The organism is Planomicrobium soli, from assembly GCF_003014655.1.
GTDB classification, from domain to species: Bacteria; Bacillota; Bacilli; order Bacillales_A; family Planococcaceae; genus Planococcus; species Planococcus soli_B.
Genome location: NZ_PYAT01000018.1, coordinates 1 through 50,989, shown reverse-complemented (window position 1 = coordinate 50,989; position 50,989 = coordinate 1). Strand labels below are relative to the sequence as shown.

The following is a 50,989-nucleotide window of genomic DNA, read 5'->3' as shown; positions in this document are numbered from 1 at the left end:
CCGACCGCTTGCGCGGCCATCGCAGAAATTTGTTTCGGCGTTCGGAACGCCTCAACAATGTTTGTTGACGTTTTGCTGTTCAGTTTTCAAGGTTCGTGTTTAGCGTTGCCTTCAGAGACAACTTTATTAGTTTACCTTTTTCACTTTTCATTGTCAATCATAAATTTCAAATTTAATTTCGGCAACTACTTCGCTTTATTAGCAACTTTATTAGTATACTTTCAGGGAAGAACAATGTCAACAATATTATTTGTTGCGGTTAGCACTTCTCTTTGGCGACCTTTACTATAATAAAGCATTGTTATTTCCATGTCAATGTGTTTTTGTTTCTTTTTTTATATCTTTAACAATCATTCTGTCTTAATAAACACCCTGAATCTTTTTTACTTCTACATATATAAAAAACGACTTAAAACATTAAGTTTTAAGTCGTTTTTAGTTTTAGTCACGCGAACGCATTTGAGGGAATAATAAGACGTCTCTAATAGAAGCAGAATTAGTTAAGAGCATGATTAATCTATCAATACCAATTCCCAATCCACCTGTTGGCGGCATTCCATACTCTAAAGCTTCAATAAAGTCATCGTCCATTTCATGAGCTTCATCGTTCCCAGCCGCTTTTTCAAGCAATTGCGCTTCGAAACGCTCACGCTGATCAATCGGATCATTTAACTCTGTGAATGCATTAGCATGTTCACGGCGTACAATAAATAATTCAAAGCGATCTGTAAAGCGTTCATCTTCTGGATTCTTCTTAGCTAAAGGAGAGATTTCAACCGGGTGACCGTATACAAACGTAGGTTGCACTAGTTGCTCTTCTACCTTTTGTTCAAAGAACTCATTTAAAATGTGACCTGTTTCCATAGTAGATTTGATTTCCACATTGTGTTCTTTAGCTAAGCTTTGGGCTTCTTCTTTTGTTAATGGCTGCCAGAAATCTACACCTGTAAATTCTTTTACAGCATCAGCCATATGGAGTCGCTTCCAGCCTGGAGCCAAGTTGATTTCATCGTCTCCATATTGAACAGTTGTTGTTCCAAGAACTTCTTGAGCTACATGAGCAATCAAGTTTTCAGTAAGTGACATGATGTCTTTATAGTCAGCATATGCTTCATATAATTCTAACATTGTAAATTCCGGATTATGGCGCGTTGAAATTCCCTCGTTACGGAAAACACGGCCGATTTCATAGACTTTCTCTAAGCCACCGACAATTAGACGCTTCAGATGAAGTTCAATCGCGATGCGAATATAAAGTTCCATATCCAAGGCATTATGGTGAGTAACAAACGGGCGTGCAGCTGCTCCTCCAGCAATCGAATGAAGCATTGGTGTTTCTACCTCTAAAAAGCCTTCGCCATCCAAGTAACGGCGCATCGATTGAATGATACGGCTACGCAAGATGAATGTTTCTTTACTAGCATCACTCGTAATCAAATCCAGATACCTTTGACGGTAGCGTTGTTCAACATCTTTCAAACCATGGAACTTCTCAGGAAGCGGGCGCAATGATTTTGTTAAGTATTCGATTTCTTTTGCTTTAACGGATAATTCCCCAACGTTGGTTTTGAATACCGTTCCTTTTACCCCGACAATATCTCCAAGATCAGCGGTATTGAAATAAGCATAGGCTTCTTCACCAATCGCATCCTTGCGAACATAGATTTGAATTCTTCCTTTTAGATCCTGAAGATGGGCAAAGCCTGCCTTCCCTTTTCCGCGCTTTGTCATAATACGGCCAGCAATTACTACTTCACGCGGAGCTTCTTCAAGCTCTTCTTTTGATAGTTCGTTGTACTCGTTGATAATATCTTCCGATAAATGAGTACGTTCGAAACGCGCACCAAAAGGATCGATTCCATTATCGCGGAACGTCTGCATTTTTTGGCGCCTTACTATTATTTGATCATTTAACTCTTCTGACATGTCCTACACTCCTTTATCTTTGAAAGCCACGTTCGTTCGTGTATTCCTCTATTGTACACAATTTCTGCAATCTCTACATAAAAAAGCTGCCACGAATTTGTGACAGCTTGATTCTTAGGTTTAACCTGCGTTACTTACAGCTTGCGCTCCACTGATTCTTTACTGAATCACAATCTTAACCATTGGCTTGCGGTCCAGTCAGCTGCTCATAATGATGCCGCCAATTTTAAACGTTTTTTCATCCACAACGATACTTTCCTTCGTTCTTGTATTACTCTCTTCTATTTTCAATGTTAGTGGTGCTATTTCAACTCTTTTGTACAAACTCGTCGACCCCGCTGTACATTTTCCATAAACGAACGCCTTGCAAATCTGGCTTTCCAAAGCCTTCAAGACGTGGATTTAATTCCAGTAAAGGAATAAGAACAAACGACCGCTCCCGCATTCTCGGATGTGGGACAAGGAGCCTTTCCGTTTCTATGGTGTCTTGATTATAAAGCAAAATATCAAGATCTATGGTTCGCGGGCCCCAATGAACAATTCGCTTACGGTCAAGCCGCTGTTCAATGCTTTGGCAAACGTCTAACAATTCGAACGCAGTTAAAGTTGTCTTAATGTGAACAACCATATTTAAAAACGGAGCTTGTTCTGTAAATCCGACTGGATCTGTTTCGTAGAGAGACGAAATTCCGGCAATTTCAATGGCAGGAAGTTCCATTAGATAACGAACTGCTTGCTTAAGCATGTCGAGCCGGTCACCCATGTTGGAGCCAAGAGAGAGGTAGCTGTCGTTCATGCGAATTCTCCCCGCGTCAGTTCAATCGCAACCGACTTATAATGGCCTGGAATCGGCGGGTCTGGTTTAATAAGCAGAACACGAATCCCCTTGACTAAGGAAAAACTGTTGAGGATATTGGCTGCCACTTCCTCAGCAACTGCTTCTACTAACTTTTTCGGGCTTCCTTCGACGATTGAACGGCATGCTTCATACACCTCTCCGTAGTGGACGGTGTGTTCAAGTTCATCGGTTTCGCCTGCGCGCTTTAAATCAACCGCAAGCGAAACTGTTAAGCGGAATCGTTGCCCAAGCTTTGTCTCTTCCGGAAAAACGCCGTGATATCCGTAAAATTCCATATCATTTATATGAATAACATCCATTATGCCATCTCCTCATATTTTGTTTTGCCCAGTAAAACATCCATCATTCGTACTGCTTGGACAGTTTCTTTTACATCGTGGACTCTAACAATTTGACAGCCCTTTTCAACACCGTAGCAAACCGTAGCAAGAGAACCCGCTAACCGGTCAGAGACGGGAACATTTAACACTTTGCCAATCAATGACTTTCTGGAAGTTCCAAGCAGAACCGGATAACCTAATCCGACAAACCGGTCAAGCAGCTGCATCATTTCAATATTATGCCTAGTGGTTTTTCCAAAGCCGATACCTGGATCAAGCCATATTTTATCTTTTTCTATACCAGCATCCAATGCAATTCGCACACTTTCTTCCATATCATGCTGAACTTCTTTCCAAAAGTCCAAGTATGATGCTTTGTCACGGTTATGCATTAAGATGATTGGCACTTTGAATTTAGCAGCAACTTTCGCTATCGCCGGTTCATACTTTGCCCCCCAAACATCGTTAATGATGTGCGCTCCAGCTGCAACTGCGGCTTCAGCTACTTCCGCTTTATAAGTATCAATGGAAATCAATATATCCAATTCTTCTACTAGCGCTTCTATTACAGGCACTACACGGGAAATTTCCTCTTCCACCGATATTTGAGTATGGCCCGGTCGTGTTGATTCGCCTCCTACGTCGATAATATCCGCTCCGTCTTCCACCATTTGTTTGGCATGTGCCAGCGCTTGGTCTAAAACAGTATAGTTTCCGCCATCCGAAAAAGAATCAGGCGTAACATTTAATATACCCATAACCCACGTTTTATTTTTTGCATTTATGTTCATTACTTTCACCGCCTGCTACTGTTTATGTATTTTCCGGGGAATTGGTTAGTCTTTTATCTGTTCCATCTTAACGCGAAAACCTTGAATTTCGCCACAATAAAAGAGCATGCAATCGCATGCTCTTCCATAAAACTTTAGTTGTTTTCTTCAAATTGGTAAAGAGGTGTGCTTAAGTAACGTTCTCCGTTTGACGGAATAATCGCCAACACTTTTTTGCCTGTACCGAGACGTTTTGCAACTTGCAAGGCCGCATGGATTGCAGCTCCTGATGAAACGCCGCCAAGAATACCTTCTTCACGCGCTGCACGGCGAGCTGTTTCGTAGGCTTGGTCGTTTGTTACTTGAATAATTTCGTCGTACATGTTCGTATCTAAAACAGCCGGCACAAATCCCGCGCCAATTCCCTGAATTTTATGGGGACCAGGCTTTCCTCCCGATAGTACCGGAGAATCCGAAGGTTCAACTGCAACAATTAAGATATCTTTGTAGTTTTCTCTGAGCACTTGTCCAGCTCCCGTGATGGTGCCACCCGTCCCGATTCCTGAAATAAAAGCATCTAATTGATCGCCCATCGTTTCAACAATTTCAGGACCTGTAGTTAAACGGTGCACTTCCGGGTTTGCTTCATTATTAAACTGCTGCGGCATAAACCAGCCATTTTCAGCCGCTAATTTTTCTGCTGTTTTAATCGCACCATTCGGACCATTCATACCGTCCGAGCCTGGCGTCAGAATAAGTTCTGCACCGTAGGCACGCAACAAATTGCGGCGCTCCATGCTCATAGTTTCAGGCATTACCAAAACCGTTTTATATCCTTTTGCAGCAGCAATCATTGCAAGTCCGATGCCTGTGTTTCCGCTTGTCGGCTCAATAATCGTATCGCCTTCATTCAACTCTCCGGATTTTTCGGCCCCTTCAATCATCGCTAATGCGATTCGGTCTTTAACGCTGCTTCCCGGATTAAAATATTCTAGTTTCAGATAAACATCTGCGTCTTCAGCGCCTGTAAGACGATTTAATTTAACGATAGGTGTTTGTCCAATCAATTCAGTAATTGAATTTCCAATACGAGTCATTATTCAACACTCCTAATCCCCACTAATTTTATCGGTATTATTCTTTCTTTATCCTATCAAGCTTTAGGAGAGTGTGTCAAATTGTATGAACTATCAAAAAAATGCACTTTCATGTAGGGAAGCGCATTCTGTAACAACTATTCACCGTAAAACCAGGTTGCATCAAATTCTCGCCAAAATGCTTCCGGAGTGACCGACTGCGGCAATTGTTCAAGCGCAAGTTCGCGGCTAATGTGTTCTTTAACGTCATCATATGAAAAAGTCTGGCCTTCCGCTTTTTCCGTGACTGACAGAATAGCGATTCGACCATCTGTCAGTTTCAGCGGCTTAGACCAACTGTCGACAGCAACGGAAGCTACCGTTTTCGCTATGTTAGGATCGACAGCGGACTGACTTTCAGTTATATAACCAATATCGCCGCCTAAACTGCCTGTAGCGGTATCAATAGAGCGTTCCTTAGCAAGCGCTTCAAAAGAAGTGCCATTTTCTAATTCAGAAACTGCTTTATCCGCTTCCGCGATGGAGTCAACGACGATTATCTTTGTACGGTAAGCATCTTTAATGTCATAAAGGGCCTGATTTTCTGTATAGAATTTTTCAACAGCTTCGTCTTCGATAACAATATCTTTTGTCAGCACTTTTTCCAAGATCAATTGAGTCTTTAAAGTATCGCGCAACTGATCTTCATTTGCCGAAAAAATCGTCTTATCGACGCCTTCTTGCGCTGATCTCAGCATTGCGAGTTCCAAAGCGACTTCTTTGTCGCTAACTTCAATCTTGTACTCTTTAGCTGCTGTTTCCATTACTTTTTCATTGACTAACTGAAGCAAAGTATCCCGTCCATGTAATTCTTCCATAGCTGCCATCCATTGTTGACGTGTAATTTCTTGGCCGTCGACAGAGGCTACTTCTTCCGAACCTCCAGGTTGATTTGGAATCAGCCAAGCAACAAACCATAACAAGTTGCCGATAAATAGAAGCAATAAAAGAATAAGGAGCGGTTTTGTTTTCAAACGCCTCTTAGACCGCCCACCATCTGCCGGTGAAGATGGTGGACGATTTCTGTTAAGATTGGAGCTCATTGATAAATGCTTCTAATTCCTCTTTGGAATAATGATAAGTCTCCAAGCAAAAATGGCATTGAGCTTCAGCCATTCCGTCTTGGTCGATCATGGCTTGAATTTCTTGTTGGCCAAGCCCCAAGATCCCACTAGCAAAACGTTCTTTTGAACAATTGCATTCAAAACTCACCGGCATTTTATCTAAAATTTGGACATTCCCTTTTCCAAGCACTTCCTCAAGCACTTCTTCCGGAGACAATCCCCGTTGAATCATTTTTGAGACAGGCTGAATTTGAGACAACTGTTTTTCGATCAATTCAATTGTTTCTTCGTCTGTATTTGGCATCAATTGAATGATAAATCCACCTGCTGCTAAGACAGCATTATCAGTATCCACTAAGACGCCAAGGCCAACGGATGAAGGAACCTGTTCCGATACGGCAAAATAATACGTAAAATCTTCAGCAACTTCACCTGACACAATCGGTGTTTGCCCGGTAAAATTTTCACGAAGCCCTAAATCTTTGACTACTGATAGCATGCCTTCTATCCCAACTGCACGACGAACATCCAATTTGCCGCTTTCATTCAAATCGAAATGCGTTTGTGGATTGGTGACGTATCCTCGTACACCACCCTTTGCATCGCTATCAACCAAAATGGCTCCAATCGGGCCACCACCCTCGATTTTAATCGTTACTTTGTTGTCGCCCTTCAACATGGCCCCCAGCATAACGCCTCCAGTCATGGCACGCCCCAAAGCAGCAGAAGCAGTTGGCCACATCATATGGCGGCGCTGTGCTTCGCCAACTGTTTGTGTGGTGTCCACTGCAAATGCGCGAACACTGCCATTAAAGCCAAGGCCGCGAACTAAGTAATCTCCCATACCTATCTTTCCTTTCATTACGCTTGGTTGCGTTTGTATATATAGTATAGCCCTTTCAAAGTTAAAAAAGGATCGACTTTGTCAATTATATCCGACTCTTTAGCAATTAAAGAAGCAAGGCCTCCGGTTGCAACCACAGTCGGCGTTTTTTTACTCTGCGCTTTCATGCGAGATACGATGCCTTCTGCCTGGCCTACATAGCCATAGACAATCCCGGCTTGCATAGCAGCTACCGTATTTTTGCCAACCACATTGTCCGGACGGGCAATTTCGATGCGCGGCAATTTTGATGCGCGGTTATATAGAGCTTCAGTTGAAATAGCAATTCCCGGTGCAATTGCACCGCCCATGTATTGCTGCTTTTCATCTATATAACAATACGTAGTTGCCGTTCCGAAATCCACAATGATCAACGGAGATCCGTAATCCTGAATAGCCGCTACTGCATTAACGATCCGGTCCGCTCCGACTTCACGCGGATTATCATATTTGATATTTAAACCGGTTTTCACTCCAGGTCCAACAATCAATGGTTTTATATAGAAATACTTCTGGCACATTTTTTCAAGCGAGAACATGATGGGGGGAACAACAGAAGACATGATAATGCCGGCAATATCAGAAACTACCAAATCTACGTCATTCAAAAATGCCTTAATATGCACACCGTATTCATCTTCAGTTTTATGGCGAAGCGTTTCCATCCGCCAATGATGCATCAACTGGCCCCTGTCAAAAACCCCTAGGACAATATTGGTATTTCCTACATCCAACACTAAAATCATAATCCAACCTCATTTACCGACAATTTTCCACCACATCATACCATAACTTCAGGAAAAGAAAAAAGGCTGATTGCCTCCCTAATTAATAGGAATAGACAATCAGCCGATGCAGTTACTTATTTACGGTTTTCTTGAATCGATCCTCTTGTTCCAGTTGGCTGGCCTTCTTTAGGCAAGTCTCCAGAAGAAGGATCGCTCGGAGCACCTGTTATGTCAGGGTTAACCGGATCTTTATTCAAGTCAACGGTTTTGTCTTCAAATTCGCCATTCAATGCTTCATAAGAACGTTCAGGAAGCGTGCCATGTTCTTTCAAGTGAAGAATCTGTGCAGCATCCAACGTTTCAACATCAAGGAGGGTTGTCGCAATCAGTTCAAGAAGCTCTTTGTTTTTCGTCAAGATTTCTTTTGTGCGAATATACTGCTCTTTGATGATACGCTGAATTTCCTGGTCAATTTCAAATGCAATTGCATCCGAATAGTTTTGATCGGAATTGAAATCACGGCCCAAGAAGACGTTTCCGCCTTGTCCTTGACCAAATTGCAGAGGTCCGATCTTGTCGCTCATTCCGTACTCCGTCACCATGCTGCGGGCAATAGCCGTTGCACGTTGGAAATCATTATGGGCGCCAGTAGAAACTTCACCAAATGTAATATCTTCCGCGACGCGACCACCGAGCAATCCAGCAATTTTATCTAGCAATTCCGGCTTGGTCATGAAGTAACGGTCTTCTCTTGGAAGCATTACTGCATAGCCTCCAGCTTGCCCACGAGGAACAATCGTTACCTTATGGACGATATCAGCATCGTCGAGCATTAAGCCGACAACAGTATGGCCAGATTCGTGGAAAGCCACGATATTGCGTTCTTTTTTAGAAATGACCCGATTCTTTTTAGCAGGACCAGCAATAACACGGTCTGTTGCTTCGTCGATGTCGGACATATCAATTTTCAACTTGCTGCGGCGAGCAGCGACCAGTGCTGCTTCGTTCAATAAGTTTTCTAAATCAGCACCAGAGAAACCAGGTGTACGTTGAGCAATTGCTTTCATATCTACTGATTCATCAAGCGGCTTATTGCGTGCATGCACTTTCAATACTTCTTCACGGCCTTTAACATCCGGACGGCCAACTGTAATTTGACGGTCAAAACGTCCTGGGCGAAGAAGAGCCGGGTCTAAAATATCTGGACGGTTAGTTGCTGCAATGATAATGATTCCTTCGTTCGCGCCGAAACCATCCATTTCAACCAATAACTGGTTGAGCGTCTGTTCACGTTCATCATGTCCGCCGCCAAGACCTGCACCACGTTGGCGTCCAACTGCATCAATTTCATCAATGAAAATAATACACGGAGAATTTTTCTTGGCATTTTCAAACAAGTCACGAACTCGGGATGCCCCGACTCCGACAAACATTTCAACAAAATCGGAACCACTGATTGAGAAGAAAGGAACGCCTGCTTCTCCTGCAACTGCGCGGGCTAAAAGAGTTTTACCAGTACCCGGAGGTCCGACAAGCAAAATCCCTTTTGGAATGCGGGCGCCGATATCGGCAAATCTGCGGGGATCTTTCAAGAAATCAACAACTTCAACAAGTTCTTGTTTTTCTTCGTCTGCTCCCGCCACATCCGGGAAGCGGACTTTGTGTTTCTGGTCATCATACAGCTTCGCTTTACTTTTACCAAAGTTCATCACACGACCGCCACCGCCGCCTTGTGATTGGTTAAGCAAGAAGAAGAAGAGGATGAAAATGATAATGAATGGAATGATCCCAGTGAAGAACTGAACCCAGCCGCTTGTCTGTGGAGCTGCTAAATAGTCAACTTTAACATTTCCAGCTGCAGCCGCGTCAATTTCATTTAATAGGGCTTCATTTTCCATCGGAATATTCGTGACAAATGTTTCCTCAGTATTGCCAGTCATACTCCCTGTTACTTCATAAACCATTTGGTTTGGCTGAATGGTGATTTCTTCGATGTCACCATTTGATAAAGCCGTCAAGAACTCATTGTATCCTATATTTTCGGTTGGTTGGTTGCTGCTGTTAAACGTCCCCAAAATCCCGATAATAACAAGGAAAATCAGCAGATAAAATATAGTGTATCGAAATATTCGGTTCATCCCGAGCCTCCTCACAAAATTTCCCTTAAAACTATACTAAATACTAACACAGTAACATTTGAGCGTACAACGAAAAGCCTTTATTCATCAGGCTAAATTAAGAGACTGTGAACGTCTTTTGTCTATTCTTGTTCACCGCTGTAAACAGAAGGCTTAAGAATGCCGATATAAGGCAAATTGCGGTATTTCTCAGCATAATCCAATCCATATCCAACAACAAATGCATCTGGAACTTCAAAGCCGATATAATCTGCTTTTAAATCCACTTTGCGGCCGGAAGGCTTATCAAGCAATGTGACGATTTTAATCGAATTCGCTTTTCGGTATTTGAACAAATCCACCAGGTAGCTAAGCGTCAATCCGCTGTCGATGATGTCTTCAATGATGAGAAGGTCACGCCCTTCAACGCTCGTATTTAAGTCTTTGACAATTTTAACTTCGCCTGAAGAGACAGTTGCATTGCCGTAACTTGATACGTCCATAAAATCCATTTCTACATAGCTATCCATGCGCTTCATCAAGTCGCCCATAAATGGCATTGCGCCTTTTAATACACCAATAGCCAATGGATATTTGTCTTTATAATCGCGTGCTAACACTTCTCCAAGCTCCCGCGCTTTAGCTTGTAGGCTTTCTTCAGAGATTAATACCTCTTCAATGTCTTTCTCTAACATGGTGGACCTCCTATAATCCGCTTTTTGCGGCCTTGACCTGTTGCTCGATCAATACCCAGTTATCTTCAATGCGCTCAGTTCGGCTGATGAATTTGGAGGGGCGAATCCCAGGAACGAGCAAAATTTCCCCGCACGTTGTTTCAATAACCGGCCACTTGTCCCTGAAAGAAACCGGGACTTTCTCGTCAATCATTAGACGGGCCACTTTTTTTGTCCCTATCATTCCCGAGAGATGGATTCGGTCACCTGGCTTTCGGTTCCTCACCGTCAACACAACTTCATCCGGAGCAGAAAAATACCAAAAAACCGCATCATCCTGCTTCTTTGCTTCTTTGAGCGGCACTGCTTTGTAACGAAAGCCGTTCACTTCTGAACACCAGTCGTCTGTAATGATGAAAGAATCTTTTACTGCCGCTTCGCCAATCGGCTGCCAGCTGAAATACATCCGGTCATATTGGCGAATCATCATACAATTTTGCGGCAAGTGCAAAAAAGCCGTGCCCGCTGAACTGTGCATCATCACTCGCACTTGTTCGGCAAGCTGCTTCGTAATAGCCACTCGCTTCTCATTATATAGATAGTTTAATAGTAGTAGAACCAGTCTTTTTTGTAAAGCAAGTGCCTCTTGTCTGAATTTGTCAACCGATATGGAAAAGCCGCCTTCTTCTTGCTCAATCAATTGCTGCATTTTTTCTTTGGCCAATTCCATTAGAAATCGCTGATCTTCCTGCATTGTTTCTGCAAGCTCTACAAAATGAGCAGATACCCCGCTATTTTCATGTTTTAATAACGGTACTACTGTCTGACGGATGCGATTTCTTGTGTAATCTGGTTGCCCGTTACTTGGATCTTCCCGGTAGGAAAGGCCAAACTCATGAGCATAGCTGATAATCTCGGCTTTTGTCACTGCAAGCAGCGGACGGACCAACCGACCATCGCCAAATCGGCGGTTCGTTGGCATGCCAAAAGAGCCAGATTGAAGTGTGCCTTTAACTCCTGCCATTAAAATCGTTTCAAGCTGATCATCCGCATGGTGGGCAGTTGCAAACTTGGTCGCTCCTGTCTGTTCCATTACTTCAGAAAAATATGCATAGCGCTCTTCTCGGCACACTTGCTGTTTATTGCCGCCTCCAGATTTCAAAATTTCCGGAATCGGAACATCGCGGCTAAAGCAGGGCACTCTCCATTCTGCGCAAAGCTGTTCAGTAAAAACACGATCTGCGAGCGATTCTTCCTCTCGAAGCATATGATTGACATGGACTGCTGTCACAGAAATATCAAGAGCGGCTTGGCGAGACATTAAAAAATGCAACAGCACAACTGAGTCGATGCCTCCTGAACAGCCAACCAGCACATGATCTCCCGGAACAAGCAGTTGATGCTTAGCAAGATGGCGGTACACTTTTTCTTGAAAACTTTTCATTTTTTCACCTCTAAAAATCCGCATTTCTATTCATGCGAACATACCCCTAGCAAAAACTTTTCAAAATTCCGTTGACACATTTCTTGATCATATAGTACACTATTAAAGTTCGCTTGAACAAGGCGGCGTAGCTCAGCTGGCTAGAGCGTACGGTTCATACCCGTAAGGTCGGGGGTTCGATCCCCTCTGCCGCCATCCTAATATCGCTTTAAAGCAGTGTTCCTTTTAAGGACGCTGCTTTTTTTATGTTAAAAAAGAATTGATTTCCTCAATGTGATGCTGGTCATGCTCAAGCATTCCGCCAAAATATTCCGCCGGAGATGTTTCCTTGCCGCCCGCAGTAAAGCGTGCATGCCAACTAGCCTCATCCATTCTTTCAATGGCTTGGCGCAGCAGAGCCCGTTCTTTTTGGGCATGAACTAAAATTTCAGGAAACTTCATTTCTTCAACACCCTCTACAGCCTGCCGGTTAAATTCATCCACATCTTCAAAGCCTTCGAGGCTTGCGCCTTCTTTCATATGCGGCAAGCGTTCTTCCCGGACAAAACGATCCCATTCAGCAAGGTGCCTGACAATTTGGGCAACCGACCATTTCCCCTCGGTGCATGGTGTATGGGCGACTTTCTCATCTTGAATCGCCGTTTGCAGCGATGCCAAATAAATCTCGTACTCCTTATAAGCTTCAAGCACTTGTTTTTTTTCCATTATCATCACGCTCCCAACAAATTTTTTGATAAAAAAAACGCTTCCCTGGTGAGAAGCGTTCTAATTTAAATTTGTTCAGCTGTATCGAAGCATTTTCCTATGCCATTAAAACAGCTAGCAAGTTAACCTCTTCTTGCACCACGGCCGCCGCGTTTAGATTCTGTAGCACGTTTTAAAGTCGAAATATTTTCTTCGCTGTCTTTCAAGAATTTCGCCATTTTCGTTTCAAAGTTCTCTTTTGGCGCACGCTCGAATGAACGGTTGCTACTTGGACGTGGACGTTGTGGACGAGCAGTTGGCGCTGCAGCACCTTCTGGCTGTGGTTTTGCTTTGCGGATAGAAAGGCCGATTTTGCCGTCAGCTTCCACGTTCATTACTTTAACTTCAACCATTTCGCCAACTTTAAGGTGATCATTAATGTCTTTGACATAGTTGTCAGCGACTTCACTAATATGCACGAGGCCAGTTGCACCAGTCGGAAGCTGGACGAACGCTCCGAAATTTGTAATACCTGTAACTTTTCCTTCTAACTTGCTACCTACTTCAATCGACATAAAAAAAATGCTCCTCCTTAAAAATTAAGATGACTCTATTACCAATGTCATATAAACGTTATAAACGGGACTCTTCCCACTTTCAATTATAACCATGAAAAAAAGAGTGTCAACTGACTACTCTTTTTCCTCGGCTTTTTCTTCTGTTTTTGGAATCGTAAAAATAATTTCTCCATCTTCTGATAAAAAGTATTCTTTACGGGCTAATTTCGCCAAATATTCTTCATCATTCAATAAAACAATTTGTTCTTTTAATTTCTCCTGCTCTTGTTCTACTCCCTGAAGGGCGATCAGCGCTTCTTTATGCAGCTGCTCTTTTTCAGAAAGAGTTTGCGATTGAGCATGAAGTGTCGATCCGATCCAAATGCTCGCTAATAAAACAAACAATCCAAAAACCGACAGCCGTCTGAACAACCGGACTTTATGCGCTTGTTGGCGCTGCTCTTGGCGTTCGATTGAGCGGACATAGTCATTGCGAATTGAAGTAACTTCGCGACCTTCCGCTTTTGTGTCTTTCTTCAAACCCACGACTTGTTCCCCCCTTCCGACTGACTTTGATGCCATTATACATGAAAAGGTGCATTTTTATAAGTTTTTTTTGCATGTTTTACTATTTTTTCCGCCAGTAGTCTAGAAAGATGATTTTTATTTTATTCATATGCATTAATAAAAATACTATTGACTTAATTTTTATGCAGTTTTATAATACTATTACTACAAGAAAGCCGTTTGTTTTATTAATATAATACTGTTTTCTAGAAATTACGAATTTATAAATATGCATTTTAGATGAATAAAATGAATGGAGCTGATGAGATGACAGGTGTACTGACGCTTTCGAATGGCCAATCGTTTAAAGGCGAATGGCATGGCGATGCAAAAGAGATTCAAGGTGAAGTTGTATTTTATACCGGCATGACTGGCTATGAAGAGGTAGTGACTGATCCGTCTTACAAAAGCCAGATTATCGTCTTTTCATATCCGTTGATTGGCCAATATGGAGTTCAAACCAAACATATTCAATCGAAAAAAATTCAAGCTGCTGGCATTATCGTCGCAGAGTTATACGAAGGGCCGATTGAAAAAGGTGCTATGACGCTTGCATCATTCGCTGAAGGAGCCGGCGTTCCAATATTAAGTGGTGTTGATACGCGTTCTATTATCCAAAACGTACGCGAAGCCGGTACAATGCAATCGCATTTGAGTCCTGATGAACCGCTCCCTGATGTTTGGAAGCCTATTCAGACCCAATTTTTCACTGCTGAACAACAAGATCAAGAAATTACACAATTAGGAGACGGCCAGCTGCACATCGGTTTAGTCGACTTTCATTACAAGTCTTCCATATTGGAGGAATTGCTGAAGCGAAACTGCAAGGTCAGTATCTTGCCCTATACAATTCCGACCGGAAAACTGGATGCCTTACAAGTGGATGGCTTACTGTTCTCGAATGGCCCGGGAGATCCAGCCGCTCTCAAAGCCTTCTTTTCCGTTTACCGCGATTGGGCTGAGCGTTATCCATCGTTTGGCATTTGCCTAGGGCACCAAGTGCTGGCTTCCGCTTTTGGAGCGAATACAGCTAAATTGCCCTACGGCCATCGAGGAGCCAACCATCCGGTCACGAATATCAAAACGGGCCGAGTCAGCATGAGTTCCCAAAACCATAGTTACGTAGTAGATGAATCAAGCCTTGAACAAACGCCACTCTCTGTTCTATATACAAATGTTAACGATGGCAGCGTTGAAGGTCTTTACCATCCATCGCTGCCAGTGACAACTGTGCAGTTTCATCCGGAAGCAGCGCCCGGTCCGGCAGAACATCTCGAACTGTTCGACCAATTTATTTCAACGATCCAACAGAAAAAGAAGGTGAAAATTCATGCCTAAACATCAAGGCATTAAAAAAGTACTGGTGATCGGTTCAGGCGCCATCGTCATTGGCCAAGCCGCTGAATTCGATTACTCCGGTACGCAAGCTTGCAGAGCTTTGAAAGAAGAAGGACTGCACGTTGTGCTGGTCAATAATAATCCCGCCACCATCATGACAGACAAAACCGTTTCCGACAAAGTATATTTCGAACCGCTGACCGTTGAGAACGTAGCCGCTATTATCGAAGCCGAGCGCCCAGACGGCTTGCTTGCGACTGTTGGCGGCCAGACCGGTTTGAATTTAGCAATGGCTCTATCTGATGCCGGCACTCTAGCAAAATACGGAGTTGCACTTCTCGGTACTAATATCGCTTCTATTAAACAAGCAGAAGACCGTGAACAGTTCCGTGCATTAATGAACAAGCTCGGCGAACCGGTGCCAAGCAGCGATATTGTCTACTCTATAGAGAGTGCTTTGGAATTTGCCGCGCAAATTGGCTATCCGCTTATCGTCCGCCCCGCTTATACGCTAGGCGGTTTTGGAGGCGGCATTGCCCAAGATGAAGAGACGTACATATCTCTTGTCACACAAGGACTTAGCGCCAGTCCAATCCACCAATGCCTTGTTGAGAAAAGCATCGCTGGCTATAAAGAAATTGAATACGAAGTGATGCGTGATGCAAACGGTACTTGCATTACCGTTTGCAACATGGAAAATATGGATCCTGTCGGTATCCATACCGGCGATTCGATTGTCGTCGCCCCGAGTCAAACCATGACAGACCGGGAATACCATATGCTGCGCACTTCTTCTATTAACATTATTAAAGCTTTAGGAATTATCGGCGCTTGCAACGTTCAATTCGCTTTGCATCCCGAAACATCCGCTTATTATTTGATCGAAGTTAATCCGCGGGTCAGCCGTTCTTCAGCCCTTGCATCTAAAGCGACCGGTTATCCAATTGCCAAGATTGCTGCAAAGCTGGCAGTTGGTTATAGTCTTGCCGAATTGAAAAACCCGGTAACCGGCACAACATTCGCAAGCTTTGAACCTGCATTGGACTATGCAGTAGTTAAAATCCCGCGTTGGCCATTCGATCAGTTCCAAAACGCCAATCGCAAGCTCGGTACACAAATGAAGGCGACCGGCGAAGTAATGGCAATTGAACGCAGCATGGAAGCAGCGTTCCAAAAAGCGATTCGTTCGCTGGATATTCCACTCGATGGGTTCCGGCTACCTGCGTTAAGCAACCTCCCGACAAATACATTAGAGCAGATGGCTATCGAAGCGGATGACCGCCGGCTCTTTGTTTTATTCGAGTTACTGCTTCGCGGCAAAAGCACAAACGATCTGCATAATTTAACGGCCATTACACCGTATTTCTTATTTGTTCTGAAACGCATTGTTGATGAATGGCAGAATTTGCAGGCGCTGACTTGGAGCAGCATGACACCTGAGCGGTTGCTTAAAGCAAAAGCGCTTGGTTTCAGTGACCAACAATTGGCAAAAGCCTGGAGCATTTCCCCTTCTGAAATTTGGGGGCAGCGCAAATCCTGGAGCTTGCTTCCAGCTTACCGGGTCATTGATACGTGCGCAGCAGAATTCCGCTCACTGACAAATTATTTCTATTCGACATGGAACGGCTCTTCCGATGAGCGTTCCGGGAATCGAAAGAAAGTCGCAGTCATCGGCTCTGGACCGATTCGCATTGGTCAAGGAATCGAATTTGATTATTGTTGTGTCCATAGCGTTTTAGCATTGCAAAATCTCGGTTACGAAGCAGTCATGATTAACAATAATCCTGAAACGGTCAGTACCGATTATGAAGTGGCGGATGCACTGTATTTTGAACCGATGACGGCAGAAGACATTTTGAACGTCCTTGATTTTGAGGGCATCACTCAAGTAATTGTTCAATTCGGTGGCCAAACTTCGCTTAATGTAGCAGCGGAATTGGAAGAAGCGGGCATCACCATTCTTGGATCTGCGGTAGATATTTTAGATCAAATGGAAGACCGCGACCGCTTTTATGCGTTTCTCGAGTCGATCGGTTTGCCGTCTATACCAAGTTTTACAGCAAACGATGCAGCGGAAGTACCGGTATACGCAGAGAAGCTCGGCTATCCAGTGCTGCTTCGCCCGTCCTATGTGATCGGCGGTAAAGGCATGACTGTTCTGCACAATGAACAAGAGCTCACAAAATGGCTAAAAAAGACGGATCTGATTTTCCCGGTGTTGGTGGATCATTTCATTACTGGAAAAGAAGTGGAAGCGGATATTTTATCGGACGGCGAAAATGTCTGGGTTTCCGCAATCTTTGAGCACATTGAGGGCACTGGTGTTCATTCGGGCGACAGCATTTCCATTACGCCGCCGGTTTCTTTGTCACCCGAAGCGTTGGATACACTGTCTGACACCGCTCGTCATATCGCCAAGAATATGGACTTTAAAGGCTTGTTCAATATTCAGTTCGTTTACGAGCAGGAGCAATTGTATGTCATGGAAATAAATCCACGGGCATCAAGGACCGTACCGATCAGCTCCAAAGTAACGGATGTTCCGCTCGTCCAACTGGCCACCGCCTTGATGCTCGGCGCTTCTTTTCAAGAGCTTGAAATTGAAAAGTTGTATAACGGACAGCCGAACTTCACCGTTAAAGCACCAGTTTTCTCACATATTAAACTTCCAGGCCTATCGCCGATTTTATCTCCTGAGATGATGTCGACGGGGGAAGTGATCGGTTCCGATAGCAATGCCTCTGTAGCCATGCAAAAAGCATTAAAAGGCGCTTCTCAGCAATTGGCTGATCTTGAGGCAGGCGGGACTATTTTCATCACCGAACCGTCATTGGTCTTTATCGATAAAACCATTTGGCAAGAACGTGGGTTTACCTTCTGTACAGAAGCTTCCATGCCGTTTGCAAAATGGCTGAAAACCGATTCAAAAACAGCTTATATCGATCTGACACCTGACCCGGATAAAGAGCAAGCGTCTCTTGCCGCTATTCAGCGCCTTCATGTATGGACTCGCCAAGAAACGGTTAATGCTTTTGAAAACTACGTCCATGCCCTGCATGGCCTAACCAAAGGAGTGCTTGCAAAATGACAATAGCTTCAACGATCACCCCAAAAATCAGCCAAAAACACTTGCTGTCATTGAAAGATTACAGTTCACAAGAAATATTGGATCTCCTAGCGCTTGCTGCAGAGTTAAAAAAGCCGGAAAACAAACATAAGCCTTTGCTGCAAAACAAGGTGCTGGGCATGATTTTTGAAAAATCGTCAACACGCACGCGTGTCTCGTTTGAAGCCGGCATGCTCCAGCTTGGAGGGCATGCGATGTATTTGAGCACGCGTGATATCCAAATGGGCCGTGGGGAAACAATCGCTGATACGGCACGCGTATTATCCGGCTACTTGGATGGCATTATGATCCGTACGTTTGAACAAGCTACGGTTCAGGAACTGGCGGATAACAGCTCTGTTCCTGTTATTAACGGTCTTACCGATGACTTCCATCCATGCCAAGTGCTTGCGGACCTGTTGACCATCCAGGAACATTTTGGCCTGTTGCAAGGCAAGAAAATGGCGTATATCGGTGATGGAAACAATATGGCAAACTCCCTGATGATTGGCGCGGCGAAAGTTGGAATGGACATCACCGTTGCAGCACCAGCCGGTTATGCCCCGAAACCAGAAATGGTAGCTCTAGCTAACGAATTTGCCAAAGAAACCGGCGCTAAGATCCAGGTAACGGTTGATCCTGTGGAAGCAGTCATGGGGGCTGATGTTATTTACACCGATGTTTGGGCCAGCATGGGCCAAGAACAAGAAGCCCTCGAACGCTTGGAGCATTTCAAAAACTTCCAAGTGAATGAGGAACTGGTCAAGCACGCAAATCCAAATTATATTTTCATGCACTGCTTGCCTGCCCACCGTGAAGAAGAAGTGACCACAGGCGTATTAGAAGGTCCCCATTCTGTGATTTTCCAGGAAGCCGAGAATCGCTTGCATGCACAAAAAGCCTTATTGGTAGCGTTATTGGCTAATTAATAAGTAAAAAAAGCTGTCGAGAATTTCTCGACAGCTTTTTTTGACTATACGCTTACGCTTCGTCATCAATAAATTGCGGTTCAACTTTTTCAAGTTTCTCTTCTTTTAAGATGGCATACATATTGGCGGTTTCTTCTTTTTTCGCGTTTTCTTTCAACAGTTCAACCCTTGCTGTCACCACTTTTTGGCCAAAGCGGATTTGCAGTTCATCATTAACTTTGATAGTTGAACTTGCTTTTGCTTTATTGCCGTTGACAGTTATGCGCCCTTGGTCGGCCACTTCTTTTGCTAATGTCCGGCGCTTGATCAAGCGCGAAACTTTCAAGAATTTATCGAGTCTCATTCTTCCTCTCCCTTTCGTGCCATAAGTTTGGCTTCATTCCAAAATCCATCAAGCTGCTCCAGCGTATAGTCGCTGAAGTCGCCGGTTCCTTCGTTCACCCGCTTCTCCACATGGCTGAAGCGCTGCTGGAATTTTTGGTTCGCCTGAAGCATCGCTTCTTCCGGCGACAAGTCGAAGAACCGGGCAATGTTGACCAACGTAAACAACAAGTCCCCGAGTTCATCTAATTGACGGTCTTTTGAACCTTTCGCCACTTCTGCCTGGAACTCCTGCAGCTCTTCCTGGAATTTCTCCCAAGCACCTTCGGCATCGGGCCAGCTAAAACCGACTTTCGCCGCTTTTTTCTGGTAATTGTAAGATGTCATAAGCGAGGAGCTAAAGCGTTCCTGGCCCTCCAGCAATGAAGCAGATACCGGTTTTTCCTCGGCTTTGATTGCTTGCCAGTTGGCAAGTACATCATCAGATCCGGAAACTTCAACATCTCCGAAAACATGAGGGTGCCGGCGAATCATTTTTGCGCTGACCGTTTCCAACACATCTTCAAGCTGGAAATAGCCACTGTCGTGACCAATTTGGGCATGCAGGAAAATTTGCAGCAGTACATCGCCGAGTTCTTCAGCCACCGCTTCGTCGTCTTCTTCCCTAATTGCCTGCAGAAGCTCATGCGCTTCTTCGATCAAATATGGGCTTAGGGATTCATGCGTCTGTTCGCGATCCCATGGGCATCCTTCCGGACTTCTCAGGACAGCTACAATGTCCCGGAATGTTTGCCATTCTCTCAAACGCTGCATACGATCTTTCGCCGGCGGCACGTAGACCGTCGTTAAATTATTTACTTCCGTAATTCGGTCAAGTTCATAAAGCGGTACGGTGCGCAGTGATTCCGCTGCTGAACCTGCCGCGGTGACAATCGTCACTGGATAATCGTCCGGGTATTTTTGCATCAATGTTAGTTTGGCTTCAGACGCGCTAAATGAGTCATACACTTGAGCAATTAAAATATGCTGCGTCATATTCAATTGATCGCTTTTCATTTCCGTGCCGTCAACCAATTGAAATCCTTCAATCGGATCAATGCGCAATGCGCCGAACAAGGCATCCAAAAAACTGTGTCCGCCTTCAATGCTCAAGCGGCACTTGTTGTTATTTTCGGCTGCAATCAAATTTTGAACCGTTTGTTCGGCTACAAGCGGATGCCCTGGCACCGCATAAAAGATTTCTTCTTCCTGCGCCAACTTGATGAGCGTTTCCGCAATTTCCGCATAAACCGGTTCAAACGTATCGTGTTTTTCATAAACAGCGTCAAAGCTGGAAAACGTTACGCCTTCTTGGGCCAGTTCCACCAGTACTGGATGTTCTGCGGTCCGAACATAAAGCCTCTCCGCTTTTTTCAAATTTTTATAAACGCCAAGCGGCAATTGGTCTAGATCCCCTGCCCCAAGACCGATGATGTGAATGGTATTCATAGGTAATCACCTTTTTCTTCTAGAATTTATTGCTAATTGGAGACCAGCCAATTTGCGGCCGAATGGAATGATGTACCATTCTTTTTCTGTAATGATGCGGCTTTTTGCGATGATGAGCAAAAAGATGATGGCTCCAAGCGGTACTGCCGTGAAGGTTGTAAACAAGGCTGCCCATCGGCTCGGCAACCCGTCAAATAACACCCAGTCCGACAATAATGCCCAAAGGATTACAATTCCCGACATGGCGGACCCTGCGACAAAAAGCCAGCCATAATAGCGGACCGGCGCAAAACGCAGCGGCCAGACTTTCTTAAAATACAAAAACAAGCCAGCCACGATAAATCCGAGTGCTATATTTCCGGCCACTGCTGCTCCGGTAACTCCCCACACCGGTATAAGCAGCCAATTACAGGCAATTTTGACCAAAATGCCGCCAGTCAACAAAAGCGCTGGCATTTTTGCTTTTCCAAGACCTTGAAGCATAGCATTCATAACAAGCAGCAACGACATCCAAACAATTTGCCAACTGAAAATAATAAGCGTGAACGATTCTTCACGTGTTTGGAACAGCGCTTCATTGACATATGGCATAACACATGTCAATCCAACCGCTGCCGCAAAAGCGAACAAGAATGACGTACGAAACGCTAATTGTGCGTATAGGTTAGCAGAGCGTCCACTTTTCTTCTTGAACATATGAGCAATAAGCGGAACGATAGCCAGCGCCAACGAAGTCGCAATCAACAATCCGAATTGGACAAGCGGCTGACCTCGATCGTACACGCCCTTTTGTTCCATGGCCGCCATTCGTTCAACGCCGCTTTCTGTCAATAAGCGAAAGACCGTAAACGAATCGACCAGCTGAAAGAGCAATAAAATAAGCGCACTCATGCTGACACTAAGGCTGATAGCCATAAGTTTCTTCAAAATCGGACCCTTTTGAAGCGGAACAGCCTTTGGCAAGGCAGCAGAACTTTTCCGAAAATGCCAAAGCAGCAACAAGAGTCCTGCTATGCCGCCCGCAACCGTTCCAAATATGGCCATTTGCCCTGCAGTATAGAGAGAAGCGCCATTTGAAAGGAGAAGCCACGTACCCAGCAGGATGATGGATACTCGGACAGCTTGATCCCAAACTTGCGCGTACGCGACCGGTTCCATCCGGTTATGCGACTGGAAATAGCCTTTCAATATGGCCAGCGGGGGCATGAGAAGAATTGCAAAGGCGCTGACTTTGAGCAGACCGCCGAGCTTCTCGTCTCCCATCCAGTTAGCCAGAATATCTGAACCAAAAAACAGCAATGCAAAAAACAACATGGAAATAGCAGCGATGCAGCTAAAAGCGGTGCGTAAAATGGCACTGTAGTGATGCGCTTCATGGTCGGCCATTACTTTCGATACCGCTACCGCAAAGCCGTATGAAGTCCAGATGCTGAAAATGCCGATAAATGGATAGACCTGCTGGTAAATGTAAAACCCTTGATCCCCTACCATATTCTGAAAAGGTACCCGGTACACCGCGCTGAGAAGCTTGACCATCAAGCTCGCCAGCGTCAGAAGGACGGCGCCTTTCATAAACGATTTCATTGTTCCTTCATTGTTCACCGGATCCACTCATTCCATTGAAAATTAACTAATCGACCTTTCTTCCCGCAGCGATTCTGGAAGCAATTGCATCATGCCTTCAAGTACATCGAACGGATGGTGTTTGGTGGTCTTGTTTTCATCGATCGTCATGACGAGCTGCTGGCCAGACATGCTGAATCCTACAGCCCGGCCATATTTGGCAGAGTCTTCTACTAATTTTCCGCCATTAACCGTTGCTGTTCCTTTATCACTCAAGCGAATTGAGATGATTTTGCCGTTTTGCTTGATCGACTCTACTCCTACCATGCGTGCCCAGACTTTCATGCGGGCAATACGCAGGAGGCGATCGGTTTCAAGCGGCATATCGCTAAAACGATCAATTAGCTCCTCTTGCAGTTCGTCCACTTCTTCTGCCGATTCAATGCCTTTTACGCGTTTGTACATCTGGATTTTCTGGTAGCCGTCACCGATATAGGTGTCTGGAATATAAGCGTCGATATCCAAGGAAATCTCGATTTCCGGAATCTCTTCTTTCTTGATCCCCGTTTGCCGTTCTTCGACTGCTTCTTTTAACATTTGCGAATACAGATCAAAGCCGACCGAGTCAATAAACCCGTGCTGCTGTGAACCGAGCAAATTGCCGGCTCCACGAATCGTCAAATCACGCATGGCTATTTTAAAACCGGAACCGAGCTCGGTAAATTCCTTAATGGCCATCAAGCGTTTTTCCGCTACATCCGTCAGTACTTTGTCACGCTGATACATGAAATAGGCATAGGCCACCCGGCTCGACCGCCCGACACGTCCGCGCAGCTGATAAAGCTGGGACAATCCCATCCGGTCGGCATTGTGGATAATCAATGTATTAACGTTTGGAATATCAATGCCCGTTTCGATAATTGTCGTTGTCACGAGTACGTCGTAGTCACCGTCAAGAAAACTCAAAATGACCGATTCCAGCTCCCGCTCTGACATCTGCCCGTGCGCATGGCCAACTCGCGCTTCCGGCACCAATGCCTGAATTTCTTCCACTTTCCGCGTCATATCATCTACCCGGTTGTACAAGAAAAACACTTGCCCACCGCGCGCCATTTCCCGTTCAATCGCTTCGCGCACGAGCGTGCCGTTATATTCCATCACATAGCTCTGCACCGGGAAGCGGTTCTCAGGCGGTGTTTCGATAACCGACAAATCGCGTACACCAATCATTGACATGTGGAGTGTTCGCGGAATCGGCGTAGCTGTCAGCGTCAAAACATCGACATTTGTCTTCATCTGTTTGATCTTTTCTTTATGGGTAACGCCGAAACGCTGTTCTTCATCAATAATGAGCAAGCCCAGATCTTTATAGACCATGTCTTTCGATAAAATACGATGCGTACCGATCACGATATCCACCGAGCCGTTTTTCAACCCTTTGACCGTCTCTGTCTGCTGCTTTTTCGAACGGAAACGGCTCATCAAGCCGACTTCGATCGGATAATCCTTAAAACGCTCACTCATCGTCTCAAAGTGCTGTTGGGCAAGAATCGTCGTAGGAACCAAAAAGGCCACTTGCTTGCCGTCGAGTACTGCTTTAAAAGCGGCACGGATCGCCACTTCTGTCTTTCCATAACCAACATCGCCGCAAATCAAGCGGTCCATCGGACGTTCTTTTTCCATGTCCCGCTTTACTTCCGCAATCGATCGCAACTGATCAGTTGTTTCTTCATACGGAAATTCCGCTTCAAACTGACGCTGCATGTCTTGTTCTTCAGAAAATGCATAACCTTTTTGCGCTTCACGTTCCGCGTATAGCTTGATCAAATCATCCGCGATATCCTGAACGGCAGCAGATACTTTCTTGCGTGTCTTTTGCCATTCCGCTCCACCCATTTTATGCAGTTTCGGCTCTTTTTCCTCAGATGCGATGTATTTTTGAATCAAATCAATTTGGTCGACCGGCACAAACAACTTATCGTCCGCTTTATAGACAATATGCAAATAGTCTTTATGAACGCCCCCGATTTCAAGCGTTTCAATCCCGACATAACGCCCAATGCCGTGATGAACATGGACGATGTAATCGCCAGGTTTGATTTCGGAATAACTCTTGATGCGCTCTGCATTCGTCATTTTTTGCGGGCGCGATTTTTTCTTCGCTTGTTTTGTGAAAAGCTCGGAATCCGTAAGAACCGCAAAACGCTGAAGCGGCATTTCAAAACCGTTTGCTAAATCTCCGTCGATCAAATAAACGTTGCCGCCTTGCAATTCGGCAGATGCATCTACAATTTCTGCTTCCATGCCATAATCTTCAAGTACAGAACGCACTTTTTTCAGTCGTTCTTCGCCTTGCGCCACGATAAAGACGCGGAACTTTGCGAGCTCCCAACGCTCGATTTCCGCTTTTAATAAATGTATTTGGCCATGGAACGATTGCATCGGCTTGCTTGAAAAGGCCACAGATTTCTTCACCGAAACCAGCGGGAAAGTCCGGACAAAAAGCGACAAAAAGTTCTTTTTCTGCTTTAAACGAGAAAGCACTTCACGGAACGTATACGCCAAATGGACATCGTGAAGAAACTTGCCTTCTTCCAATAGCGAGACGATCCAGTCGCCTTCTTCCCGTTCCAATGTTTCGGTCATTTCTTGGATGCGTCCCAGTTCATCAAAAAAGACAAATCCGCTTTCAGGAAAATAATCCCCTAAAAAGGCTGATTGCTCTTCAACCAAAGCCGCGTATTTTGCCACGCCATCCGGTACGTTTCCTTGTCGCAGCATATCAATATCGTATTGGATGTGCATAAGCAGGGCTTCTTTTGTGTCAGTCGCTTTTATCTTCTTCAGCGTATGAGCTAATTGGTCTTCCAACTGATCCGCCAGTTTTCGCTGCTGAAGCGTTGATAACACAAGCTCACTTGCAGGCAAGATACGCAATGAACGCAATTTTTCAAGCGATCGTTGATCTTCCGCCGAAAACAAGCGGATAGAATCTACTTCGGTATCAAACAATTCAATACGGGCAGGATGTTCAAAATTTAATGGATAAATATCGAGAATGCCTCCCCGCAAGGCGAATTCCCCGGGAGTTGTAACCATTGGCGTCCGCGAATAACCCATTGCCACCAGTTTTGCAAGCCATTGTTCTGTATCCAGTTCTTCTCCTTCAGCCGTATGCAGGGTAGAAATGCCCCATTGCGCTTTTGAAGGCAAAAGTTTCCGCATGCCGGCAACCGGTGTCACGTAAACACCTTTTCCAATATTCTTCATATGGTCAAGCGTATCGATACGGTGGGCCCGAAGTTCTGGCCCTGAAAACGAAACATCCGCCGCTATTAGTTCATCTGCTGGATATAAACGGACGTCGTCTTCACCCATTAATTTGATTAAATCATCGTAGACGCGCTGCGCATGCAGCAAATTCGGTGTCACAATCAATAAAGGCTCTTCTAATTGATCCCAGAGCGTTCGATAAAAAATCGACCGGGCACTGCCTGAAAGGCCGGAGATCAGCTGATGATCTTGCCCTTTTTTCAAATCTGAGATAAATCGTTTTGTATGAGAATCCTCTGAAAACGCTTGTAAAATGTGTTCCATGAAGATTCCTCCTCTCCGTCTAAAAGTAAAACTTTGCTTCGTATATTAAGAGATATACCTCTTGCCGACCATTGTGAATCTCAGACAAATAAAAAGAAATTTAGTATGGCATATAGTCAATATTCCGCTAGACAACATGTAGATACTGCTTGGGAAATTATAGTTTAAAAATCGAGAAACAGAAAAAAGCTCTGAACGCTATTTGCGCCAAAGCGAGTTTATGCTCCGTTAAACTTAGTCATAACATCTATAAATGGCTTGGAAAGCCAATATTCGCAAGCTTCCGCACTTTTTTTGACCGCTTCCGCCACTTCCGGAGCTTCTTCTTTCGAAAACCGCGATAGTACATAATCCGGCACTTTCATTCCCGTTGGCGGGCGGTCGATGCCAAAACGCACTCGGTTGAACTCTTGGCTGCCCAAGTGTTGGATAAGTGATTTGATGCCGTTGTGGCCGCCAGCACTGCCTTTTTGCCGAAGCCGAAGCTGCCCTGTAGGCAAATCCAAATCGTCATAAACAACAACGATATCTTCAAGTGCGATATCGTAATAGTCCATCAATGCTCCTACCGCTTCTCCGGAAAGGTTCATATAAGTAAGCGGCTTTAACAGCATGACTTTGCCTTCAGGCCGATGGATGATAGAGTACATCCCTTTGAATTTTGATTGCGTCAAAGGGGCATTCCATTTGTCCGCCAGAAAATCAATCACTTCAAATCCGATATTGTGCCGTGTTCCGGCATATGTTTTGCCAGGATTTCCTAGCCCGATTATCAATTTCATCATAACTCTTCCTTTGCTTTTCGCTGCTTTCTATTTTACCACAAGGGCCTGTTAAACAAAAAAATAGGGACTGTCAACTGACAGCCCCTTATTTCTTTGTGTTATTTATGCTTCGTTTTCTTTGTCTGCAGCCTCATCACCGATTACTTCCGGCTCAGCGCCTTCGTCAGTTGGCGTTTCAAGGCTCTCAAGTTCTTCATCTGTACGCGGTGCTGTGATAGAAACTAAGATGAAATCGTCATCTTCTAAAATTTCATATGCTACTGTTCCGCGAATATCCCCTACTGTAATGTGCTCTCCAATTGACAAGTTTGTCACGTCAATCTCCAAAGCATCTGGAATATCCGCTGGTTTTGCCTTAATCGTCACTTCACGATTTGGCTGGTTCAAGACGCCGTTTTCTTTTTCACCAGCAGATTCTCCAATTGTATGGACTGCTGCTGCCACTTCCAATTCTTCGGACATATTGACTGCCAGAAAATCGACATGTTTGAAACTTCCTTTTAATGCATCCATCTGGTAATCGCTTAATACCACATTGGTTGCTTTTCCTTCTACTTCCAAACTGATGACACCGTTGCGTCCAGATTCACGCAACGTTTTGATCAAATCAATTTCAGAGACCGATATCGGTGTAGTTTCTACTTGGTAGCCGTATACTACGCCCGGAACCTCACCTTTTCCTCGCAAATCAGTCAATACAGAATGCGGTTTTCCAGTTTCTCGTTTTTGTGCAGTTATTTTTCCAGTCATTTAGGTCACCCTCCATTAATTAAGTACATAATGGATAAATACCCTAACCCTCAAAAAACAAACATGTAAAAGATGCAGTGGGTCTAAAAGATCAATCGAAAAGTGTGCTGACGGATTTTTGTTCGTGTACGCGGACAATTGTTTCAGCCAACAACTTTGCTACAGACAGCTGCTTGATTTTTGGAGATTTTTTATAGTCCGGTAAAGCGATAGAATTCGTGATAACTAATTCCTTAATGACGGAATCGTTGATGCGGTCAACCGCTGGGCCTGATAAAACTGGGTGGGTGGAGCATGCATAGACTTCTTTCGCCCCGCTTTTAATAAGGGCGCCGGCAGCAAGTGACATTGTGCCTGCGGTATCAATGATATCATCAATAATAATGGCGGTTTTGCCTTCAACATTTCCGATAATGTTCATCACTTCTGCCACATTCGGACGTGGACGGCGTTTATCGATAATGGCGATTGGCGCTTTTAGACGATCCGCCATTTTCCGGGCACGTGTTACTCCGCCATGGTCTGGTGAAACGATGATGACATCAGACAAATCAATGCCGCTATCCTTTATAAAATATTCAGAAAGAAGAGGAACTGCTAATAAATGGTCAATCAAAATATCAAAAAATCCTTGAATTTGAGGCGCATGCAGATCTAAAACAATTGCACGCGTCACTCCCGCTGTCTCTAACAAATTTGCAACAAGTTTTGCAGTAATCGGTTCACGTGAACGGGCCTTACGATCTTGGCGCGCATAGCCGTAATAGGGAATTACTACGTTGACTGTACGGGCAGATGCGCGCTTAACCGCATCTACCATAATCAATAGCTCCATCAAGTTTTCATTAACCGGTTCAGAAGTCGATTGCACGATAAATACATCGCATCCCCGAATACTTTCTTCAATATTAATTTGGATTTCACCATCGCTGAACTTTGTTACAGAGCATTTCCCAAGCGGTATGCCTACGTTTTGCGCAATTTCTTCTGCAAGCTGCGGATTCGAATTCAATGAAAAGATTTTCAACTTATCGTCAATATTTTGATAACTCATCGAGTGTGAGCCCTCCTATTTTTTCCCGTTTAATTTCGTAACATAGCCTTCTTTGTTTTCCTGGCGAGCCCGTGCAATAGCCAATGCATCACTTGGTACGTTCTTCGAAATAGTGGACCCTGCAGCTACATAAGAGCCTTTGCCGATGGTAACAGGTGCAATCAGGTTTGAGTTGCAGCCGATAAATGAATCATCTTCAATAGTCGTCTGGTATTTATTTTTACCATCGTAATTAACAGTGATAGTGCCGCAGCCGATATTAACGTTAGTACCAACTTCTGCATCGCCGATATAACTCAAATGGGAGACTTTGCTGTTATTGCCAAGGGATGCTTTTTTCACTTCAACAAAATTGCCGATTTTCACATCATTGCCTAAGTTGCTTTGAGGACGAAGGTGAGCAAACGGCCCTACTGCAACGTCTTCGCCAACTGTGCTGTCGTAGACATGAGACGAACGGATGCTTGTGCGATTTCCAATAACGCTATTGGAAACGGTCGTACCCGAAGAAATAAAGCAATCTTCCCCAATTTTCGTATTGCCTTCGATCATGACGTTCGGCTGAAGAACTGTGTCTCTGCCGATTTCTGCCTGTGCACTAATATACGTAGACGCTGGGTCGATAATTGATACGCCAGCACGCATATGTTTTTCAGCAATGCGTGCGCGCATAATGCGTTCAGCCTCACTCAACGCTACCCGGTCATTGACGCCAAGCGTTTCCTCAAAACTGTCAGTTGCAAACGCAGCAACGGTTTCGCCTTGTTTTTGCAGAATTTCAATAACGTCCGGCAAATAATATTCGCCTTGCACATTATCGTTGGATACCAGTTTAAGCGCTTCGAAAAGAGATTCGTTGTCAAAGCAATACGTTCCGGTGTTGATTTCGGTAACTAGCTGCTCTTCGGCTGATGCATCTTTTTGTTCAACGATCCGTTTAACACTTCCCGCTTCGTTGCGCAAAATCCGGCCATATCCTGTCGGGTTGTCAGCGATAGCGGTCAAAATCGTCGCCTTTGCTCCTGTTGCATGATGGTGGTCAAGCAATGCCTGCATCGTTTCTGGACGAATAAGCGGTGTATCTCCGCAAACCACCAATGTTGTTCCCGCTTGCCCTTCAATCAACGAAGCTGCTTGCTGAACTGCATGAGCTGTACCAAGCTGTTCAGCTTGCAACGCGTACTCGCTTTTAGCACCTAACTGCTCTTGAACTTTTTCAGCACCGTGGCCGACAATCGTAACAATTTTTTCAACGCCGAGCTGGCTGACGTTTTCCGTTACATGTTCAACCATTGGTGTTCCACATACCGGGTGAAGCACCTTATAGAGTTTTGACTTCATGCGCGTCCCTTGTCCTGCTGCTAAAATTACTGCATATGTATTCATTCCTTGACCTCCATCACCTAATTTTTTATCCTAAACCTTTATCGTGGCAACTTAACTAATTAGTAATTAACGATTAACATTTCCTTATTGACTATAGCGGAAAAACCTTGACAATTCAAGATTCTAGGGTATGACATTGCCTTAACATTACGGCAAGGCCATAAAAAAAGAGCCCTATTTTTCGCAGAAGGCTCTTTAAGTTGCAAGTGTTAAACGCCGGCTTCCTCAAAAACCGGATCATTTTCACTTTGTTCATATGCAGTTAAAACAGCTTCTTGAAGTTTGCTCCTTGTACCGGAATTAATCGGATGGGCAATATCACGAAATTCTCCGTCTGGTGTCCGTTTGCTTGGCATTGCTACAAACAGCCCCTCATTGCCATCAATTACTCGAATATCATGCACCACAAACTCATTGTCTAATGTGATAGAAGCGATTGCTCTCATGCGGCCATCTGTCTGTACGCGCCTTAATCTCACATCGGTTACTTCCATTTCTTCTCACCACTCCCCAGGATGTAATTTTATGAAGCTCTGTATGGTATTCGTCACAAAGGACTAATCTCCTTCATAAATTACAAAATTTATTAGAAAATTTAATTAACAGACCTAAAAATAAAACCGCCTAATAGGCGGTTTAGTTTACTACTTTTGCGATTACTTCAATTTCTACTTTTGCATCTTTCGGCAGGCGCGCCACTTCCACAGTTGACCGAGCCGGTTTATGGTCCCCAAAATAAGTTGCATAGACTTCATTCAACAAGGCGAAATCATCCATGTTCTTGATAAATACTGTTGCTTTCACCACTTGATCAAGTGAAGAACCTGCTTCTGCCAGGACGGCTTTCAAATTGGCGAACACTTGATGCGCTTGGTCTTCAATGGTTCCTAGAACAAGATCGCCAGATGGCGTCAACGGTATTTGGCCCGAGCTGTAAAACAAGTCTCCCGCGACGATTCCTTGTGAGTAAGGCCCGATTGCTGCTGGTGCTTTGTCTGTAGCTACATATTTCATCTTAAATCCCTCCATTAGAAAAATAGTTTCCTTCTTCTAAAGCAATGGTACGTTCTTTTTCGCTTACTTCATGCAATTTAATGAGTGATAAATAATTTTCGACCAGCCGTTCGTCCGCATGTTCTGCTTCCACTAATACAGCAACGCCGGCAAGCGTGCATTCGAATTCTTCAAGCAGGTTTTTCATGCCGTTCATCGTTCCGCCAACCTTCATGAAATCATCCGTAATCAGCACGCGCTGACCGCTTTTCATGCTGCGCTTGGACAATACCATTGTCTGGATACGCCGAGACGAACCAGATACATAATTGATGCTGACAGTAGACCCTTCCGTCACTTTGCTGTCCCGTCTAACTATAACGACTGGAACGTTTAGGTGGCGGGCAATTGCATGGGCAATCGGAATTCCTTTTGTTGCCACTGTCATAATAACGTCAATTTTCTCATTGGCAAACGCGGAAGCAAACACCTTGCCAACACGATTCATCATACTTGGATTGCCGAGTACGTCCGTCATATACAGATAGCCGCCAGGCAATAACCGATCGGAGTGGCTTAAATCATCCATCAATTCTTTTACAATGGTCTTAATTTCTTCCACATGAAGTTTAGGTACATACTTTACCCCGCCTGCCGCTCCCGGTACGGTCAACAGCAAGCCGATGCCTTTTTCTTCAAACGTTTCCTTTACAATTCCCAAGTCTTCACTTATCGATGACTTGGCAGATTGATATAAATCCGAGAAATATGTAAGCGGAATTAGTTTATGTGGGTGTTCCAACAAATAATGCGTCATGTCAACTAACCGTTCGCTTCGTTTCCACTTCATCTTGCACTCTCCTAAACACGAATAATTTAATGAAAACTTACCATAAATATACGTGTTTAAGCAAGAGAATCCCGTTCACCAATAAGGCGGACGGCGTAAACTTCTGAGCAAAATCCTCTTAACCCATTATAAATTCGGGGAATGCGAGCTTCTTGATGAACCAGGCCGAATACAGTAGGTCCGCTGCCACTCATCAACACAGCGTCAGCGCCGAACTTTTTCATCTGTTCTTTAATCTGTGAAACTTCCGGATAAAGATTCAATGTTACACTTTCCAATGCGTTGCCAAGATTGGAACACATGGCATCATAGTCACCCGTCTGGAGCGCTTTAATCATTTCCTGCGTGTTTGGATGTTCTGCCTTTACGGGATCAAATGCACCGTATACGTCAGCAGTAGAGACTCCAATCGTCGGCTTCGCCAAAATGACCCAACAATTTGGCGGTGCGGGCAATTCTTGAATAATTTCCCCTCGCCCTTTTGCCAGAGCAGTTCCCCCATACACGCAAAAAGAAACATCAGAGCCGATTTTAGCGCCCAGTTCCGCTAATTCATCTAATGACAAATTCAGCTGCCATAACTTGTTCAACCCTTTTAGCGTTGCTGCTGCGTCGCTGCTTCCGCCGGCAAGTCCGGCAGCCACAGGAATTTGTTTGTCTAAATGAATGATGACACCTGTTGATATATTAAATGTATCCTTGATGAGCTGAGCTGCTTGGTAAGCCAAATTGCGGGAATCATTGGGTACAAAGCGGTCAGCCGATTCAATATGTATGCCTTTTGCCGTCCCCATCAGTCCAATGCGGTCTGACAAATCAACAGTCGTCATAATCATTTCAATTTCATGGTAATTGTCTGGACGTTTATACAGCACGTCCAATGTTAAATTGATTTTGGCAGGCGCCTTCACGTAGAGCATCCCACTGCCTCCTTTTATAGTCTAATGAAGACTATTTTAACACAATGCGAGGAATTGGGGCGAAATGGAGAGAAGAAACAAAAAAACCCACATTCTGTTAAAATAACAGCTCATGAGTTTTAAAAAATATAAAAATAAAGTTCATTATCTAACAACAAGTTCGTCTGCTGTTCCTTCTTCTACAGTAATTTCTACTGCTTCTGTTAAAATGTCTGCGTAGCTGTAAGACACACGTTCAAATGCATGCTCATCTTGATCTAGTTCAATCACGAACACGGAGTGATACGTTTCGCGCAAAATTCCACTGCGTTCGACCGTTTTCTTGCGTCCTCCGTTTGCCTTCAAAAGCAATCGTTTTCCTACATGTAGATCCAACGATTTTTTAATATCCGCCAAAGTTTTGGGCATCTTGTCTACACCTCACTATAGACAAACTCTACCATAGATCAAGTAATAAGTCAAAATAAATTTATAATTTTATCAGCGCCCTATAGGAGATGTCAATATTTTTTTATCCGAAATATCTCTATAGTTTGAGGTGTATGACAGACTTGCCATAAAAACTGAACGTTTAACGGAAATAAGCGTGCAGTTTATTTGCCAAAAGTCCAAACTCTTCGATAGATAAGGTTTCTCCGCGCCGCGCCGGATCGATTTCTGCTTCTTCCAAGGCCTTTAAGATCAAGTCTTTCTTTGCTTTGCCTTCCGGCATGCCCACCTGCAAATTATTCAAGATGGTTTTTCGGCGTTGGGCAAATGAACTGCGCGTTACTGTAAAGAAGAAATCTTCATCGATGACTTCTACTAACGGCTGAGGCCGCTTAATCATCCGGATTACGGCAGAATCAACATTCGGCTGTGGAAGAAAGACTGATTTTGGCACCGTCAAGGCCATTTCCGCTTCTGTATAGTATTGAATAGCAATAGACAGAGAGCCGTATGCTTTAGTTCCTGGCTTCGCTGTAATCCGCTCCGCTACTTCTTTCTGAAGCATGACCACCAACCCTCTAATCGGCAAATTCTCAAGCAGAAGTTTTAAGATGATGGGCGTCGTCACGTAATAAGGTAAATTAGCCACCACCATAATGTCTTCATAACCGGCTAACTCTTTCTTTATGGCCGCTTCGACGTCCGCTTTTAAAATGTCCGAATGGATGATGGAAATGTTGTCATACGGAGAAAGCGTATCTTCAAGCACCGGCAATAAACGCTGATCAATTTCAAAAGCCAGTACTTTACCAGCTTCTCTAGCCAAATGCTCCGTCAATGCACCGATGCCCGGCCCTACTTCGATGGCCGCAGATTGTTTTGTTAATTTTGCTTGGCCAACTATTTTGCGCAAAATATTAGGATCGATCAAAAAGTTCTGCCCTAAGCTTTTTTTTACAGTCAATCCGTGTTTTGCCATTATTTCTTGAGTACGTATTGGCGTGGCAATATCTTTAGTCATGAACGTTCCTCCTGGTTGATTGCATGAATTGCTTCGATAAATTGGCTTTGGGAAATGCCAAACATACGGAGCCGTTTTTGCAGCTGTTTTCCGTTGGTATAACCAATTTGAAGCATATTCCCTAATTGTGTCCTACGTTGCTTTGCTTGCGGATGAGCAACTAAACGGGCATCGATTAAATCTTCCATCGTGATTTCAACAGCCATCTTTTTTTCAAGAGGCGTGTAAACCTTTGAGAGAGCTTCTCGAATGTCACTATCGCAAGCGTGTTCTATTCCAAGCCCTTTGCCGTTCTTGGCAATCGTCTTTTCTTTCGCCAAAAACGCATGCTTGACTGCAGGCACATGTTCTTCAATAATAGCACGGATTCGTCTTCCCGGATAATCCGGATCGGTAAAAACAATCACTCCCCGCTTTTGCTGGGCATGCGCAATTCGCTGTAACGTTTCCGCTGATATAGCAGATCCATTAGTCTCAATTGTATCGGCTTCTACGGCACGCTTAACTGCGACCGTATCGTCTTTGCCTTCGACGACTATAATTTCACTTATTTTCATTCGTCATCCTCACTTCCAAACATTACGTTTTATTCTACACGGTGCCCAGCAATCCTGTAAAAAGAAAAAGCTTTCCTGGGAGTTCCCAAGAAAGCTTTTTTGTTTATCAGATTAATTGAGTATTTTGATTTTTACTTGTTTGCGGCCAAATGCAAGCGCTGCTGATTGGTCAGCTATGAACAAGTCGATTTTATTTCCTTTAATCGCTCCGCCTGTGTCACCTGCAATAGCGTGGCCATAGCCTTCAACCCAAACTTTTGAGCCAAGAGGAATGACACTTGGATCTACAGCAATCACTTTAAGGCCTGGATTTGATTTTAAGTTAATGCCTGTTGCCGTAATACCTGAACAGCCTGCACAACTAGCAGTATAAGCTGTAGCAGAAACAATCAGCTCTTTGCCCGCCGGCTCGGATGCTTTCTCTGCCTTAGGTTCTGCTTTTTTAACAGATGCAGATGCTTTTACAGTCTTTTCTTGCGCTGCTTCTTTTTTCGTTGCACGAGTTGTATCTTTGCCGCGTGATACAGCAGCTACCACCACTTTAGTTCCGACTGCGGTAATTTGTTTTTTCGGTTCTTTGACAACTTTCTCTTTTTTCAAATCCCGTTTTACTTCCTTGCCGTTTTCTTTTACAACTGCGTATGTTTTTTTAACAACGCCTTTTTCACCTTTTTGCACGATTTTTTCTTCCCCTTTTAAAAGAGAAGAATCTTTCTTCGTTTCAGCTGCAAATTTCACAGAATCTTCAACTACATCGGTGACCTTTTCTACACGAACAATTTTGACCTCAGAATTTGGAAGGACCTTTTCGTCCATTCCTTTTTCAACTCGGTCAAGTTCGCTTAAAGAGACTTTCTGCTGTTTTAAAAAGTCAGCGACCGTAGTCGAAGTGGACCATGCTTTTTTCTTTTCCAAACCATCTAAGAGCGTGACCTCGAATGCTTTGTCTACAGATATTGCCGTGTCCTCATCTACTTCTTCTTTTAATGCAGGTGAAACTTTATCATGTTCTGTTACTTCAATTTCAGCTTTAGCTAAAATATCAGCTACGGTATTTTTAGTAGTACGCGCAGTCTTGGTTTCCCCGTCTACCGTCACGGTATACTGTTCTGCTTCGTCCCATTCAATCTTGGTATCCCCTTCGATTGATGCGCTTGCCGATTGGCTCAAGTAATCGTCCTCAGTTACTTTGATTTCTTGCTCTTTTAGAAATTCCCCTACTGTTTTCGCATGGGTTTTGACTTCTTTAGTCTGGCCATTAGCGGTTATCGTAATTGTATTCTTTGTACCTTCATATATAGCGAAAGTTAATACAGCTGCAAACATCAAAACAGTAATGATAGTAGCGACTAGCGACTTGCCTTTGAAAGATTTTGCAGCTTTACTATTATTTGCTTCTCTTGACAAAATAACTCCTCCTTCATTCACCTGTGTGATTGTATAGCTCCAAATTCAAGGTGTCAACTTATACGAGTATTTCCCATTTTGTCACTTTTTACGATAACTTGAAAAATTTCTCGGCATTGCGTGTTGTAGCCTTAGCCACTTCTTCTATTGTAATTCCCTTCAACCGGGCAATTTCTTCAGCAACAAGCGGCACATATGATGGCTCGTTGCGTTTTCCTCGGTAAGGATGGGGCGCCAAGTAAGGAGCATCTGTCTCAATCATTAAATGATCAAGCGAAATCATCTCTGCGACCTTTTTAGGCTGTTTGGCATTTTTGAACGTTACCGGTCCACCGAGCGAAATCATAAAATTCATCGCAATGCTTTCGCGTGCAGTTTCTACACTGCCGCCGAAGCAATGCATAACGCCACCTATTGATTTCGCATCTTCTTCTCTTAAAATGCGCAAAACATCTTCAGTTGCATCTCGGTTGTGGATAATAATAGGCAAGTTCACTCGTTTTGCGAGGCGGATCTGTTTGCGGAATACTTCTTGTTGAATCTCTTTCGGAGATTTGTCCCAGTAATAATCCAAGCCTGTTTCGCCGATTCCTACTACTTTCGGGTGAGCCGACAACTCTTCAACCCACGTTAAGTCCTCTTCTGTGCAGTCGATAGCATCAACAGGATGCCAACCAACAACTGCATAGATAAACTCGTACTTTTCTGCAAGCGCCATTGCGCGTTCTATTGTTTTGCGGTCAAAACCGATGACCACCATTTTTGCTACGTTATTTTCTCTTGCCCGTTCAATGACTTCTGTTAAATCTTCATCATATTGGTCTGCATTTAAATGCACATGGGTATCGATAAACATTCATCATTCTCCTCACATTAAAATCTATTTTAATGGTTTGACCTGTTTCTTTCTTCACATAAACATTACATTTGTATAACAAAAGATGTTATTTTCATTTCAAGCGCAGAAAATCTTGTTTTTTCTGATACGAAATTCCCATAAAAAATCAGCCTCCTCTAAAGAGAAGGCTGATTTGCTTTTCAGTTTATTTTATTTGAGCGCCATTTGGTAATTTTTCATCAACAGCTGTCAATGTCAAATATCCGTCTTTTTGGCCGGCTAAAATCATACCTTGTGAAAGTTCTCCGCGTAATTTTACCGGTTTCAAGTTAGCAACCACGACAACACGCTTGCCAACCAATTCATTCGGCTTATAATGTTCCGCAATGCCTGAAACCACCTGGCGTTGCTCATAACCCAAGTCCACTTGCAGCTTCAACAATTTTGTCGTTTTCGGCACCGGTTCGCAGGCAAGTACAGTCGCTGCCCGAAGGTCCACTTTCATGAATTCATCAATTGTAATCTCAGGAACATCCGGAGCTTCCACCACTTCTGCAGCCGGCTCTTCTTCTGCTGCAGGAGCTGCGCCTCCACGCATCTGGTCCCGGATATAAGTCACTTCCGGCTCCACTTCAAGACGAGGGAAAATAGGCGTTCCTTTTTCCACTACTTTTGAGCCTGCGGGAATGTTGCCAAAACTCTTTAGTGTCTCCCATGCCAATTGATCGCTCGTTAATCCGAGCTGTTCAATAATTTGCTTTGGAGCGTTTGGTAAAAACGGTTGAAGCATCACAGCCGTTATACGCAGACTTTCTGCCAGATGGGCCATCACAGATGAAAGTTGTCCTTTAGAAGATTCATCTTTCGCCAACACCCACGGTTGTGTTTCATCGATGTACTTGTTTGTTCTTGAAATCAATGACCATACTTCGCTTAAAACGATGCTGAACTGCATCTTTTCCATATGCTCTTCGTACGTGCTGATCGTCTGTTTAGCAACATCCTGCAACGTTTCGTCAAAGTCTGTTTGATAACCCTCTACTTGCGGTATAGTTCCTTCGAAATACTTGTTAATCATTGATATCGTGCGATTTAACAAGTTTCCAAGGTCATTTGCCAAGTCGAAATTTGTGCGTTCTACAAATGATTCCGGCGAAAATACACCATCAGAACCGAATGGCAGTTCACGTAATAGGAAATAACGCGTCGCGTCCAAGCCATAGCGTTCTACAAGCATTTCCGGATAAACAACATTGCCTTTTGATTTCGACATTTTGCCATCTTTCATCATGATAAACCCGTGAGCAAAAATCTTCTTCGGCAATGGCAAGTCGAGTGCCATCAAGAAAATCGGCCAATAAATTGTATGGAAACGGACAATATCTTTTCCAACTACATGGACATCAGCTGGCCAGTACTTGTTGAATAGCGATTCGTCCTCAGAACCATAACCGAGTGACGTAATGTAATTTGATAACGCATCTACCCAGACATAAATAACATGTTTTGGATCTCCAGGAACTGGAATCCCCCAATCAAAAGATGTACGGGAAACTGACAAATCTTCTAATCCCGGTTTGATAAAGTTGTTGATCATTTCGTTTTTGCGGGATTCAGGTTCAATAAATTCCACATGATTTTCATAATAATCAAGAAGGCGATCTGCATATTTTTTCATATTGAAGAAATACGATTCTTCTTTTACTTTGTGGACCGGCCGGCCGCAATCCGGACAATTACCGTCCACCAATTGTGCTTCTGTATAAAACGATTCACAAGGGGTGCAATACAAGCCTTCGTATTCGCCTTTATATATGTCCCCATTGTCGAGAAACGTCTGGAAAATCTTTTCAACGCCTTCTTTATGACGTGTTTCCGTTGTACGGATAAAATCGTCATAAGTGATATCCATCAGCGACCATACGTTCTTTGCTGCTGCTGCCATCTCGTCCACATACGCTTGTGGAGCAAGGCCTGCTTCTTGCGCTTTTTCCTCAATTTTTTGGCCGTGCTCGTCCATTCCCGTCAAAAAGCGGACATCATATCCTCTTAACCGCTTGTAACGGACAATAGCATCAGATGCAACCGTTGTATACGCTGTTCCAATGTGGAATTTTCCGCTTGGATAATAAATCGGTGTCGTCAAATAAAAAGTGTCTTTTTTTATAGTCACGAAAAATTCCTCCAGTTTGTTTGTATAGTTCTTATTTTAACGAAGTCGCCAATTTTGTACAATCTTTCAATTTAAATCGCTCTTTGTCGACAATTTATTTCAACTGTCGAAACACATAAAGTTCAATATATTTCCTTTTTCATTTTTTTATAAAAATTATGGAAAAAGACATTATTACAGCATATTTGTATGCGATATTCCGAAATTTTATTATGATTTCGATAGTTTTTTATTGACCTAATTGCCAGTACTTGGTATGATTTATGACAGGAAGTGGTAAATGTCGAATTTTGACGAATAAATGCAAACAAAATTTAAGGGGGATATTTAGATGAAATCAACAGGTATTGTACGTAAAGTTGACGAGTTAGGTCGTGTGGTTATTCCAATCGAATTACGCCGTACATTGGGGATCGCAGAAAAAGATGCTTTGGAAATTTATGTAGATGATGACAAAATTATCTTGAAAAAGTATTTGCCGAATATGACTTGTGCAGTTACAGGAGAAGTTTCTGATGAAAACATGCAACTTGTCGGTGGCAAATTGATTTTAAGTCCTGAAGGCGCAGAAATGCTTATGAAAGAGATCCAAAACAACTTAAAAAATTAAGCTCAATAGTAAAACCGGAGTGCTTTAAAGCACTCCGGTTTTTTAGATGTGATAAGCTTGATAAATTTCCCGTTTCGATACATTGCGAGCGATTGACACTTCCTTGATCGCTTCTTTTGAAGTTAAGTTGTTGCGTTCAATTAATTCATTTACATGCTCTTCGATCGACAGCGATTCCCACCATTTTTCGCTTTCAATAAGATTAGGCAATTCGTTTCCTTCTATTACAATGCAAAACTCTCCCCGAATTTCGTTTTGTTCGGTCCAGGCTACAGCCTCTTCTACAGTTCCTCTTAAAAATTCCTCAAACTTTTTAGTTACTTCTCGTGCCAAAACAATTTTGCGTTCGTTACCAAAAGTTTTTTGAATGCTTTTCAAGCTTTCTTTTAGGCGGTGCGGTGCTTCATAAAAGATGAGTGTTTCTTCTTTTTGGCTCAACTTTTCAAGTTCTGCCTGACGCTCTTTTTTATTTCGCGATACAAATCCATAAAATAAGAACGGCTGCGGTGCAATGCCGGAAACGATCAGTGCACTAAGCGCCGCATTTGCACCTGGAATCGGTACTACCGGATAGCCTTCGGCAATCACTCGTTTGACGATATCTTCACCCGGATCGGAAATGCATGGCATACCGGCATCGCTGACCAATGCTACGGATTTTCCTTCATTTAAATAAGAGAGAATTTTAAAGCCGCCGCTTTCTTGGTTATGTTCGTGGTAGCTTGTCAATTTCGTTTGAATCTCAAAGTAATTGCATAAGTGTTTTGTATTTCGTGTATCTTCCGCCGCAATCACATCAACTTCTTTTAAAATCCGCAGGGCACGGATTGTCATATCTTCCAAATTGCCAATGGGAGTGGCAACTAAATAAAGCGTCGGCCGCTTTTCCTGAAAGCTTTTTTGGGAATTCATCAAGTGCCCTTCTTTCCTTCCGCAATATAACGGATTTTTTGTGTTTTTGATAATTGCTTGAAAGCATATTCCGCTTTCATAGCCAACGGTTTTGTTTCAAAGGTTTCCTGGTGAATCACCTTGACTGGTCCTTTTGCCCGTGTGTATTTCGCGCCTTTACCGGCGTTGTGTGCAGCAAGCCGTTTCTCCAGATCATTTGTGTACCCGGCATAGTAAGAACCATCAATACATTCCAGCACGTAGAAGAAATGCTCATTTGTTGCCATAAAGCAGCTCTCTCACTTCTTCTGTGTATTCTCCGTCTTCCCCATAAACAATCAAAGGCGGAAGAATCTTCAAATCTGGTTTGCCGTCTTTGATTCCTTCGATCAGCAAGGTGTTGGCTTCTTTTCCTGCTTTCGGATAAACCAATCGAATGCGTTTCGGTTCCAGGCGATTTGCGCGCATTGCCGCAATCAAATCAATGAGCCGGCCAGAGCGATGGACAAATGCTGCCTTGCCTCCTTGCTTTAGCAATTGGCTAGCAGCCAAGACCGCTTCGTCCAGTGTCAAATGAAGCTCATGGCGAGCAATGGCCATATGTTCACTCAAATTTTTATCGCTCATTTCATGCGCCGGAAAATAAGGCGGATTGCATGTCACAACATCATATTTTTCAAAACCAAGCTCAAATGGAGCTTTTTTTACGTCGCCTTCAATGATTTCGATTTGTTGAGACAGTCCATTGTAGTCTATGCTGCGCCTTGCCATGTTAGCGAGCCGCTCCTGCAATTCTACACCGATGATGCGAGATTCGGTCCGGGCGCTTAAAAATAGTGGAATAGCGCCATTTCCCGTACAAAGGTCCACGATGGTTCCACGCTTCAGTGGAACATAAGCAAAACGCGCCAACAGCACCGCATCCAGTGAAAATGAAAACACAGATGGACTTTGGATGATTCGCAAGTCTTCTGCCAGCAAATAATCCAGTCTTTCATCATCCAATAACATTTACTCAACTCCTTTTACATAGCAAAAGGCTGCCGCCACACCAGGTGTCGGAAGCCTTTCTTTTTACTAATCAATTCTGCTTATTCAGGAATGATAAACAAAACAAGCAATCGTCGCCTTTTCTTGAACTGCCAAAATGCACATGGCACACATGATACCCTTCATGATACAAGCGCGCTAAATTATCATAACCTTCACCAATATCCATGGCAGCCTTCTTCAGCTTTACTGGATCTACAGCAGCTGTTTCAGGAACTGCTTTATGAAGCTCATCTAGACGCGTGCGCAAATGGTGATTTTCAAGCTGCAAAGCGTGATGTTCCTCCATGGTATGGGCCACCACTGCTTTCAATTCGCGGAATTGCTGCTGCATCGATTCGAGTTGCTGTTCAAAATCCATGACTGTATCCAAAAAGTTTTTATCTTTCACGTAAACCACCTCACGCTCTCGTTCCTTGGTCCCTTATTTCATCTAATGTATATTCTAATGTTTGCTCTTGTTCAACCAAACGAATTTTTAACACTCGTTCCAGAATATTCATACCAACCACACGGCCTGCGCCATCTGGAGTTGATACATGTGTACCCACATCCGGCATTTCTTTTTTAGCGGTTTCGTACTCATCGTTCTCGTATTTCAGGCAGCACATTAACCGGCCGCATAAGCCAGAAATTTTTGACGGATTCAACGATAAATTTTGGTCTTTCGCCATCTTAATGGAGACCGGCTCAAAATCACCCAAAAACGTTGAACAGCAAAGCATTCTGCCACAAGGTCCGATACCTCCGAGCATTTTTGCTTCATCGCGTACACCGATTTGCCGCAGCTCGATGCGTGTGCGGAAAATTGAAGCTAAGTCTTTTACCAAGTTGCGGAAATCCACTCGCCCTTCTGCAGTGAAATAAAAGATGACTTTGTTACGGTCAAATGTATACTCCACATCTACAAGTTTCATATCCAATCGATGCTCTTCGATTTTTTCGGTTCCTTGTTCAAATGCCCGTGCTGCTTCCGTCCGATTTTCTTCTACTTGCTGGCGATCCCGGTCGTTCGCTACTCGAACCACTTGCTTTAGCGGCAGGACAACGTCGTTTTCCCCTACTGATTTAACTGGGACAACCACTTTGCCGTACTCCACGCCTCTTGTTGTTTCAACGATAACATAATCGTCTTTTTCGATCACAAATTCTCCTGGATCAAAATAATATATTTTACCCGCTTTCTTGAAACGGACTCCTATTACATTATACACTTGCTACCCCTCCTGCAGATTCAGCATTAATTGCTCCATCAGCAGCGTCCGGTTCATGTTGCGCTGCAATTGCTGTTTGGCCTGCAAAACGGCCTGCAATTGCTTAGATAATACGCTAAATGAACGCTGAAGCGCCATCTGCTTCCAAATTTCTTCCATATCAGGATACGTGCATACAGTTTCGAGACCTGCTTTCACTGTAGCAATGTCCCGATATGCAAATAATAACATGTCCAGCCCTCTTTCGACATCTTCTTTTTCCTTAAAAAATGGAAGCCACTCCGATTGGACCAGCAATAAAGCTTCATGGACGTTCGTTCCTGCTACTTCAACCATCTTTAAAACTAATTTTCTGGCTTGCGCAAAATGTTCGTCAGAGCTGAGCTCAATCGCTTCTTCCGCACTTTGGGTCAGCATGCTGACAGTTGCAGACATGGATAAAGTCATTCCGCCAGTTGTCAATTTTTCCATCAGTTTTGATCTGGACAATGGCTGAAAAGAAACCAATTGGCATCGGGAACGAATAGTTGTCATAATGGCGTTCAGCCGGTCAGTCAACAGGATGGCTGTTACATTCATTTCTGGCTCTTCTAAAAATTTCAGCAACGCATTGGCGGAGGAATTGTTCATCCGGTCTGCTTCCTGAATCACATATATTTTACGGCCTGTATTCAAGCCGGTTTTATTCATTGTCAAAATCAATTCCCGTATCTGATCTATTTTTATATTCTGCCCGTCTGGTTCGATAAAAACGATGCTGGGATGGTTCCCTGAATTGTAAAGTTGACAGCTTCGACATGTTTCACATGGAACATTTTCTACTGGTGTTTCGCATAGCAGAAGCTTAACGAAAAAATGGGTTATTTCTTTTTTTCCTGCGCCTGCTGGACCTTCAAAAAGGTAGGCATGTGCCAGCCGTTCTTTTTCATAGGCGCCTTGCAGTCTTTTCATAACGACTGGCTGCATTTCTTGGATTTCTTCAATTGTCTTTTGCACATTTTCACCTTCAGTCTTTGTAAAAAATCCCGTGTTCCGGATGGAGCACGGGTATCACGCAAGACCTTTTGCTGGCTGCATGAGATATTGCTTATTGTTCTTGCAAATTAAAAATGATGGAATTGCTCGATAGGCAAAACGAAAATTGTGGCGCCCCCTACTTCGACTTCCACAGGATATGGAATATAGGAGTCCGCATTGCCGCCCATTGGTGATACAGGCGCCACCATCTGTTCACGCGCGCGGCAATTTTCACGGATCAAATCCAGTAATTTTGGCACGAGGCTGTCGTCAACACCAATCAAAAAGGTCGTATTTCCTGAGCGCAAAAACCCTCCTGTACTGGCAAGCTTGGTAGCCCGGAAATCATTTTTGGTTAAAGCATTGGATAAACGGTTACTGTCTTGATCCTGTACAACTGCTACGACGAGTTTCATCAGCACTCACTCCTTTTTTTATATTTCTTCTATATAAGTATAACATGAACACGCATTTTCACCGTATTCCTTGCCATAATTTTTAAATTTCTACTTGTCGCCATAAAAAAACGACCGCTGCTAGCAAGCCGCTCTTTTTTATTTTTTTTTGATAAAAGCAAGTATAGCATTTTCGGCAGCTTGTACCACTAAATCTATTTCATTGTCTGCATCAATCACTTGTATACGATCCGGGTATTGTTGGATCAGCATATGGTAACCTTCCCGAACCGCTTCATGGAACTTCATCGATTCCACATCCAAACGGTTTACTTCCCGGTTTCCATCTCTCTCGATCCGCGCCAAGCCTACTTCTGGCTGAACGTCAAAGTACAAGGTTAAATCCGGCATGTATTTATCAATTGCAAATTTATTGATGGAGAAAATTTCGGACATCCCAATCCCTCTTGCATGTCCTTGATAAGCGAGGCTGCTGTCTATATAGCGATCACACAGCACCACTTTCCCAGCTTCAAGTGCCGGAATGATTTTTTCAACTAAATGCTGTCTTCTAGCAGCTGCATAGAGGAGCGCTTCCGTTCTTGAATCCATTTTCACATTGTCCTGATCCAAAATGACTTTACGGATCTGCTCAGAAATTTCAATGCCACCCGGTTCTCTTGTGGAAACGACCGAATGCCCTTGTTGTTCCAAGAAGGCGACAAGCTGTTTCGAGACGCTGGTCTTTCCGGCTCCTTCTCCGCCTTCTAAAGTGATTAAATAACTCATTTCTTCATTCACCTAATTTCCTATGGCTTTAAACTCCTCTAACTATACAGCAATTCAAACTGGTTATAAATGCAAAATGCAGGTGCTTTTATCAGCGCCTGCATCTTTCGTTATTTACGCCTCTTCTTCTGCCGCTTGATAAGCTTCTCTATACAATACTTCCTGACACTCAATTTCAGGTTCTTCCTTATCCCTCTTCACATAGTGATACACACCGGTCTTGTCTTGTTCCCTGGCTTTTACGTTGTCCGATAAGGAAACTTCTAAAATATGCTTAATCTGCGCTTTAATACGCTGGTCGTATACAGGAAATAAAATTTCAATTCGATTTTCCATATTGCGTGTCATCATATCAGCCGACGATAAAAAGGTTCTATCTTCGCCATTTTGATGAAAATAATAAATACGGCTATGCTCCAACAACCTTCCTACTATGCTCCGGACTTGGATATTTTCGCTAATGCCTTTTACGCCAGGCCTTAAGCAGCAGATACCCCGGATGATCAGCTGAATGCGGACTCCTGCTATTGAAGCTTGGTATAGCTTCTTTATGATGACTTTATCCGTCAAGGAATTCATTTTGGCGATGATACGCCCATTGCCAAACTTTTTATGGCATTCTATTTCCTTTTCAATCAAGTCCAGAAAGTTTTGTCGAATACCAAATGGAGCGACGGACAAATGTTGAAATTCTAGTTTATCAGAATATCCACTTAGATAATTGAAGAAGTTAGTTGCATCGACACCAAATTCCTTGTTAGCGGTAAACAGGCTCATGTCCGTGTAGAGTTTTGCGGTTTGATCATTGTAATTGCCTGTCCCTAAATGAACAAACCGCTGAATGCGATCTTCTTTTCTTCTAACCACTAGCGTAATTTTGCTGTGGGTCTTCAGATGAGTGATGCCGTAAATCACATGGCAGCCAGCTTGTTCCAGTTCTTTTGCCCACTGCACATTGTTTTCTTCGTCAAATCGCGCTTTCAGCTCCACAAGCACCGTTACTTGTTTGCCGTTTTCAGCTGCTCGTTTGAGCGCTTTGATAATGGGCGAATCGCCGCTCACCCGATATAGAGTTTGCTTGATCGCCAATACGTCCGGATCATCTGCTGCTGCTGAGACAAACTCGATGACTGGCTCGAACGAATCATAAGGATGATGAAGAAAAACATCCTCTTGGATCACGTGATCAAAAATACTTTCACCTGGAACTAGATTGTGCGGCATTTGAGAAATCCTGTTTTCATAGACTAGCTTCCGATTTCCTTTTTCTAGTTTTTTATAGAAATTGAATAGAAAAGTAAGATCTAATGGCCCTTCAAGTTCATATATATCGTTTTTCCCGATTTCCAGCTCTTTCATTAGGTGGGACAAAACAGTAGGATCAAAACTTGGTTGTTGGATTTCTAGCCGGACAGCTGCTCCCCATTTTCGTTTTCTCAGTTCCTTTTCGATTTCTTGCAGCAAATCACGGGCGCCTTCTTCATGTATGGTCATATCGGCATTTCGTGTAATCCGGAAAACGGATACGGTAACCACTTTGAATCCATGAAATAATTTTCCGATAAAATGGCCGATTACATCTTCTAAAAGAACAAAATGCTTTTTGCTGTGTTTTCCTTCCAATGGCACCATTCGATCCAGTACAGACGGCATTTGCACAATTGCCGTTTTGTATCGGTTTTCCGCCTCTTTGTCTTTGTCTTCTAATACTACCGCTAAGTTTATGGTTTTATTAAGCAGCATAGGAAAGGGCCGATAAGCGTCGATTGCCATAGGGGTTAAAACTGGAAAGACCTGCTCATCGAAATAGGATTCTAAGCCTTTCAGTTCTTCTTTACTTATATCAGCGATGTTAAAAAGCTTGATGCCCTCTTTTTTAATTTCAGGCACTAGTTTATCTCGCATTACATCATATTGAAGTTCAACCAACTCATGTGTTTTCTGTGCAATTTCTTTCAATTGTTGCTTTGGCGTCATCCCTGCCTTGTTTTCCGGCTTCGTAAAATTCACTTTTACTTGATCTTGCAATCCGGCAACACGAACCATAAAAAACTCATCTAAATTTGAACTGAAAATAGCTAAAAACTTGAACCGTTCTAGCAAAGGGTTTCGTTCATCCAAGGCTTCTTGCAACACCCTTTCATTAAATGCCAACCAACTAAGTTCTCTATTGTTATAGCAAGAAGGATTATTAAGTTCAACGGTACTTTTTTTCACTATATTCAAAGTTTCCCCATCCTTTGTTTACGAGTAGTTAACCGTCTTAACTGTTTTCATGCACATAGCTGGAAAAACTCTTTTTAGGAGCTGGCAACAAATTGAAACTGTATCGGTTTTTTCAATTGTTTCTCAAGATGTTTTTTCTGTTTTTCCGCTTGGTATTCTTCTGGTGTCCAATCGCTATTGCAATAAACCTTGAGCAATAGTTCTTCGTCGTCAAAATTCACTTGGATCTCCTCAACAATATCTCGCTTTGTCGTATTCAAACTATATGCAAGTTTAATAATTGCTCCAAACAAACTGTATTTTGCAAGCTCTTCTTTCGTAAACCATTCTTCATACAGAGACGCATTACGTTTAAACACCTCTCTATTTTTGAAGGAAGCGATCAATGCTATAATCAGTCGGTCCTTATGAAGCAATCCATCAATTGTACGGTTTGCCAACAAATAAAATGTATGCTGATGACTTGCGTCAGCATCGATATAAGCACCTAAATTATAAACTGCACTCCCATATCGGATATAGTGCATGTCTTCAGGAGTTAAAGTAACTGCCTTGTTTTTCTCCATTTCTTTTGAAATCATAACCGCATTTTCGCTTACTTGAGCCGCATGTTCTAAATTAACATCATAATCGATGGCTAAATCACGAAAACTTTCTTCGACCACACTTGGAAAGAGGCCTTCATCATAGTCTTTCATCAACTCTGCATAAAACACTCCATCCCGAAGACCTTTTCTGCTTAAAGCAAAAGTATCCGTATCTATACAGCGCATCAAATGGGAAAAAACCTCAATGGCCGGAATGATGATGTCCGCTCTATCTCTTGATAGGCCTTCTACTCTTTGTATTTCGGCGAAGTTCATTGAAAGCAGCATGTTTTTCACCAATTGAACTTCTTTATCTTTCATAACGTATTGATGGATTCCTGCTAATGGATACTCAATATGTTCCTGATGGACTTGTGCCATGTTGCGGGCACTTCCTCCAATGCCGATAAGAGGAAGTTTTTTATTTTGGATCCATGGCAAAATTTGAAATTGTTTTTTCAAGAAAGCTCTGAGTGTTTTGAGTTCTGCGGCAGTTGGTGTATTGCTTTTGATAAATTGTTCTTTTAAGGACAATGCTCCGAACGGAAAGCTATAAAAATAGATTAACTTCCGGTTTTGGAAAAAGGTCAGTTCGGTACTGCCGCCCCCGATGTCCACGGAAATTCCATTCTCGAACGACATCGAGTTGACCACTGCCAAATAGCCATAATGGGCCTCTTCGTACTCCGATAGAATCCGAATAGAGAAGTCTGTCTTTTCTTTTACTTTTTCTAAAATTTCCTCTTGGTTATTGGCTTGCCGAATTGCTGCTGTAGCTACACATTTAACTTCTTTTAAATTATGATGCCTTGTCACTTCTTGAAAGCTTTGAAGGGTTTGGATCAATACATCAATCCCTTCCTTCTCCATCTTTCCTGATGCTGATAAATAACTTCTCAAACGGGCTACCGCTTTAACATTTTCAGTTTCCGCTAGCCTGCCGCTTTTATCCCTTGTGTATATTACAAGTCTTATCGTATTTGAACCAATATCTACAATTGCATACTTTTCCTGATCCATGCTTATAGCCACATCCTATCCATTTGAATATCGTATACTATAGCATATACCCGCTTCTTGGAAATTATCGCTCAATTATTAAGGAAGAACACAGATTAATTTTTCTTCTAGACGATGCTCTCCTTGAATTTGAGCCCCTGTCGCCAAGTAGTCCATTAATTCCTCAAGTTTGGCAGTGCTCCATTTCTCTCCAGGCAAGATTAAAGGTATGCCTGGTGGATAAGGTACGACCATAGCAGCCGAGATTCGTCCAAGTGCTTTCGTATAGCTAATCCATTCATGGTCCTCAGTATCCATTTCTTCAAAAGTTAGCTCTGGCACACTAATTTTCTGGCGGTTATCAGGCATTTTTACTGAAATTGTTTCCTGTGCTTCTTTCAATAATGATTGAACCGCCTCTTTAATACGGCTTCGAATTTCAGCAAACGGATACGATTGAGTTTTTTTCAGTAAGGGTAAGATTAGCATAACTTGGTAAGGATCGGCTAACTCCCCATAAATTTTTACATTTTCTAAACATTGTTGTAACCGAAAGCCGCTATAGCCAGGAACACGAAGCATCAGTTTTAAAGGATCATTCGATTGAAATAGTTCAAGATTAGGAATGGAAGAAAGACTCTCGGCAAATTGTTTGCGCTTATCCTCGAAGTGCCTTATGTCTTCAGGAGCGTAACTTTGCACAAATGCGCGGGCATCATCCAGCGATGCCATGATAAGGTAAGAAGGGCTGCTCGATTGCAGCATTCTTAAGTATTTCTTGATTCTCTTCCGATCGACCAAGTTCCCTTTACTATGTAAAAAAGATCCCATGGTCATGGCCGGCAACGTTTTATGAGCCGAATGCACCACTACATCAGCGCCGTACGCTAATGCCGAAACCGGATAAGGGCTTCCAATTTGAAAATGTGCACCGTGAGCTTCATCGATCAGTACCGGTATATTTTGTGAATGGCAAAAGGAAATGATTTCTTCTAAATTCTCTGTTCCCATTCCATAATAATTTGGATACGTTAGAATAACTGCTTTGGTTTCAGGATATTCAATCAAAGCTTCTTGAATATCTTCTAATGCCACACCTATAGCCGACTTTGATTGTTCGTCCCATTCGGGCATAACATATATCGGTTTAGCTTTTGCCAATTCCAAAGCATGAAAAATCGACTTATGCGAATTCCGTTGCACCATAACTGCATCGCCTTCTCTACAAGTTGCATATACCATCGCTAAATTTCCCACTGTCGATCCATTCACCAAGAAGAAACTTTGGTTTGTATCATAAACTTCCGAAAGCAATTGCTCCGCTTCCTTAATCGCCTCTTCTGGATAATGAAAGTCATCAAGCCCGGCAAGTTCTGTAAAATCATAAGCAAGGGCATTTCGCATGCCTTCTGGCAGCGTCGATAGCTCTCCATGTTTGTGTCCTGGCACATGAAATGAAACAGGCTGCTGTTGTTGAAATTTGATTAACGCATCCACTAATGGTCTTCGCGGCTTCATACCATCATCCTTATAGTTTGTAGTTAGTTTTATTATACTGAACTTACTCCCTTTGCTCTAATAAACTATAGTAAACTTGTTTTTTGTAATTCAAAAAAATTTAATCAACGCAAAAAAAAGCCAGAACCGGAAACGGTTATGACTTTGGGCTTGCCCAGCGACGTCCTACTCTCACAGGGGGAGACCCCCAACTACCATCAGCGCAAAAGAGCTTAACTTCCGTGTTCGGGATGGGAACGGGTGTGGCCTCTTTGCCATCATCACTGGACTTTGTTTTTTTGAAAGACAAGTCTTATTATACCAACTCTGTCGAGTTTGGCAAGGCTTTTTTTCACGCCTCTTGGCTTGTTCGTTCAAAACTGGATACACGACGGATGAAACGAAACAATATTGGTTAAGTCCTCGATCGATTAGTATTCGTCAGCTGCACATGTCGCCACGCGTCCACCTCGAACCTAT

At 43.4% G+C, this 50,989-nt stretch carries 47 protein-coding genes, 1 tRNA gene and 1 rRNA gene; 5 read left to right on the top strand and 44 right to left on the bottom strand.

The window, feature by feature from the left end; translation table 11 throughout:
* Positions 1–441: 441 nt before the first annotated feature.
* From lysS to tilS, 11 genes are all read right to left on the bottom strand, one after another.
* On the bottom strand, positions 442–1,926 hold the full coding sequence (gene lysS / locus B0H99_RS16120) for a lysine--tRNA ligase (RefSeq protein ID WP_106534712.1): 1,485 nt from the start codon (positions 1,924–1,926) through the stop codon (positions 442–444).
* Positions 1,927–2,233: 307 nt separating this feature from the next.
* On the bottom strand, positions 2,234–2,722 hold the full coding sequence (gene folK, locus B0H99_RS16115; protein ID WP_106534711.1) for a 2-amino-4-hydroxy-6-hydroxymethyldihydropteridine diphosphokinase: 489 nt from the start codon (positions 2,720–2,722) through the stop codon (positions 2,234–2,236).
* Entirely contained in the window at positions 2,719–3,084 is a 366-nt protein-coding gene (gene folB, locus B0H99_RS16110; protein WP_106534710.1) for a dihydroneopterin aldolase, read from the bottom strand. Before folB ends, folK begins: the two co-directional genes overlap by 4 nt.
* Positions 3,084–3,896 carry a dihydropteroate synthase gene (gene folP / locus B0H99_RS16105; RefSeq protein WP_106534709.1) on the bottom strand — a complete coding sequence of 271 codons (813 nt, stop codon included), beginning with the start codon at positions 3,894–3,896 and terminating at the stop codon, positions 3,084–3,086. Before folP ends, folB begins: the two co-directional genes overlap by 1 nt.
* 134 nt (positions 3,897–4,030) lie before the next feature.
* Positions 4,031–4,972, bottom strand: coding sequence for a cysteine synthase A (cysK, locus tag B0H99_RS16100; protein WP_106534708.1), 942 nt, complete (start codon positions 4,970–4,972; stop codon positions 4,031–4,033).
* Between the two features lie 137 nt (positions 4,973–5,109).
* Positions 5,110–6,054 (bottom strand): peptidyl-prolyl cis-trans isomerase, encoded by a 945-nt coding sequence (locus B0H99_RS16095; protein ID WP_106534707.1) that lies wholly within the window; start codon positions 6,052–6,054, stop codon positions 5,110–5,112.
* Complete coding sequence (gene hslO, locus B0H99_RS16090; protein ID WP_106534706.1) at positions 6,038–6,919, bottom strand: Hsp33 family molecular chaperone HslO; 882 nt, start codon at positions 6,917–6,919, stop codon at positions 6,038–6,040. The genes B0H99_RS16095 and hslO overlap by 17 nt, the downstream gene beginning before the upstream one ends.
* Before the next feature lie 17 nt (positions 6,920–6,936).
* Positions 6,937–7,704: a type III pantothenate kinase gene (locus tag B0H99_RS16085; protein ID WP_106534705.1), complete on the bottom strand. Its 768-nt coding sequence runs from the start codon at positions 7,702–7,704 to the stop codon at positions 6,937–6,939.
* Positions 7,705–7,820: 116 nt separating this feature from the next.
* Positions 7,821–9,824, bottom strand: a complete 2,004-nt coding sequence (gene ftsH / locus B0H99_RS16080) for an ATP-dependent zinc metalloprotease FtsH (RefSeq protein WP_106534704.1) — start codon at positions 9,822–9,824, stop codon at positions 7,821–7,823.
* A 122-nt stretch (positions 9,825–9,946) separates the two neighbouring features.
* Entirely contained in the window at positions 9,947–10,498 is a 552-nt protein-coding gene (gene hpt, locus B0H99_RS16075; protein WP_106534703.1) for a hypoxanthine phosphoribosyltransferase, read from the bottom strand.
* 10 nt (positions 10,499–10,508) lie between these two features.
* Positions 10,509–11,921 carry a tRNA lysidine(34) synthetase TilS gene (gene tilS, locus B0H99_RS16070; protein WP_106534702.1) on the bottom strand — a complete coding sequence of 471 codons (1,413 nt, stop codon included), beginning with the start codon at positions 11,919–11,921 and terminating at the stop codon, positions 10,509–10,511.
* A 121-nt stretch (positions 11,922–12,042) separates the two neighbouring features.
* On the opposite strand from tilS, the gene B0H99_RS16065 reads away from it, so the two are divergent.
* Positions 12,043–12,116 (top strand) — tRNA-Met (locus tag B0H99_RS16065).
* Between the two features lie 48 nt (positions 12,117–12,164).
* Here the strand turns inward: B0H99_RS16065 and B0H99_RS16060 are convergent.
* From B0H99_RS16060 to B0H99_RS16050, 3 genes are all read right to left on the bottom strand, one after another.
* Complete coding sequence (locus B0H99_RS16060; RefSeq protein WP_181313689.1) at positions 12,165–12,626, bottom strand: DinB family protein; 462 nt, start codon at positions 12,624–12,626, stop codon at positions 12,165–12,167.
* Positions 12,627–12,748: 122 nt separating this feature from the next.
* Positions 12,749–13,180, bottom strand: coding sequence for a S1 domain-containing RNA-binding protein (locus B0H99_RS16055; RefSeq protein WP_106534700.1), 432 nt, complete (start codon positions 13,178–13,180; stop codon positions 12,749–12,751).
* 117 nt (positions 13,181–13,297) lie between these two features.
* Positions 13,298–13,708: an FtsB family cell division protein gene (locus B0H99_RS16050; RefSeq protein ID WP_106534699.1), complete on the bottom strand. Its 411-nt coding sequence runs from the start codon at positions 13,706–13,708 to the stop codon at positions 13,298–13,300.
* 288 nt (positions 13,709–13,996) lie between these two features.
* On the opposite strand from B0H99_RS16050, the gene B0H99_RS16045 reads away from it, so the two are divergent.
* Genes B0H99_RS16045 through argF form a run of 3 tightly spaced genes read left to right on the top strand, consistent with a single transcriptional unit; the run spans position 13,997 to position 19,102 of the window.
* Entirely contained in the window at positions 13,997–15,067 is a 1,071-nt protein-coding gene (locus tag B0H99_RS16045; RefSeq protein ID WP_106534698.1) for a carbamoyl phosphate synthase small subunit, read from the top strand.
* Entirely contained in the window at positions 15,060–18,155 is a 3,096-nt protein-coding gene (locus B0H99_RS16040) for a carbamoyl-phosphate synthase (glutamine-hydrolyzing) large subunit (protein ID WP_106534697.1), read from the top strand. Before B0H99_RS16045 ends, B0H99_RS16040 begins: the two co-directional genes overlap by 8 nt.
* Entirely contained in the window at positions 18,152–19,102 is a 951-nt protein-coding gene (gene argF, locus B0H99_RS16035; protein ID WP_106534696.1) for an ornithine carbamoyltransferase, read from the top strand. The genes B0H99_RS16040 and argF overlap by 4 nt, the downstream gene beginning before the upstream one ends.
* A 52-nt stretch (positions 19,103–19,154) precedes the next feature.
* Here argF and B0H99_RS16030 read toward each other — a convergent pair whose 3' ends face one another.
* The 18 genes from B0H99_RS16030 to metG form a co-directional block, all read right to left on the bottom strand.
* A complete protein-coding gene (locus B0H99_RS16030) occupies positions 19,155–19,445 on the bottom strand; it encodes an RNA-binding S4 domain-containing protein (RefSeq protein WP_106534695.1) in 291 nt (96 codons plus the stop codon).
* The gene (gene yabN / locus B0H99_RS16025) at positions 19,442–20,911 is read right to left on the bottom strand and encodes a bifunctional methyltransferase/pyrophosphohydrolase YabN (RefSeq protein ID WP_106534694.1); all 1,470 of its coding nucleotides are present in this window, start codon (positions 20,909–20,911) and stop codon (positions 19,442–19,444) included. Before yabN ends, B0H99_RS16030 begins: the two co-directional genes overlap by 4 nt.
* Before the next feature lie 6 nt (positions 20,912–20,917).
* Positions 20,918–22,513 carry a putative polysaccharide biosynthesis protein gene (locus B0H99_RS16020; protein ID WP_181313688.1) on the bottom strand — a complete coding sequence of 532 codons (1,596 nt, stop codon included), beginning with the start codon at positions 22,511–22,513 and terminating at the stop codon, positions 20,918–20,920.
* A 24-nt stretch (positions 22,514–22,537) separates the two neighbouring features.
* Positions 22,538–26,071: a transcription-repair coupling factor gene (gene mfd, locus B0H99_RS16015; protein ID WP_106534693.1), complete on the bottom strand. Its 3,534-nt coding sequence runs from the start codon at positions 26,069–26,071 to the stop codon at positions 22,538–22,540.
* A gap of 218 nt (positions 26,072–26,289) precedes the next feature.
* Complete coding sequence (pth, locus tag B0H99_RS16010; protein WP_106534692.1) at positions 26,290–26,853, bottom strand: aminoacyl-tRNA hydrolase; 564 nt, start codon at positions 26,851–26,853, stop codon at positions 26,290–26,292.
* 105 nt (positions 26,854–26,958) lie between these two features.
* Entirely contained in the window at positions 26,959–27,606 is a 648-nt protein-coding gene (locus B0H99_RS16005; protein ID WP_106534691.1) for a 50S ribosomal protein L25/general stress protein Ctc, read from the bottom strand.
* 91 nt (positions 27,607–27,697) lie between these two features.
* On the bottom strand, positions 27,698–28,660 hold the full coding sequence (locus B0H99_RS16000) for a ribose-phosphate diphosphokinase (RefSeq protein WP_106534690.1): 963 nt from the start codon (positions 28,658–28,660) through the stop codon (positions 27,698–27,700).
* A 15-nt stretch (positions 28,661–28,675) separates the two neighbouring features.
* Entirely contained in the window at positions 28,676–30,046 is a 1,371-nt protein-coding gene (gene glmU, locus B0H99_RS15995) for a bifunctional UDP-N-acetylglucosamine diphosphorylase/glucosamine-1-phosphate N-acetyltransferase GlmU (RefSeq protein WP_106534689.1), read from the bottom strand.
* A 209-nt stretch (positions 30,047–30,255) separates the two neighbouring features.
* On the bottom strand, positions 30,256–30,540 hold the full coding sequence (gene spoVG / locus B0H99_RS15990) for a septation regulator SpoVG (protein ID WP_106534688.1): 285 nt from the start codon (positions 30,538–30,540) through the stop codon (positions 30,256–30,258).
* A 142-nt stretch (positions 30,541–30,682) separates the two neighbouring features.
* A complete protein-coding gene (locus B0H99_RS15985) occupies positions 30,683–31,060 on the bottom strand; it encodes a RidA family protein (RefSeq protein WP_106534687.1) in 378 nt (125 codons plus the stop codon).
* Between the two features lies 1 nt (position 31,061).
* Positions 31,062–31,889 (bottom strand): pur operon repressor, encoded by an 828-nt coding sequence (purR, locus tag B0H99_RS15980; RefSeq protein WP_106534686.1) that lies wholly within the window; start codon positions 31,887–31,889, stop codon positions 31,062–31,064.
* A gap of 56 nt (positions 31,890–31,945) precedes the next feature.
* Positions 31,946–32,809, bottom strand: coding sequence for a 4-(cytidine 5'-diphospho)-2-C-methyl-D-erythritol kinase (gene ispE, locus B0H99_RS15975; protein ID WP_106534685.1), 864 nt, complete (start codon positions 32,807–32,809; stop codon positions 31,946–31,948).
* Between the two features lie 144 nt (positions 32,810–32,953).
* Positions 32,954–33,217, bottom strand: coding sequence for a biofilm formation stimulator Veg (veg, locus tag B0H99_RS15970; protein WP_106534684.1), 264 nt, complete (start codon positions 33,215–33,217; stop codon positions 32,954–32,956).
* 163 nt (positions 33,218–33,380) lie between these two features.
* The gene (gene rsmA, locus B0H99_RS15965; RefSeq protein ID WP_106534683.1) at positions 33,381–34,259 is read right to left on the bottom strand and encodes a 16S rRNA (adenine(1518)-N(6)/adenine(1519)-N(6))-dimethyltransferase RsmA; all 879 of its coding nucleotides are present in this window, start codon (positions 34,257–34,259) and stop codon (positions 33,381–33,383) included.
* A complete protein-coding gene (gene rnmV / locus B0H99_RS15960) occupies positions 34,256–34,816 on the bottom strand; it encodes a ribonuclease M5 (RefSeq protein WP_106534682.1) in 561 nt (186 codons plus the stop codon). The genes rsmA and rnmV overlap by 4 nt, the downstream gene beginning before the upstream one ends.
* Before the next feature lie 111 nt (positions 34,817–34,927).
* Positions 34,928–36,223, bottom strand: coding sequence for a G5 and 3D domain-containing protein (locus tag B0H99_RS18175; RefSeq protein ID WP_106534681.1), 1,296 nt, complete (start codon positions 36,221–36,223; stop codon positions 34,928–34,930).
* 88 nt (positions 36,224–36,311) lie between these two features.
* Positions 36,312–37,079: a TatD family hydrolase gene (locus tag B0H99_RS15950; protein ID WP_106534680.1), complete on the bottom strand. Its 768-nt coding sequence runs from the start codon at positions 37,077–37,079 to the stop codon at positions 36,312–36,314.
* 187 nt (positions 37,080–37,266) lie between these two features.
* Positions 37,267–39,234, bottom strand: a complete 1,968-nt coding sequence (gene metG, locus B0H99_RS15945) for a methionine--tRNA ligase (RefSeq protein ID WP_106534679.1) — start codon at positions 39,232–39,234, stop codon at positions 37,267–37,269.
* 331 nt (positions 39,235–39,565) lie between these two features.
* On the opposite strand from metG, the gene B0H99_RS15940 reads away from it, so the two are divergent.
* Positions 39,566–39,844, top strand: a complete 279-nt coding sequence (locus B0H99_RS15940; RefSeq protein ID WP_106534678.1) for a transition state genes transcriptional regulator AbrB — start codon at positions 39,566–39,568, stop codon at positions 39,842–39,844.
* A gap of 42 nt (positions 39,845–39,886) precedes the next feature.
* On the opposite strand, the gene rsmI is transcribed toward B0H99_RS15940, so the two are convergent.
* From rsmI to rrf, 12 genes are all read right to left on the bottom strand, one after another.
* Positions 39,887–40,756: a 16S rRNA (cytidine(1402)-2'-O)-methyltransferase gene (gene rsmI, locus B0H99_RS15935; RefSeq protein WP_106534677.1), complete on the bottom strand. Its 870-nt coding sequence runs from the start codon at positions 40,754–40,756 to the stop codon at positions 39,887–39,889.
* Positions 40,756–41,022: a GIY-YIG nuclease family protein gene (locus tag B0H99_RS15930; protein WP_106534676.1), complete on the bottom strand. Its 267-nt coding sequence runs from the start codon at positions 41,020–41,022 to the stop codon at positions 40,756–40,758. Before B0H99_RS15930 ends, rsmI begins: the two co-directional genes overlap by 1 nt.
* Positions 41,009–41,746, bottom strand: a complete 738-nt coding sequence (locus tag B0H99_RS15925; RefSeq protein WP_106534675.1) for a tRNA1(Val) (adenine(37)-N6)-methyltransferase — start codon at positions 41,744–41,746, stop codon at positions 41,009–41,011. The genes B0H99_RS15930 and B0H99_RS15925 overlap by 14 nt, the downstream gene beginning before the upstream one ends.
* A gap of 70 nt (positions 41,747–41,816) precedes the next feature.
* Entirely contained in the window at positions 41,817–42,176 is a 360-nt protein-coding gene (yabA, locus tag B0H99_RS15920; protein WP_106534674.1) for a DNA replication initiation control protein YabA, read from the bottom strand.
* 10 nt (positions 42,177–42,186) lie between these two features.
* Positions 42,187–42,999 (bottom strand): PSP1 domain-containing protein, encoded by an 813-nt coding sequence (locus tag B0H99_RS15915; RefSeq protein ID WP_106534673.1) that lies wholly within the window; start codon positions 42,997–42,999, stop codon positions 42,187–42,189.
* Positions 43,000–43,002: 3 nt separating this feature from the next.
* Positions 43,003–43,995 (bottom strand): DNA polymerase III subunit delta', encoded by a 993-nt coding sequence (gene holB / locus B0H99_RS15910; protein ID WP_106534672.1) that lies wholly within the window; start codon positions 43,993–43,995, stop codon positions 43,003–43,005.
* Positions 43,996–44,102: 107 nt separating this feature from the next.
* Positions 44,103–44,432, bottom strand: coding sequence for a cyclic-di-AMP receptor (locus tag B0H99_RS15905; RefSeq protein WP_106534671.1), 330 nt, complete (start codon positions 44,430–44,432; stop codon positions 44,103–44,105).
* 138 nt (positions 44,433–44,570) lie between these two features.
* Positions 44,571–45,200 carry a dTMP kinase gene (gene tmk / locus B0H99_RS15900; protein ID WP_106534670.1) on the bottom strand — a complete coding sequence of 210 codons (630 nt, stop codon included), beginning with the start codon at positions 45,198–45,200 and terminating at the stop codon, positions 44,571–44,573.
* A 114-nt stretch (positions 45,201–45,314) separates the two neighbouring features.
* Positions 45,315–47,426, bottom strand: coding sequence for an RNA degradosome polyphosphate kinase (locus B0H99_RS15895; RefSeq protein ID WP_106534669.1), 2,112 nt, complete (start codon positions 47,424–47,426; stop codon positions 45,315–45,317).
* A 74-nt stretch (positions 47,427–47,500) separates the two neighbouring features.
* On the bottom strand, positions 47,501–49,033 hold the full coding sequence (gene ppx, locus B0H99_RS15890; RefSeq protein ID WP_106534668.1) for an exopolyphosphatase: 1,533 nt from the start codon (positions 49,031–49,033) through the stop codon (positions 47,501–47,503).
* A 78-nt stretch (positions 49,034–49,111) separates the two neighbouring features.
* Positions 49,112–50,530, bottom strand: coding sequence for an aminotransferase class I/II-fold pyridoxal phosphate-dependent enzyme (locus B0H99_RS15885; RefSeq protein WP_106534667.1), 1,419 nt, complete (start codon positions 50,528–50,530; stop codon positions 49,112–49,114).
* 152 nt (positions 50,531–50,682) lie between these two features.
* A 5S ribosomal RNA gene (gene rrf, locus B0H99_RS15880) occupies positions 50,683–50,798 on the bottom strand.
* Positions 50,799–50,989: the final 191 nt, after the last annotated feature.

What these genes read in the sequence shown, in the direction of transcription:
- yabN (WP_106534694.1), bottom strand. Translation starts at nt 20,911, where the DNA reads ATGAATACCATTCACATCATCGGTCTTGGGGCAGGGGATCTAGACCAA.
- cysK (WP_106534708.1), bottom strand. Translation starts at nt 4,972, where the DNA reads ATGACTCGTATTGGAAATTCAATTACTGAATTGATTGGACAAACACCT.
- ppx (WP_106534668.1), bottom strand. Translation starts at nt 49,033, where the DNA reads ATGGATCAGGAAAAGTATGCAATTGTAGATATTGGTTCAAATACGATA.
- glmU (WP_106534689.1), bottom strand. Translation starts at nt 30,046, where the DNA reads ATGAATACATATGCAGTAATTTTAGCAGCAGGACAAGGGACGCGCATG.
- argF (WP_106534696.1), top strand. Translation starts at nt 18,152, where the DNA reads ATGACAATAGCTTCAACGATCACCCCAAAAATCAGCCAAAAACACTTG.
- folP (WP_106534709.1), bottom strand. Translation starts at nt 3,896, where the DNA reads ATGAACATAAATGCAAAAAATAAAACGTGGGTTATGGGTATATTAAAT.
- rsmA (WP_106534683.1), bottom strand. Translation starts at nt 34,259, where the DNA reads ATGACTAAAGATATTGCCACGCCAATACGTACTCAAGAAATAATGGCA.
- B0H99_RS16045 (WP_106534698.1), top strand. Translation starts at nt 13,997, where the DNA reads ATGACAGGTGTACTGACGCTTTCGAATGGCCAATCGTTTAAAGGCGAA.
- lysS (WP_106534712.1), bottom strand. Translation starts at nt 1,926, where the DNA reads ATGTCAGAAGAGTTAAATGATCAAATAATAGTAAGGCGCCAAAAAATG.
- B0H99_RS16000 (WP_106534690.1), bottom strand. Translation starts at nt 28,660, where the DNA reads ATGAGTTATCAAAATATTGACGATAAGTTGAAAATCTTTTCATTGAAT.
- B0H99_RS15940 (WP_106534678.1), top strand. Translation starts at nt 39,566, where the DNA reads ATGAAATCAACAGGTATTGTACGTAAAGTTGACGAGTTAGGTCGTGTG.
- B0H99_RS16060 (WP_181313689.1), bottom strand. Translation starts at nt 12,626, where the DNA reads ATGGAAAAAAAACAAGTGCTTGAAGCTTATAAGGAGTACGAGATTTAT.
- B0H99_RS16005 (WP_106534691.1), bottom strand. Translation starts at nt 27,606, where the DNA reads ATGACTGGAAAAATAACTGCACAAAAACGAGAAACTGGAAAACCGCAT.
- B0H99_RS15885 (WP_106534667.1), bottom strand. Translation starts at nt 50,530, where the DNA reads ATGAAGCCGCGAAGACCATTAGTGGATGCGTTAATCAAATTTCAACAA.
- B0H99_RS16085 (WP_106534705.1), bottom strand. Translation starts at nt 7,704, where the DNA reads ATGATTTTAGTGTTGGATGTAGGAAATACCAATATTGTCCTAGGGGTT.
- B0H99_RS15930 (WP_106534676.1), bottom strand. Translation starts at nt 41,022, where the DNA reads ATGGCAACAAATGAGCATTTCTTCTACGTGCTGGAATGTATTGATGGT.
- tmk (WP_106534670.1), bottom strand. Translation starts at nt 45,200, where the DNA reads ATGAGTTATTTAATCACTTTAGAAGGCGGAGAAGGAGCCGGAAAGACC.
- ftsH (WP_106534704.1), bottom strand. Translation starts at nt 9,824, where the DNA reads ATGAACCGAATATTTCGATACACTATATTTTATCTGCTGATTTTCCTT.
- B0H99_RS16030 (WP_106534695.1), bottom strand. Translation starts at nt 19,445, where the DNA reads ATGAGACTCGATAAATTCTTGAAAGTTTCGCGCTTGATCAAGCGCCGG.
- spoVG (WP_106534688.1), bottom strand. Translation starts at nt 30,540, where the DNA reads ATGGAAGTAACCGATGTGAGATTAAGGCGCGTACAGACAGATGGCCGC.
- tilS (WP_106534702.1), bottom strand. Translation starts at nt 11,921, where the DNA reads ATGAAAAGTTTTCAAGAAAAAGTGTACCGCCATCTTGCTAAGCATCAA.
- folK (WP_106534711.1), bottom strand. Translation starts at nt 2,722, where the DNA reads ATGAACGACAGCTACCTCTCTCTTGGCTCCAACATGGGTGACCGGCTC.
- B0H99_RS16095 (WP_106534707.1), bottom strand. Translation starts at nt 6,054, where the DNA reads ATGAGCTCCAATCTTAACAGAAATCGTCCACCATCTTCACCGGCAGAT.
- pth (WP_106534692.1), bottom strand. Translation starts at nt 26,853, where the DNA reads ATGAAATTGATAATCGGGCTAGGAAATCCTGGCAAAACATATGCCGGA.
- B0H99_RS15905 (WP_106534671.1), bottom strand. Translation starts at nt 44,432, where the DNA reads ATGAAACTCGTCGTAGCAGTTGTACAGGATCAAGACAGTAACCGTTTA.
- B0H99_RS16040 (WP_106534697.1), top strand. Translation starts at nt 15,060, where the DNA reads ATGCCTAAACATCAAGGCATTAAAAAAGTACTGGTGATCGGTTCAGGC.
- veg (WP_106534684.1), bottom strand. Translation starts at nt 33,217, where the DNA reads ATGCCCAAAACTTTGGCGGATATTAAAAAATCGTTGGATCTACATGTA.
- B0H99_RS15985 (WP_106534687.1), bottom strand. Translation starts at nt 31,060, where the DNA reads ATGAAATATGTAGCTACAGACAAAGCACCAGCAGCAATCGGGCCTTAC.
- mfd (WP_106534693.1), bottom strand. Translation starts at nt 26,071, where the DNA reads ATGGAACACATTTTACAAGCGTTTTCAGAGGATTCTCATACAAAACGA.
- rnmV (WP_106534682.1), bottom strand. Translation starts at nt 34,816, where the DNA reads ATGAAAATAAGTGAAATTATAGTCGTCGAAGGCAAAGACGATACGGTC.
- rsmI (WP_106534677.1), bottom strand. Translation starts at nt 40,756, where the DNA reads ATGAATTCCCAAAAAAGCTTTCAGGAAAAGCGGCCGACGCTTTATTTA.
- hpt (WP_106534703.1), bottom strand. Translation starts at nt 10,498, where the DNA reads ATGTTAGAGAAAGACATTGAAGAGGTATTAATCTCTGAAGAAAGCCTA.
- ispE (WP_106534685.1), bottom strand. Translation starts at nt 32,809, where the DNA reads ATGCTCTACGTGAAGGCGCCTGCCAAAATCAATTTAACATTGGACGTG.
- B0H99_RS15950 (WP_106534680.1), bottom strand. Translation starts at nt 37,079, where the DNA reads ATGTTTATCGATACCCATGTGCATTTAAATGCAGACCAATATGATGAA.
- purR (WP_106534686.1), bottom strand. Translation starts at nt 31,889, where the DNA reads ATGAAGTGGAAACGAAGCGAACGGTTAGTTGACATGACGCATTATTTG.
- folB (WP_106534710.1), bottom strand. Translation starts at nt 3,084, where the DNA reads ATGGATGTTATTCATATAAATGATATGGAATTTTACGGATATCACGGC.
- B0H99_RS16055 (WP_106534700.1), bottom strand. Translation starts at nt 13,180, where the DNA reads ATGTCGATTGAAGTAGGTAGCAAGTTAGAAGGAAAAGTTACAGGTATT.
- B0H99_RS15925 (WP_106534675.1), bottom strand. Translation starts at nt 41,746, where the DNA reads ATGTTATTGGATGATGAAAGACTGGATTATTTGCTGGCAGAAGACTTG.
- hslO (WP_106534706.1), bottom strand. Translation starts at nt 6,919, where the DNA reads ATGGGAGATTACTTAGTTCGCGGCCTTGGCTTTAATGGCAGTGTTCGC.